The following is a 41,689-nucleotide window of genomic DNA, read 5'->3' as shown; positions in this document are numbered from 1 at the left end:
CAAATTTGGCACACTGGCATCGGGATCGGCAAGGATTGCGCGGGATTCCACGGGATCTGGCGACGGCTGAAATAAGGCAGATATGCACGAAAACAACAACTTGAGTCCGTGGGACGTATCGGTTGCGCCCATGATGGACTGGACCGACAACTAAGCCTTATGCGGCTTTCGCGCCCATTGGTACGCTGGCGGTACGGTCAAGATAGTCCGCAATGTCCTGGACGCGCCAGATTCCGTCATCGGTTGCGCGCGGGAACGTGCCAAGCGCCATCCGGTTGCGGATCGTCTGCGGCCTCTTGTCCAGCAGCGCGCAGACCTGCCCCATAGTCAACGTCACGCTGTTGAATTGAGCCATCAGCAGGAACGTCGTGTTCACGATTCGCCCGCCTCCCTGTTCGCATGCACCGGACAATCCGCCGAGTACACGAACAGTCCAGCCACGCCCATGTAGCCACGCCCGCGCCCGTTGTCCATGCGTGGACAGGTGCAGCCAATCGCTATGGCCGCGTCGCTTCCCGGATTCGGCGTGTCGCGCAAGGACTTGTCGATTTCAACGGTCATTCGGGCTGCTCCGGTGTGCGTATGTTGATTTCACTGCATCCGGAAATGCCGTCGTCCTTCCACTTGAACACGTCGCCGACCGTCACTTCTTCCGGCGTGAATTTATCCGCCATCATGTCGCATATGGCGAGCCACATGGCGAAGTCGCATAGTGCCGCGACGCGCTTGTCTGGCGGGACGGACAGGAAATCCTTGATGCTGCGGATCTCGTAAACGTCCATCACTCAATCTCGCCGTTATCGTCACGGCACATTTCAGTCAGCAGTTTCATTCCCCATCCTCCCGCGCGCTGTTGTGCATGGCAGTGTCGATGGAATCGCGTGCTGTTCCGATCTGCATAACGCGATGCAATCGACCATCCAGCGTGATGTTGATGGCGTTACATTCCAGCCAATCCATTCGCGCACTGTCCTTCACCGCCTCCGCAATCTCGGCGTGGTGGGTGCGGAATAGGTTGACTAGCGCGATGATGAATGCAGCGTCGTTAGGCTGTCCGTCAGGGCCGTCGCCCCCGAACATGAGGCCATTAATCAGCATCGGTTTGCCAGCATCTCGGCGCCAGACCCAATCCCCCGGCGTCGCCTTCTCCGCCAGCAACGCCACCGCCTCCAGGTCTTTGAGCAGGTTAGTCATGGCGTGGCGCCCTCATCAAGTTGCAGCGGCATGACGTTGAAACCGTCGTGGCCGTTCGCATCACCGGCTGGGTGTGCGCTACGCCACTCGTCGTATGCCTTTTCCCACGCGTCGAATTCCTCGTCGGATGCGCTGTCGCCCGGATACGCCGGTTTGATGGTCTGATAGGCAGCAATTTCAGCCAGCAGCGCTTGCGCGTCAGCTTCGGAAGCAAACGCCTTGATCGGGTCGTATGGGTATTCGTAGCAGTCAAACCCGTACACCAAGAACACGGTTCGCTCAGACATGCCCGTTCTCCGAAAGGTGGGCGGTGATCAGTTCCACAGTTGCTGGTGCCTCGCGGCCGAACCACTCGCATCCCGCGATATCCCGAAGCATTGCCTCGGCCTTCTCGGCTCTAGTGCAAGTGTCGCGAACCTGCCACATGAACTTGTCCGCCTTATCCTGCAATCTCTCGTTCTCCGCCTCCAGCTCGACAAGGCGGGCGCGGATAACGTCCCATGTGTTCTTGACCGCGAACACGCGCTCGTACGTGCCGCAGTACTGGTCTGCCCGCGCCACCGCCTTACTCACGTTCTTGTCCATAATCATTCCTATCGTGTTTGCCACCGTCATTACCGCGCAACCGATTGATGCCGCGCCGATTTAACGGTTGCTTAGATGTGTTATCAGGCAAATGTGCCGTATATCAGGTGTTAGGCGGCATGCCATGCGTGCACCAGCAATAGCCGGCTGTCCCTGCCGTAATCTCGGGCACCGCGGCCAGTACAGCCTCAACCTTGCGAGGTGGGATGCGCGCAACAAGACGATCATTGCCGACACGCTCGAAGTTTCGGATCGACAAGTGCGGCTTGAGCCGTTCAAAGTTTGTTTGTGCTTCAGCCATTGGCCCAAGGTCAACAAGAGTGTGCCGGTCATGGTTTTGTGCCATCCCGTTTTCCATCCAAAACCCAGGCATTTCGTTTCTCCTTAGCTTCGACTCGCCTAACACTGCGCTCGAGCGGACAACGTACCGTTGCCGCTCAACTTAATCGTTATGCGGCAACGCGCGCCGGCTTGTTCCAGATCGCAACGGCCTTTTCTGAGTCCATTTCATCCCCGTCAGTTACTGTGCTGCCATTGGCATCACACTCGTTGCATCGCACGAACCAAGCAGATCCGCTGCAAACTAGCTCGACGTGAGTGCTTCCGCAAAATGGGCAAGGTAATAAGTCTTTGTTGCTCATGTATCGCTCCGTTGGTGGGTTGCCGCATAACACTACGTTCGAGCGGATTCGCTACGCTCACCGCTCAACTTGGTCGTTAGGCACTATGCAGCGCGTCCCAAATTTCCTCGCCAAGCTGCGCTTCAACTTCGTGACGGCAATTAGGCTGTGCGCGAATCTTCTCTAATGCCGCTTTCATTGCGTTGCGTTCTGCTTCGAGGCGTTTCGCGCAATCAATCAATGCTTGTGCTGCTGGGCTACGTTCCATTTCCGTTCTCCTATTAAGTTCCTTGCCTAACCCGTCATTCCACCGGACGGGCGATAAAGCCGCCCGCCTGTGAATTCAGGCGTTAGGCGTCAAACGCATCGCGTCGCATCTCAGCGCGCCATTCGGCCCTTTGCTCGTCCTGCGCATGGCCTCTTTGCGCGCTGCGTCGCAGTCGCCGCAAATGTCATGCGCAGGTCCGCCGATGAATATGCAGCCGCAGTCATGGCACTCGCAGCCGCCGGGTTCCGTTGTTGCTCGATCCTTGCTCATTTTCGTTTCCTCGTGTTGCCGCCTAACACTGCGTTATTCATTCCTCGGGCTGGGCGGGGCGGGGAGTGGTTGCCAGATCGTGGGCTTACACTCCCACCACAGATCGTGTCCGTTGTCTTCGGGGCCGTGCCAGTGATCCCTGTCCCAAAAGGCGATGACGGGTTGCGTCAGTGGCTGATCGCTGTGCGTGCCAACGGCATACGTTCCGCCGCAGATAAGGATTTCCGTCTTGCCTTTCGGCGCCGTCGCAATCGGCATCCACCCCTCCGCCTGCGCTGGCTGGGCGAGATGGGCGTCCAGCGTAGCTATTGCCTCATCGAACAGGTCGGAGCCTTCCGGCTGCTTCACACGCTCGCGGGTTGTCACGAATACGCGCATCGCGGACAGATACTGCACAGCCTCTCTCGGCGTCATCTTCTCGGCCATGTCACTCTCCTTCGGCTGACGGATCATTTCCGCCGTGATCGCCCATCGGCATCCCTCGGTGTGACAGATGAAACCGGGGCTGATGTAGGGCATCTGCGCGCACCGGGCGCATGGCTTGGGTTGCATGGTCACTCTCCTTCGGGCTGGGTGGGCTGTTGGGCGGCACGGAACCGGCTCGGGCTCCAGTCGCAATACGTGTCGGTTTCGACGTGACCGAACATCGCCTTGCAGCGGTAGATGTGCACGCAGTCGCCGCACGTCATGCCAGCCGGCAGACGCATCTTGTCCGGGTCGGCCGGATCGTAGTTGAGCGGGGCATCAGCCACGATCCACCTCCCCGGACTCCGCAGAGAGGGTGGTGGCAGGACGGCGGCACTTGGAGCAGCGTGTCGGGTTGATGCCGTCCGTCACCCATGTGTGCTGACAAACCTCCCCGTCCGCACCGGACTCCGCAGAGGAGGCGGCGTGGTACTTGGCTGCGCACGGATGCGTTTCGGCTTGGTAATAGCCGTGACCGTTGTATCCGCACAGGTAGCAAGGGGCTTTCTTAAACCGTGCGCGATCTATCTCCACCTCCCCGGACTCCGCAGAGGGGGCGGCGGCGAGCATGGCTCGGTATATGTCCAGCATTTCGACTTCGCGCGGGCCTTCCCCATCCGCAGAGTCTTGCTCGTTCATCATCGCTTCAAGCATTACGCGCGTCGGCTCACGCGGCACCAGAACGTAACCATCCGGCACCCCGGCGGGCGAGGCTGCGGTGGCAGGGCGGGTGTAGAGGGGCACAACCTCTGTCCCGTCAGAACACTTGTCCGCGTACTCACGGGCCTCATGTTCTGTGTCGAATACGGTGCTTAGATTCAAGCGCCTATCCGATGGGTAGCGAAGCGACCACACCTCTGCCACCGCGTCACCCTGCTCCTGTATGGCCATCACCACAACTGCCGGCGCGGGATCGGGGCAAACGGAATCTCGTCGCTGTCGAAGCCGCCCGTTGCCGCATCGCCATAGCTCGCGTCGGCATGCTGTGCCGGCTTCGATTCCTGGCGCGGGCGTTCGGACTGGCCGGACTTCGCGCCCAGCTTCACTTCCTTGACGTCCACGGTGATGTACGTCTTGCCCTCGTACTCACGCGTGCCAAGCTCACCCTGCACCATGTGCTTGCTGCCCTTGACGAGGTACGGAGCCAGCTTCTCGCCACGGTCGCCCCAAATGGAGCAATCCAGCCAGATGGTTTTCTTGTTGTCGCCGAAGCCGCTGTCAATCGCGGCGCTGAATCCGGTAACGGCTTTGCCTGCGGCAGTGTGGCGTACTTCGGCGTCTTTGCCGAGGGTGACCAGATCGGTGAAGTTGATGCTCATGCGGAAATCCTCACTTGAAAAACGGTGGTGGGCTTGCCCTGATACGCGGACAAGTCAGCGTCGGGCAACAGGTCCTTGATGGCCTTCGCGTAGGCGATGGAGCCGGCGCGTTCGGTCTTGATGACGTTGACGCCGCAGCCCTTGCCGCCAGTGGGGGCCAGTGCCAGCAGGGCTTCGCGCGCGGCCTTTTCCGCGTCCGCAGCAACCTTTGCCGCCTCGGCTGCACGCAGGTACGTGTCGGCGGCTTTGCGCCACGCCGCGTCAGCACGTTCCACCGCGCCAAGGAACGGTAGCGCCGCATCCTTGAACGCTACGGCTTCCATGAGCTGGCGATAGAACGCATCCAGCTTCGGTAGCACGGACGGCAGCCATTCGTCGTCACGCTCCACGCGGCTGATATGGATGCGCCCGTCACGATCCAACACCACGAAGTCACACCAATCGCGCCCGGTCACGGCAAGCTGCAACAGAACCTGCGGGCGGTAGTACGCCACGTCGTCAATGTGCGTGTACTTGCCGCGATAGGGCGCCTTGCACTCCAACATACCGTTGTCGCCGACCAGGCCATCCGGCGTCACGGCCAGCCAGTCAATCGTCGGATGCAGCACGCACTCGCCGCCGCCGTAGGTCATCACGCCTCGCTCGCTCTCATACGCGGCCAACGCATCCGGTTCGTGCTGCTGGCCGTAGGCGGTCGCCTCGTTTCCGACAAACTCGCGCTCGCACTCGCCCCAGTCGGGATGATGTTCGCGCACATATTCCCTAACCATCTCGCGAAGCACATCGCCGGGCTTGCTATACGGGTTTTCGCCCAGCACGGCGGCAACACGCGAGCCAGTGATGCGGGCAACGCGCAATGGAGACAGGCCATTCTCCATCTTCAAAAGCGCGTTCATGCGGCCTTCGCCAGCTTGTGCTTGGCGGCGGAATACGCGGCTCGCGCCTTCGTCTTGCCAGCGGCAGACAGTCCGGACGTGGCAAGCTCCTTCGCCAACGAATCCAGCGCGGCCAGCGAATCCGCGCCAGTCAGCGCGTCAACCCATTCCTGCGCAGCAGCGTCGTCAGCGGTGTTGTCGCGCTCTGCCGCTTTCGTGGCTGCATTGCCGTCGTCATCCTCCGGCGCGATGCCCGCCAGCGCCATGAGCGCATAGCGCCTGGCATACGTCAGCGCGGAGCCTTCGCCCTGCGGGTCGTTCTTGACCGGGTGCACGGGGTACGTGCTGCCGATCCACTGTCCGCTGGTGTGCAGGAACCGGGTATGCAGCACGATGCCGCGCTCGCCAATATCGGTTTGCTGCGTGTAGTAGATGCCATTGGTCAGCAGCGCTTCGTTCACCGCCTCGATTGCCGAGTCCAGTGTGGTGTAGGTGCTGACCTTGCCGTCCGGGCGCTTGAACGCCGCGTTCTTGGCGTCTTTCACGGCGGCCTTGAAAACCCCGCGCGCAGCGATCAGCGACGGGACAATCAGGTCGATCTTTTCACTCTGCAATTCCATGTCATTCTCCGCGCCGTGCGGCGTAATCGGTAATCGGATCGGGTTCGTTTTGCTCGCTTGCGTAAATCTCTGCCTCGTCCATCAATGTCATTGCCGGTATAGCGACCGGCTCGCGTTGGGATGGGTTAGGCGGCCCGGGCTTCTGACTTCGAGAAAGTGCGCACCGTCATCACTTTCTGCTCTTCGACGCACGCCAGCGCATACGCCTCGCTCATCCAGTCAATCGACTCCGGCTCGGCGTGTTTGCCGCCGCCGTACCAGTAAGTCCAGCCGATCCACGATCCATCAGCCATCTGCGTGGCTACCGACTTCGATTCGTAATGCCGCGAACTTGGTGGCGCGATATTTGTCTCGACCTGACCTTCGCGAAACTCCATTTCGAAGTCTTGAAGTTGATATTCGCCGCTGCTTGCTTCGTACAGTTCGTCGATGTTCTCTTTGGTAACTGGCTCGGCAATGGACACAGCCTCCTGCTCAATTGCCTGAGCGAGGATCGCGCTTTTAATCATCTGTTCCGGGCTCATCTCAATTCCTCACCGGCTATCCGGCGTTGTGAATGGGTGGCAGTGATAGCGAGCGCCAAGGCGACGGGTTGGCTACCGCGCGGGACTCATCCCGCTATCACTGCCGTAGATTGTTAGTTTCCGGTCATCGCGCAGACCGGGACGCGCTGAATGCATCGGGTAGGAGACGCTTGGTAGCTGGCCCGATCATCCAGTGCCGGTGTTAAGCCACCGCCGGCTGGGCTTGTGTTTGGTTATTCGGTGCATGAATATCTCTGCGGGCAGCACGAGCTTCCGGCGCACTCGTTTGGCTTGAAACAAAATGCCGGACATCTGCCGTTCACAGGATGGTCGAACTGCCAGATGACCGGGTTCGCGGGGTAGGGCAGCACCTCGGCATCGGGCTTGTACTTGTCGCCGGCAACCGTTTTGCCAGTCAGCTTTTCTGCGATGATCTTCGCGTCATACGCGTTTGATCCCTCGCAATAGCCGGCGCTTCCATCGGTGAACTTGAGCCAGAAACCTTGCATCACGCACCTCTCAATAACCGCGTACTGAATAAAATCTGTGCCTGCCGGGTGGCTGGCGTGGTGTTAGGCCGACTCGGCCAAGCTAAGCTCGTCCTTAAGGCTGGCAATCTCCGACTCAAGGTCACTCACTTGACGCTTCAAATCGTCTCGCTCGCCCTCTGCTTCCATCTTGTCGCTGATTGCCGAACACAAAGCCTCGCGGAGCTTTTCCGTTCCGACTTTTTTCACTTTCTCGCAAAGCATGTCTATGGCCCTTTCAGCCTCATCCTCACAGCGCGGGGCAACCATGTCCTTTATTTCCTCCCATGCGTCAGAGAAGGCTGAATCGACGTCAGGGCACGTCTCGCTGCAATAGCCCTTCGACTCATTGAAGCCATGTATGTGGCGACTCATCACGCGCACCTCTCGACACATGGCGGGAAATAATCCGGATCGTTCGCGGCGATGCCGGCAACGATGGGAAGAAATGCCATGCGTGCCATTACACTTCGCCCCACGCTTTTTCGGTCTGCGCCTCGGCGTCCTGCACGGCGCGCTCACGGATGTAATGCCGCATCGCCTTGCGGATCAGGTGCATGCACGCGAGGTCATCCGTCGCGTTGCGCACGTCCACCAGGAACTGCGCGGCCTTCGGGTCGCACTTGTAGCGCTTGTCATATTCGCCGATGGTTCCGGCGGCGTCGGCGAACGCGTCGGAAAGGATTTCGGGGTCGAACTGGTAGCTGACTTCAAGCTCGTCGGCCAGCTTTTGCGCGTACTGGTCGCGCGCATCGTCACGGCCCATCCGGGCGGCGTAGGAATCGGCGGCGCGGGAATTGATGCAGGGCAGGGCGTTCATTTCGTTTCTCCCGTGGCCTTGGCGATGGCGGCGGTGCGCTTTCGCTCCATGGATCGCACATGCAGCAGCGCTTCGTCATAGCGCCCCGCTTCGATGCACTCGGCAGCCATATCCATCTGCACGGTTGCGTTTCGGAGTTCTTCCAGCAGCACTGGCGCGGCGGCGATCAGTCGGGCGTTGGCCTCGGCCTCGTGCGCTCCGAACGGCCTTGTTCCATCCTGAGAGCCGCTTACCGGGTCAATGCGGTCTGAAAAATTCCAGACGTATGCAAGCTGCTCAACGCCGTCAGCGTCGATGCGATAGCCGCCGTGATCTACCGTTCCATCGCTGAATGTGTGGCCTTTGTCGAACCGGATTAACCACTTGCCCGGCGTATGCCCGCTCATGGCTGCGTCCTCAAGAACATGACCAGCTCATGCACGGGCGCCGTATCCCAGCACAGGCCGATGACAAACACCCCGGCCAAGATCGCGCCGGCAATCGCCAACTTCATCGGCGACAGATCGTCATGCCTGCGGCCGTATTTCGGTTCCGGCGCCACGTTGATCTTCGTCGGCGCGCGATACTCCAGCTTGCCGCTGCGAAACTCGCTGCGCTTCGTGCGGGGTTCGCGCATGTCCTGGATTTCCTGATAGCGGGCGGCGTTCATGATTGTTCCTCCTTTGCTTGGCGCGCTTTGTAGTCGCGTTGGGCGTGATGGAAAGCGATGGCAAGTGACAACAGGGCTTGCAGCTCCGCGTCGGTCAGCGCATAGGGGTCGGCAAGGTAGTCGCGGGGTTTCATCCCACCACCTCGTTCATCAGTTCGATAAGTTCGCGCACCGTCAAATCAGCAGCGGTGCGCGGAAGGATCAGCTCGGCGAGGGCGCGCTGGCTCGGCCCGTTCCAACCGGTGACGGCGGACAGGTCAAAGATGGGTTGCAGCACGCGCATGGTGTCGGCGGGGTTCATGCCTCACCCCGCTTCGTCAGCGCTTTTACCAGTGCGGACGCCCTGACCTTCTCGTACTCGGCCCATGCGGGCGCCGTGGCATTCTTGTACTCGGCCCGTGCGGGCGCCATGGCCTTCTCGTACTCGGCCCATGCGGGCGCCGTGGCATTCTTGTACTCGGCCCGTGCGGGCGCCATGGCCTTCTCGTACTCGGCCCATGCGGGCGCCGTGGCATTCTTGTACTCGGCCCGTGCGGGCGCCGGGATCAGCCGCTCAAGCCAGAAGACATGCAGTCCGGCTTTGATGGCCTTCGCCATGTTGCGCGGCCCGATCTTGGCCTTGTCGCCGAACGTCGCAACGAACAGGTCGCGCTGGTCCAGGCACGCGTGGTTGTCCACGAGGTCGGTGAGGGTGATGTGTGTGCGGCTCATGCCTCACCCCGCGCCGCGAGGCAGTGGGCAGCGCCGGCAGTCAGCGCGTCGGCGATTTCCATCGCCTGTTCCGGGGTCAGCGCGAGGTCGGATGCCTGCACCGCGTCGTTGTACGTGCCGAAGATCACGCCGCTCGCGGACGCTTTCACGTCGGCGTGAAGGTCAGCGCGAATCAGGATGGGGCCGGATGCCCAGGTCTGCATGTGTCGTTCTCCCGTGCCGGTTGTCGGCGTGGGAGTAGACTACGATAAATCGGAATACGTTGTCAACGAAATATCGTAACAAATATGCAACGACGTGGTTTAGTAATTAGCTCAAGGCAAAGAAAAGCCCGCCGAAGCGGGCTGGGCGGGCGAATCAGCCGCGCAGTGTGCAGCGGCGGTTCTCGATCGGGCCTAGCATGAATATGGGCGGACGCTCTCGCGGCGGATCGGCAGGCGCCGACTTCTTGACAATGTGCAGCGCCGGTCTAGCGCTTTCCACCTTTCCCAGTTTTTCGTCCAACAGTGCCCGCAACTGGCACATCCGTCCCTCGTTCATTCCCTGTCGCCCCCTGTGGCGATGTAAGAGCCGCGCTGAACGCCACCGTATTCTCGGGGACTGGCCGCTCCTTCATGTTGATGTATAGCTCGTAGCAAAGCACGAAGTGTGCCGCGTGCTCCTCATTCCGTAAGTCAAACCCGCCCGGCACGTTTTTCCAGCGTTCGGCAAGAACTGTTGCCAGTTCCGCAATCCTCTCAGGGTCAAGTCGCATGGGTTGCGAATGGCTGTCTGCCGTCGGGTAGACGTAGTGATCCTCCTTGCCGGTCTCCAGGTAAGCCGGGGTCACGTCCAGCGCGTCAGCGATGCGGTGCAACCGCGTGGACGACTTAGCCTTACCCGACTCAAGGTCAGCCAGCCCCGTATAGGACAGCTCGACCGCGTGGGCCAGGTCCTTTCTTTCGATGCCTTTGGCTTTGCGAAGCCGCAGGACGCGATCGCCAATAGTTTCCATACGGGTATTGCGCCGAAATTCCGTTACGAAAGGTCGTTGACAGACACTACGATAAATCGTAGGATGAGGTATGGAAACGAAGTCTTGGTCAGAAAAGGTAGGTGTGCTCAGGGCGTCCGGCATGACGTATGCCGAGATTGCGGGAGCCACTGGGTCGAAGCTGTCAACCATTGGCAGCATCGCCAGCGGCGCGGCGAAGTCTCCGCGAGGCGACCTCGCGCTGAGGCTGCACACGTTGTACCTGCAACGCGCAAATGAAGTCGAAAAAGCTGCCTGAGTCCATGACGGCTCGCCTGAAAGGGTGGGCCACATTTTTGCCCGCAACCCATAAACCAACGCAAACCAAGGCAAGCAACCATGCACCAACACGAATTGCGAATCCTGAGTTCTGTGCCCGCGCTGGATCGCATCGACGATGCGCTGATTGAGCGCTGCGTAAGCTTCCAGCAGGCACTCGCCGTGAGCCGTGCAATGGGACGGCGCAAGCCTAACGACGCCGCGCTAGCCAACGCCGTGGGCGTTCTGCCGTGCGTCTGGTCGCGCATCCAAAACAAGCCTAAGAACCGGCCCGCCTACACGCCAGAAGATCGCTACCCGGCGCTGTGTGACGCGTTGGGCAACGTCGGCGTTATCCAGTGGCTTGCCGCTCAGGTTGGCATGGAACTGGTGCCGAAGGTTGAGACGCGCGAGCAGTTGCTGCGCCGCGAGCTGGCCGAAATCGAACAGGCGAGGGCGGCCGCATGAGCTTCTTTTCGCGATTCGCTAACCGCGAACGTACCTCCCCGCAGCGTAAGCATGCCCGCATCGTCGTGAAGCCGATGCGCCGTGAGCGTGAATCGGAATTTCGCGAACCCAGCGCCGAGGAAGTTGATCGCATCCGCTTCGCATTGGCCCAGCGCCGGTTCGACATGGACGGCAAAGGGGGTGGCGAGGCATGAACATGCCCATCCCTTTCTCAGAGGTGATCGGAAGGCTCCAGGACGTCGCTGCACGCTTCGACCGTGGCGAGGCTACGCGGCAGGAATTGCAGGATGCGCTGATGCAGCTTGAGGGCGCTAAGAGGGTGGTTAGCGAGGCGTTGGTGGTTCGGTCGGTGGAGGTGGGGGAGTAATGAGTCGCGCCCGCAACATCAAGCCTGGATTCTTCAAGAACGACATTCTTGCTGAGTGCTCCGCTACGACGCGCCTTCTGTTTATAGCGCTCTGGTGTGAGGCCGACCGGGAGGGCCGATTGGAGTACAGGCCCAAAAGGATCAAGCCGGCCTGCCTGCCGTATGACGACGTGGACATTGAGGATGCGGTAGCGGAGTTGGCTGATCGCGGCTTCCTTTCGCTATATGAGTCCGCTGGCGCTCAGTACATCCAAATTGTGAATTGGGCGAAACACCAGAACCCCCACCACAAAGAAGTCGGAAGCGAGATTCCTGCACCGCCTGGGCATATCGACACGGTTTGCGCCGGGTACATCCCGCTGAGCAACACGATACGCAACAGGATCTATGCGCGAGATGGCCGCGTTTGCAAAGAATGCGGCGCCACCCACGGACTATCAATCGACCACATCGTGCCGGTGAGTCGTGGAGGGAATTCCACGGACGACAACCTTCAAGTCTTGTGTCTTGGTTGTAACGTCCGGAAAGGAAACAAGTTTCATGCATCAATCATGGATGATTCATGCATGGCTAAAGCAAGCGTTAAGCAAATCGCTTCTTGTCCCACTGATTCCCTCTTACTGATTCCTGATTCCCTTCAAGAGATACCGCCCGCAGTTCCTGCGGACGCCCCTATCAAGCCTTCCAAGCCGAAGGGCGCAAGCGGCATCGAACTGCAAACGTGGATCGACTCGCTCCCGGCTGACCAGGACGCGATCGCCGACGACGATCCGATTTTTGACTACGCCGACTCCATCGGGCTTCCCGCCAACTACATCGCGCTGGCTTGGGCGTGGTTCAAGACTTCGATGGCCGGCAAGCGCAAGAAGGACTGGCGCGCGCACTTCCGCAACGCCGTCCGCAATGGCTGGCCGAAATACTGGTGGCCGACCGATGACGGCGGCTGGCGGCTGAGCCCCGCCGGCGAACAGGCGAAGCGCGCAATGGACGCCCAATCATGAGCGCCATGCCCGACTTCGAGCGCACCCCCGCCGACATTGCGACGCTGCGTGTCCCGCCTCACGACGTCACCGCCGAACAGGCCGTGCTTGGCGCGCTAATGCTCGCCCCCGACTCGCTGGCGAAGATTTCCGACTGGCTGAGCGAGGACGATTTCTACCGCGCCGACCACCGGATCATTTACCGCGCTGTGTCCGCGCTGATTGGTCGCGGCTCGCCCGTCGATACCGTGACCATGATGGATTGGTTCGACGACAACGACATGGCCGGGATGATCGGCGGCGCGGCGTACCTGATCGAACTGAACGAAGCGACGGCGAGTGCCGCAAACATCGTGGCGTATGCGGAGATCGTTTCGCAAAAGTCCCGCCTGCGTGCCGCGATAAACGCCGGCATGAACCTGACGGAAGCCGCGTGGAAGCGCGGGGCGGACGCTGAGCAAGTCATCGGCGCCGCTACCCATGAGCTGGCGCAGATGCACGCCAGCAAGCTGCGGGGCGGATTGGAGCCGGCGAAGGTCGGCATGATCCGGATGCAGTCGGAACTGATGGAGCGCTACCGTCGCGGCCCGCTGCTGCTGGGCCAGCCGTGGCCGTGGCAGGAGCTTAACCATTGCACCAAAGGACTGCGCGATTCGGTGGTGTACATCGTCGCGGCCCGCCCCAGCATGGGCAAGTCGGTTATGGGTTTGCAGGTTGCGATAAACAACGCATTGAACGGCAACAACACCGCGTTTTTCAGTGTTGAAATGAGCGCCGACGAATGCATGGCGCGTGCCGTGGCGTGCGTGGGCGAGATTCCGCACGAATGGGTAGAAAGCCCGAACGACAAGGACATGGATGCGGATTTCTACTGGTCGCGCCTGTCTACCGCCACGCAACGCATCATCGAATCGCCGCTGCTGATCGACGAAACGCCGTCCATTTCCATCGCGCAATTGATGGCCCGCGCCCGCCGCGCGCACATGCAGAAAGCGTTGCGCCTAATCGTGGTGGATCACATGCACGACATGGCGATTGATCCGAAACAGGCGCGCTTCGATTACGGACTGATCGTGCAGGGCGGCAAGGTGTTGGCGAAGGAGTTCAAGTGCCCGGTGGTCATCCTGGCGCAGCTCAACCGGCAAGCGGCGAGCCGCACCGACAAACGCCCGACGATGACCGATCTGCGCGAGTCCGGCGAAATCGAACAGAAAGCCGACGTGATCCTGTTCCTGCATCGCGAGGACTACTACGACAAAAACACGCACATGAAAGGCGTGGTCGAAGTCATCCCGGCGAAGGGGCGAAACATCAAGACCGGCGAGAACATCCTGCTGAAGAACGTGTTCAGCGAAATGCGTATGGCGGATTGGGTTGGCGAGTGGCCCGAAGCGCCGGAGCGCGAACACAAGAGCGGGCGGGGGATGCGCTGATGAACGATCGCGAGCTGTACGAAACCGACCGCCCCGCATGGATCAATCAAGCGGCGCCGCGCATGGCGAAGATATTCACCGACACGCCGGACGCCACGCTGGCCGGTATGTGGTCACGCATGCCCCGCGACTACCAGACCGCCGTATGGCAGCACCTGGACGAATCATCACGCGCGCGAATCCGCGCATTGAGGGCAGCAGCATGAACGCGATGTTGAAAGAATCGCACGCGGGCGAGTTGGTCGAGGCCGATGAGTTCTTCGCGCCAACACCCTACGGCCTGATTGACGGCTTGTTTGGGCAGTACCACGCGATGCGCGCACGGGTCGAGCACCTGTCCGCGCTGATGGACGACGAAAACGGCATGGCGCTGGGCTACTTCAAGACCGGCAACGCGAACGACGATCACCGCTTCCCGGATGCGTCGCGTCTGTTCCTTGTCGGCCCGGCACTCAAGGCGCTGGATGCCGATTTCTGGCAGCGCACGCTGAGTTTGACCGATGTCTACGACTGCATGCCGGCGAAGCGCCGCGAGGAATGGAACGAATCCATCCGCAAGCTGACCACGCCGGAGTTCACCGAGGACAACGTGGCCGCGACGATGGAAGCGCTGATGACGGCACGCGGCAAGTTCCTGGCCGAGCGCGTGGACGGCATCTTTCAGGGCTTGTCGCGAACGCACGTCACCAATTCGCCCGCCGGTTTCAGCAAGCGGATGATTATCGACTACGTGTTCAGCTACTACCAATCGTTCGGCACACCGAAGGCCGAGCTGATTAACGATCTTCGCCGCGTGATCGCGAAGTTCATGGGTCGCGATGAGCCGGGCCGGGACGCCAGTCGCCGCATGCTGGAAACGTGCCGGGCCGATCACGGTGTATGGCACTCGCTGGACGGTGGCGCGCTGCGCATTCGCTGCTACCTGAAAGGCACGGCGCACCTTGAGGTGCACGAGGATATGGCGTGGCGCTTGAACGCCATCCTGCACACGCTGTACCCGCGAGCTATCCCGTCCAGTTTCCGCACGCAGCCGAAAAAGAAGGCTAAGACCTTCACGATGATGGGTCGCCCGCTGCCGTTCGCGGTGCTGAAGATTCTGGACGACATGCGGATCAAGGGCTGCGCCGCAACCTTTGGCTACGCCCAGACCGACCAGGCATCAGGCAAGGAAGTCGCCCGCGTCCTGCAAAGCATCGGCGGCGTCCGCACGGACAACGGCTGGTCATTCGATTACGACCCGACCGACGTTATCCGCGAGATTCGGTTGTCGGGTTGCGTGCCGGACAAGGTCAGTCACCAGTATTACCCGACACCGGAGAATGTGGCGCGGACGGCAGTTGACATGCTGGACGCTGGCGAGCTCGGCGATTGCACGTTCCTTGAGCCAAGCGCCGGGCAGGGCGCCATTGCATCGCTGTTGCCGCCTGACTTCACGCAGTGCGTCGAAATTAGCGGCCTTCACTGCACGATTCTGGAAGCGAAGGGTTACAAGGTCGCGCAGGGCGACTTCCTTGAATGGGCCGAAAAGGCTCGCGGCGAGTCGCGGCTGTTCGATCGCGTCTGCATGAACCCGCCTTACAGCGAAGGCCGCTACCTCGCCCATCTGCAAGCCGCTGCGTCACTGCTCGCACCCGGTGGCCGCGTCGTCTGCATCCTCCCCGCATCGCAGCGCGGCAAGGATCTGATTCCGGGGCTGGCCTACGAATGGTCGGAGGTGTTCGCGAACCAATTTGACGGCACGTCCATTGACGTTGCCATCTATGCGGGGAGCAAGGCATGACCACTCCCGTAACCATCGGCAACGCCACGCTGCATCTCGGCGACTGCCGCGAAATCCTGCCGACCTTGCCGAAGGTGGACGCGGTGATTACTGACCCGCCTTATGGGATTGGCCGCGCGGGGCAGTCAGGAATGCGTGGGGCCAAGCGTGGACGGATTAACACGCGCACCGAGCATGAGGACTTGGGCTGGGATCACGACCGCCCGACGCAAGGCGTAATTGACATGATGGTTAGCGCGGGCAAGGTGGCTGTGATTTGGGGTGGAAACTACCTGGCCGATTTTCTCCCCGCTGAGTCCAAGTGGCTTGTGTGGGACAAGGGCCAAAGCATCAACCAAGCGGACGGCGAGCTTGCGTGGACGAATGTGGGCGGAGCCATGCGGATCATCCGCATCAACCGCTGCGAGATTGGTCAGGACGCCGACCACTGGCGCGGCCCGTCTTTCCACCCAACACAGAAGCCGGTGCGCCTTATGGATTGGTGCATTGCTCAGGCCGGAAACCCGCAAACGATCCTTGACCCATTTATGGGCAGTGGCACAACCGGCGTGGCCTGCATGAACTTGGGCCGCAACTTCATCGGCATCGAGCGCGAGCCCAAGTATTTCGATATCGCCTGCCGCCGCATCGAGGACGCGCAGCGCCAGCAGAGGATGTTCGCATGACCCCAAAAGAATCCGTCGCCATCAATCACGCCGAACTTGAACGCCTGGCCCGCGAGATGTGCGACTCGCGCAACGGTGCCGGCCACTACGACGCGAAGGGAACGAAGCGTGCGCACTGGCGCAAGCGTGCCTTGCCACTGGCCGTGCTGGCGAGTGAGCCGCAAGGGATTGGCAGGACGCTGATGCAGGCGTGTGGGTGGCTGAAATGAAGCTCGCCACCGAATCAGACCGCACGCGATTCATCGCGTTTGTGCAGGGCCAGCCCTTGCCGTTGGACGTGGATTGCAAGCCGTGGCGCAAGTCGCGCAGCAATGACCAGAACGCGATGTTGTGGGCCATGTACGCGCCGCTGGCCGAACACATGGGCTATGACGCGGAAGACGTGCACGAATGGATGTGCGGCCACTTTTGGGGCTGGAAAGATATCAAGGTTCCAAAAACGCCACGCAACCCGGAAGGGCTGGCAAGCGTCCCGATGCGATCCACGACACGCGATGAAAACGGTAAGCGCAACGTGATCGACAAGGCGACGTTCTCCAAGTTTGTCGAGATGGTTGACCGCGTGGCGGCTCAGGCCGGGGTGTTTATTCCGATGAGGGAGGCGGCATGAATTACTACAACGAAATTGACCCCTACGCCGCCGATTGGCTGCGAAACCTGATTGACGCTGGGCACATTGCTCTGGGCGTCGTGGACGAAAGGAGCATTGAAGATGTCCGACCCGACGAACTTGCCGGATACGTGCAATGTCATTTCTTCGCTGGGCTCGGCGGCTGGGCCTACGCCCTGGACCTTGCCGGATGGCCGCGTGATCGACCCGTGTGGACTGGCTCATGCCCTTGCCAGCCTTTCAGCGCGGCAGGTAAAGGCGCTGGGTTTGCAGACGAGCGGCATCTATGGCCCGCCTGGCAGCACCTCATCAACCAGTGCCGCCCTTCAGTCATCTTTGGAGAGCAGGTTGCGAAAGCGGCTGAATGGCTCCGCGTTGTGTCGAGTGATCTGGAAGGAATGGATTACGCCGTGGGGTGCATGCCTATCGAGGCCGCGAGCGCAGGTGGCGAGGACCTTCGCGACCGCCTCTACTTTGTGGCCGACTGCATCAAAGACGGATTCAACGGGGCGCGGATACCACAAGAGCAACGGCCGCGTTTATCTCGCGCTCCCCGGAGCTTTGATGGTTTCCCTTGGGCTTCCCTACCAATGCCCGCAAACGCGGAGGATTTCAGGAGCGTTCTACTGCTGCCTGATGGGGCTTCCGATGATTTGGCATCAATTGCGGCCTACGGCAACGCGATCAATGCGCAAGCCGCGCAAGCCTTCATCGAAAGCTACTGCGAAGCCCGAGGCTTGATCTTCGGTGAAATGGCGGTGGCCGCATGATCCGCTCCCCCATGCCACCACGATCCGCGCCGATCAAGCGCGCCACCACGATTCGCGCCAGCGGTAAGCGAATGAAGGCATCGCGGCCGAAGATGACGCCAGCACGCGCGAACGCGAAAGGCCAGCCGTGCACATTGCAACTACCCGGCTGCTATCCCGGCCCGGATAACGAGCAAGTCCAACTGTGCCATCTGCGCATGTTCAGCGGCGGCGGCACTGGCCTAAAGCCACACGACGCCGAAGCGGTATTCGGTTGTACGCACTGCCACGACCTTATCGACGGACGCCGGCATCTGATCCCGGAACTGCGCGAACAGGTGAGCTTTTTTGAACACATCGCATGGGCGCTGATCCGAACGGGGCGGCTGCAACGCGAAGCTGGCGTGTCTATTTGGAAAGGAGAAAAGTAATGCAGCCCATCCACATCGAAACCCTGTCTGCGAAACCCGCAGCGGCACAGATCGCCAACATCCTGCGCAACAGTTCCGCACCGTGGCTGGTCTGGTCGGCGAATGACGAGGGATACATGATGGCGCCAGCGTCCAGCCGCGAGGCATCGGCGGTGCGGCGCTACTACCCGAGCATCATCGCCGGATCGTTCCTGCGCGATTCGCCGCGAGCTATTGCGGCGCAGCTCAAGCGAGCGCGGGCCAGCGCGGCGGTACACGGGCCGGCAAACACGCCGGAGCGTAAGGCGTGGCAGGCCGCGTACAAGCGCCAGCGTCGCGCGATGGTGGCGGCATGATCCGGCAGTTCTGGTGGGGCATGGGGCAGTTCTGCCCGCGATGCGCAGCGAAAGGATTCACCGGCGAGGATTGCTGGTGGCCGGCGAATGACGGTGATTTCTGGCAGCGACGCAACGCTGGCTCGCGGGTGGCGCAGTTCCGCAATGAATGTCTCGCGTGTACGGCTGAGCGCAAGGCGGCCAGCTATGCGCGCAGGACGGCGGAAGTGCGGGAGGCTGCATGACGCGCCACCCCACCACGTTCAAGCTGACCGCGCCCAAGCCACCCGTGCCGACGGAATACGACGAGCAAGCGGCGCTGATCGAGTGGGCCGATCTGGCGAGCCGCAAGTATCCCGAGTTGAAGTGGCTGCACTCCATCCCGAACGGCGCGCATACGCACATCGTCACGGCGATGAAATTGAAAAAGTCCGGGGTGCGCAAAGGCATTCCCGACCTGGAATTACCGGCAGCGCGGAAGGGATACCACGCCCTGTACATCGAAATGAAGCGCATCAAGGGTGGTCGCGTTGATCCTGAGCAAGTCGCCTGCCACGCCTATTTGCGCGACGCGGGCTATCACGTCGTCGTTTGCAAGGGATGGGAAGCGGCGAAGGCTGAAATCTTGGATTACCTGAAGGGGTGAGCTTATGAACTACGCGCATTTCGCTGAGTACGTCCGCAAGGTTGAGGACGATCTGATTCATAAATTTAGCGTATCGCGCGACGGGGCAAGGCGGATCGCGCAACGCCTTGAACTGGACGCGTTCAAAGACTACACGGACACGAAGGATCGAAACCAGTTGGTCATCGAATACCGCGAGCTTGGGCCTTGCCTTCTGGCCGAGCGCATGGGCGTATCGCGCGACACTGTAACGCGCCGATATAACGCGGCTGTTGCCGCAAATTCTCCGCAGGCAGTAGACGCCGCATAACGCACGCCACGGGTTCAAATGTCTCAATCAAAAGAGGGTTGAGGCAATGACCGAAAAAACGATTGCAGCACAGCAAGCCGAGTTTCAGCAATGGTACGAGGAATGGCTGAACGTTGACGGCGAACGTACGCCTGAAGCTCTGCTGGACTATTTCAAGACGCGGCTTTGCGTAGTGTTCGGGTTTATGTCATGACCCAACTAGCCGAAGTCGAATTGCAAAACACGCTGGACACGCTGCGCCATTGCGTAGCCGGACAGACCTTCGCCGAAGCGCCTGAGACGTTCAAGGATATCGAATCGACCAAGGTTCGATTGAACGTGCTGCGCGATCCCGACCATTACCAGAAATTGCAGGCTGCGTCGGCTGCGAAACGTCCGCGTGCGCGGCGAGGGGCGCGGGCATGAAGGCGCGAATCGTTACTGCCGCACTATCTCTTCTTTCCATCGTCGCTTTTGCGACTGCTCACACCGAGATGACCGCAACTTTCTTCGCGGCATCGCTTGTCGTCTACGCACTGCGGAGGGATGCATGAAAAAGCGCACCGCATGTTTCGGCTGGACGAAGAGGTTTCAACGCACTGTCGCGAAAGCCGGTGATCTGATGCGATCCGGACAGCACAACAAGGCTGGTGAGTTGATGGCATTCGTCAAGGCAGCCCATATCGCACGCGTCAAGCAACTGCGCGGGGTGGCGTGATGCGCGCACACACTCCCCCGTTCACCAAGCCCGAAGCCGCCTACGATTCGCGCCGCCTGTACGAAGAAACGAGCGCAATCGCGGCAGCACAAGACGCCCGCCACGCCATGACCGATGCGGAACGCGAAGCCAAGCTGCGCACCGTGGCGCACTACATCTATCACGCCAAGCTGCTGATGGATGAGGTGTTCGGGACGGAGCGGGCCAAGCTCGCCGCGCCGCCCGCTACGCCTGACTTCTCCATCGTGCAAGACCCGCCCGACTTGCCGCTTGGCTGGCTTGCCCGTGGTGGCGCGCCGGTTGAATCGGCATATCTGGCGAGCTTCGGGCCGAACGACGACATGTCGAAGAAGTCACCGAAAGCCGACACACGCGTGGCAAGTGTCGATGAAGTCGCCGCATTGCGCGAACACCTGACCGCCGAACAGTTGCGCGAGTACGGCATCGGCGATGTTGAGCCGGCAACGTTGCGTGGCATTCCGGACAGCTTCACCGACTCGCACGGCAGCCGGATCACGCGCCGCGTTACCCCGCCTTATCCGCGCGGATGGTTCGACTGCGTTCCATGTGTTGAGCCACGCCATCCGATGCACGCCGAAGCGCTGCGCCAACACGACGAACGGCTTAACGGCCCGGAGGATTCGCTGTGACCTACGAAGCAACCCGGCGTGCACCGACGCCGCCGCAACCGTCCGGCCACCTGATTGCCATCCTGTTCACGGCAGCATTCGCCACGGCTTGCATCCTCAAGTTGACGGGCGTTGTTTCCTGGCCGTGGGCGGTCATCCTCGCGCCGATCTGGCTTCCGTGGGCGTGCGCGATTGTCTTTGCCGTTACGGCGCTGGTCTTGGCGGTGCGGAAATGAGTGCCAGCAAGTCCGCTGTTCTATCCATGCTTGCCGATGGCCTGAGCCAGCGCGAGGTAAGCCGGCGCACGGGCGTATCCCGCAAGACGCTGTATCGCTGGGCGGAGGATCTGCCGAAGCCGGATGCTGCGCCGCGACGGCATATTTACGTGCCTGATACACAGGTACGGCAAGGCGTGCCTACCGACCACTTGCCGTGGGTTGGCAAGTACATCGCCAAGATGAAGCCCGACGTGATCGTGCTGGCTGGCGACTGGTACGACTGCCCAAGCATGTCCACCCATGATGCTCCCGGATCACGCACGAAAGAGGGCGCGAGGTACGTGGACGACATCAAGGCTGGTAACGATGCGCTTGACGCCTTCATGAAGCCAATTCACGCGGCAAAGGCGGGGGGCGCATGGAAGCCTGAAATACACGTCACTCTCGGGAACCATTGTGACCGAATCAGGCGGTGGCTTGAGGCCAACCCGGTCATGGACGGGGCTATCGGATACCAGGACTTCGGATTTGTGAAGCACGGGATCAAGGTGCATGACTTCCTTTGCCCCGTGATTATTGACGGCATCGCATACAGTCACTATTGGGCCGCGCCAATGACGGGGCGCGCTTACGGCGGCATGGCGTCAACCATTCTCGGCAAGCTGGGGCACAGCTTCACACAAGGGCATCGGCAGGTATTCGAGTATGCCTCGCGTAATAGCCAAGTGACCGGGCACGAAATCATTGGCCTGATTGCTGGCGCCTGCTACGTCCATGCAGAGCCATACCTTGGCTATCAGGGCAACTCACACTTTCGCGGCATCGTCGTGAAGAACGAGGTGCGTGATGGGCATTACGACCTGATGCGCGTGAGCCTTGATTATCTCGCCCGCCAGAACGTCGGCATGAGCCTTCGCAAGTACCTGGAATCCAAGTATCCGAAATCGTCATGGGAGCACATCAAGTGAACGCCCATGCGGCCGCAACGCAAGTCTGTACGAAGTGCGGTGTGGCAAAGACGCTTGATTGCTACAACATACGCCACGCTCGCGGCCAGCTTTACCGTCAGTGCCGTGATTGTATGGCGGCGCGCAAGTGGGCAGAGAAGCATCCCGAAAGACATCTCGCGTTTCAGCGGCAATGGGCGGCCAAAAACCGTGATCGTGCACGCGCCATCTGGCGTGACATGGCCGCAAGACGCAGGAAAGACCCATCGTACCGTCTTGAAAACCGCATTCGCTGCGGCATCTACGCGTCCTTGAGTGGGCAGAAGAAAACGGCCGGCACGTTCGAGCTTATCGGGTACTCGGTGGACGAACTTCGCAGCCACCTTGAGCGCCAATTCCTCAAGGGCATGAGTTGGGGAAACATGGGCGCGTGGCATGTGGATCATATCGTGCCGGTTTCCAGTTTCACCATTACCGGCCCCGACGATCCCGAATTGCGTCGCGCATGGGCGCTCCCGAATCTCCGCCCGCTCTGGGCTGCCGACAATATCGCAAAGCGCGATAAGCGAGTGACCCTGTTATGAACGAGCACTACGAAAACGCCGAGCAGCGATTCACTTTGGCGAGGGCTGCCGCATGAAGATCGTCAAGTTTTCCGATGGTGAATATGGGGTTCGCCGCCGTGTGTGGTGGAAGCTATGGGTTGGCTTCGAGTTTCTTGACCTCACCTGTGGCGCGCTTTGGCGGGAAATGGACAGCGTCTATTTCCGTGACTGCCGAGGCAGCTATGAGCGCGCAGCAAAGAGCCTTGCTATGCGCGACAAGGGCGTTCCCGTATGAAAAACAAGCGCGTATTCCTTGAGTCCATGAAGCACAGCGATTCCTACATCCGCGTCTGTATCGACGAGGATACGGGCGGGCTTGACCTGAAACTTTCCGACTGCGACCGGCGCATCTGGTGGTACTTCGGCAAGCCGGGCGATAAGCGGGCAATCGGGAAAATGAAGGTTGTGAAATCAATCATCGACGAAGCCTACGAGCATCTGACGAAGAAGCCGGGGAAGTCCGCATGACCGCCATCGCCATCCCGCAAGCCGTAGGCGACTGGTCGCTGCGTGGCGTCGATGCCGACCAGGTATTCGCCAGCCAGCAACTGAGCGACACGGCCATGACCGCCGCCTGCCGTGTTACCGCCCGCTTTGATCCATCGTTCCCCGGCTGGCAGTTGTACCGGCGCGTTGTGGCTGGGACGAACCTGTTTGACCGCGAACTTGAAGAATGGGCCGCCAGCACGGCATGGATGCTCGCCACGGCGCACAAGGTCAGGGGCCGGGAGTACGTCAAGGCGTCGAGCCGGCGCCATGATTGGGTGGCACAAGCCGGACTTGACGCGCTGGATCACGTTGTGTGCGGCAGGTACGCGGCAGGGCTTGGCGAGCGTGCCGATGCTTTCGGCGTATCCCCGAAAACGTATCAGCGCATCCGCGACCCGATGGCTGCGTGCATGTCGATCGGGCTGGAAACGTTCGCGACGGAATTACGCGGTGAATACTTCCGCACCCGCAAGCGCGATTATTTGGACTCTAACGGAATAGAGCCAATTTCGTATGGGACACTGAAAGTAAGGGGGTCATGTTTTTCTGGCGATGAGGCCGCGCTTGGAGACGGTTGTTTCCAGCGCGAGCAATCACCCGATTCTGACACTCTGTAACTTTTGCCGCCCAGCCTCTACCGAAATCTCCCGAAGCCTCGCAAGGCCGGCAAGCTCGAACGGGCGGCGATTCATTCAGCGGCACTGGCCCATGTGAAACGTTCGGAGTCGTACCCGACACGCAAGCCAGCGCAGCACCTAGGCGAACACTGGACGCAGTGGCCACGACGGGGCGCTGATTCACTTTCGGGACTGCATCAAGATCGGGCGCGCTTAGCTGGCGTGCAATCTCACAAAGCTCCGGTTACCTGAGCGAGATTGATTCCCGGATGCAGCGGCAGCTCGCGCGGCTGCCTTCCCGATCAATCGCCGACCTGCCACGTGTAGGCACGGTAACGGGCGCCTTACAGGGCGTCTAGTCGACCGTCGCGAGACGGCCAATGCCAGCCCGAGGGCGTAATCCGGGTCTGAATTACACCACCCGTGAGCCGTTAGTGGGTTAACGGATCACGTATGCGCCACAACTTACAGGCCGTGGCCTGCGGAGGACGTATGGCAGATCTGATCGAGTACAAAGTTCGCCCTGTGACGCGGTATGTTGTGACGCGGTATGAGGGCAACGGGAAACTTGGCATGTGCGGGCAGCAAGGCGAATTCGACAACGCCGAAACAGCTCACGCTGTCGCCTATGCATTGTGCCGCGCCGAGCACGAGCGTCTCGGCTGGCCTGTTGGCGATGAGCGCATCCAGTACCCGCAACTGCCGGGTTGATCCGGCGCAATTCAACGTGTCGGTTGACTGCCAACTGTGGCGAATCAGCCGCAGTTGATATATGCCTCAATAAACCGCGTAACTGCGCCGTTTCTAACGTATAGCGCAAATGTGAGCCGCCATGCCCGACGAACCCGACAACCCGGAAGTGTTCATCCGGGACGGGGAAGTGTGGATACCGGACGGTAAGGCGCTGTGCGAAAAGATCGGCGCGCTGTACCTGTACTTCGAGGAAGGCGAGCTGTGGGCTGGCGTTGCGGGTGGCGACGATCTGGTGCGCGACCTGCTGGCCGCCTCTGAGCCGGACGACAAGCCGCGACTGGCGGCGGTACGTCCTATCAAATAATCATTCACCGCGTTGGCGGCTAACGGCAAGGACAATGCCAATGCAGGAAATCCCAAACGATGTTGCAACCGAGCTTGTCAAAGCATCACCCGCTGTGAGTGTGGGCGCCCTGACGATTTTTGGTGTTGCGCTCCCCGATGTGGTGCAGCTCGCCGCGCTGGTCTACACGCTCGGGCTGATCGCGTAGCAGTGCTACCGATTGCGCCGATGGTGGGTCGAACGGAAGCGGCGCGAGGCGGAAGCCGACCGTGCCGGGGCCTAAGGGGAAATCCGGCATAGCGCTGGGTGCCCTGCTGATGATCGCGGCTCCGCTGATCGTCCATTACGAAGGCAACGTTCCGCATACATACGCTGACGTTAACGGTGTTGCCACGGTATGCGCTGGCGAGACCGGCCCCGATGTGACATGGGGCATGCAGCTCACGATGCAGGAATGTTTGACGCGGCTGGACAAGCGTCTCGCGATCGAGTGGGGCAAGTTCGAGCCGTGCATCAAGCGCCCGATCACGATGCACCAGGCTGCTGCGCTGGCGAGTTGGGAGTGGAACGTAGGCGTTACCGCCGCATGCAACTCCACGCTGATCCGCAAGCTCAACGAAGGCCAGCCCGCCGCCGCATGGTGCAAGGAACTGCTGCGCTGGACGAACTCCGGCGGGCGCCAGCTCAAGGGGTTGGTTACCCGCCGACAAGGCGAATACGCGATGTGTGTGAAGCCATGATCCCGACAGGCCAGATTGATCCGAAATACCTGCGCGTTGCCGCATGGATTATCGGCGTTGGCGTCGTGCTGCTGGTGACGGGCTACCTCACGGCAGATCAATGGTTGTCGCTTGTCGGCAACATGCTCTAACCCATGCGCATCCTCGCCGCCCTGCTATGTGTAGGGCTGGCGTCCTGTACCGGCTTCGGCACGGTCAAGGATGCGGCGCTACACCTTCAAATTGACGGCGTGAGCTGTAGCGGAACCGTCATCGGGCCGCATGCCGTACTCAGTGCCGCGCACTGCTTCCAGTGGCCCTACACGCTGCGCATCGGCTATCAGCCGGTCAGCGTCAAGCGGGTCATGCTGGACGGCAACGATCACATCATCCTGATCGTGGGGCGCCGGTTCGACCGCTGGCCGCTGCTGGCAGAGATGCCCGATTAGGGCGGGATCGTGACCGTTCTGGGCAACCCCGGCGACATGAGTGCGCAATTCCGGCACGGCTACGTCGCGGGAGAAGTCGCTACACGTCGCGGGCTGGCGACCACGTTTGATCTGCGGATCTACTACGGCGACTCGGGTAGCGGCATTTTCAACCGCCGCAATCAGCTTGTTGGCGTTGTCAGCCTGATCTACACGCTGGACGACGGGCGTAGTCAGCTGACGATGGCCGGCGCCTACCCGCTGGCATTCACCGCTGAACAGTGGCGGGAGGCCAGAACGTATTAACCGCGCGTAGGCAGTCGCGGAGTAAACATGCTGGGAATAGGGATCGCTTCCCTTGCCTGCCGATACAGGCTACCAGCACCCATTACCTTATCGGAGGTGTAAATGTACGTCTACATGATGGGAGCCTTTAATCTTAAGGGCGAGGTCAAAACCGTAAAAATCGGAGTATCGAACGATTTGAACAAGCGCATTGCGCAACTTCAGACCGGGCAAATACTTGAAATAAAACTGATCGCGGCGTGGCACACCAATTCAAGGGCTAAGGCGTTTGCGGTCGAGTCCGACATGCATCGCAAGCTAGCCAGCAAGTGCATGAGAGGCGAATGGTTCTACCCGTGGGTTATTGAGTCGGCCATGTACACGATTAGCGACAAGATGGGGAAACGCCCCTGCATTGTGACGGGGCTGGCTAACAAGAAATACGTTGCGGCGGCGAAGCGTAACGAACAGAAGAAAATAGAAGCCGAACAGCAATGGCACGACTTGTCAGTTTTGTCAGAGTGGCGTTCGTTGAACCTAATCTGACTACGAGCTGCCCATTTATGGCGCGAATCATCCCGATCTGGGCATACATCATTCTCGCCGCGTTGCTCGCGATCGGCATCCAGCAATGGCGCGTGAGCCACTACAAGGCCCGCGTCGAATCGCTGCAATCCGTAGCGAACACGCTGCACGAAGCCAACGTTGCCAATCAGGCGACGATCAAGGCGTTACAGGCCGCGAACGACAAGTGGGCACGCGAGAGCGCCGCGAACCTGGCGAACGCGAAAATCTACACCGATGCCGCGATGGCTTTCGCGAAGAAACAACAGGCCGAAGCGGACGCGGCGAAAGCGAAACTCAGGGCCATCTATGAACGCCAACCGGATGCGAAGGCTTGGGCTGACGCTCGCGTGCCTGATTCCGTTGTGCGGGTGCTCACAAGCGCCGGTCAGGACTGAGACGGTAACGGTCAAGGTTCCAGTGTATGTCGCGCTGCCCACTGAATTGCTGCGTCCATGTGCCGTGGACATGCCGGCAACGTGGACGAACGGCACGCTGCTGGATTACGTCATCCAAATTAAAGCTTGCCTTGAAGAATCGAACGACAAGTTAATCAGGATTCGGGGGTTGCAGCCGAAGTGACTAACGACGAGCTGACCGATCAAGCCGCCGCCGACCTGATCCGCTGCTATGTGCGGCAGGACGTGATGGCAATGCTGGTCAGAACGCGCGGCACCGAGGTAAGCATCATCTGCCCGAACGGCGACAAAATGTTTATGGCTGCGCTGCTACGGGCGGCGGCCAAGTCGCTGGACGAACCGGATAGCAAGAGGGTCAACTGATTTAGGCGTAACGAGCCGCCGCAATAAGGGCGCGCTCTATGGTCTCTTTCTGGCTGTCTGCATAGCGGCTATCCAGCAGCTTCGCCAGCGCATCGGCGGCAGACGGCGACAGGGTAACGGCGATGGACTTGCCGCCTGCCTTGGCCCGCGCCTTGCGGCTGCGGGCTTGGCGTTCGGACGTGGTTGAGGGCATGGATCAGAGGTCCGCCAGCACGGTATAGACGGCGAAGGCTTGGAACATTTCGTCTTCCTTGCTGATTTTGTAAGTCCGCCCCGAGTTCAGCGTGACCCGCAGGCTGCCGTCTACGCCCTTAGACACCCGCTTGACCTTGTTCGGCTCGCTGATGGGGTTGATTCGGGCGTGGTCCATAAGGCGGTGGGCGATGTTCATGGTGTTTCCTGTTTGTTGACTGTGTAGCTAGGTTACATCGTGACTAGTCACACGTCAAGCACTTTCTGCAAAATAGCCGAAACGATAGAGTTCAGTAATTCGGAGCGTCCATGATTTCATTCGCCATCGGCTTCATCGCTTGCGTCGTTCTCTACACGTTCTTCCCCGCGCTGGCGTCCTACCCCAGCGAATGGCTGCGCGATGCGTGGGCACGGCTGCGCAAGTGATCCTGGCCCTGCTGATCTTGCTGGCGATCGTCTGCGGGTATAGCTGGCTGGCGTACCGGATCAAGACGACAGCCCCCGAGATCGTCCCGACTGTGCCGAAGCCGTATGAGCCGGACGCGAAGGACTGAGCCATCGTCCGGTTGTTGGATGCGCCGACCCAAGCACATGCGCGCCGAGCGGGAGTTGGCAATGGCAGACGACGCGATCGCCGAGACGGGCATCCCGACGCGCAACCGCAGGGCCATCCCGCCGAACGCTTACGACGATCTGATGGTGAGCCATCGGCGCGGGCAGGTTTGGGCGAGGAGGGATGATGACTGAATTCGACCAGCGCGAGGAACTGCACGCGGCGCTAGGGCGCAAGATGATGGGGAGTGGCGATGAATGACCAAAACGTGAGCAACCAATCCTGTTAGCTACCGCTGTTTCAGTCGGAAGATACGGGGTGCGCTTAGGTGCTTAGCCGGGCTTCTAACACCCGTAACGAGGGTGCAATTCCCTCCACCCCCGCCGACTGTTAGAGGTGCACGAAATGCGGCAAGGTCAAGCCGTTCAGCGACTACTATAAATACGCCAAATGCAGCAATGGACTGCACCCACATTGCAAGGCATGCCACCGGAAGCAAGCGAAGTCGTGGAGCCTCGCACATCCGGACCGCCGCCGCAAAGCTAGAACTGAATGGTGGCGGTCGCTAACCGGCAAACGTAGGCGCTCCGGGCGGGCAGGAGGCGTCTCGATGAGGAAAGCGCAGAAGATCGGCGCGTGCCCACCATGGGTGAGCAGAGCGGATCGTGATGCGATGAGAGCTTTCTATCGAATGGCGCAGCGGGTTACCGATTGCACTGGCATAAAACACGAGGTCGATCATCTATACCCGTTACTTGGAGAGACCGTATGCGGCCTACACGTCCCGTGGAATCTTCGGGTAATTCCGGCGAGCATCAATCGACGCAAGAACAACAAGATGCCGTCGTGACTTCCAGTGCGGGATCGTTGCCTACGCCCCCCGCCACATCGCACACCGTGGCCCTGATCCGCATGGGCGACGATGGCCGGATCACATACGGCGGTGACAAGGCACGGCTACGTGAGCTGGTGTCCAAGCTGACCGATCCGCCGCGCGCGCGAAAGGGTTGCAGAAGGGCACTCGCTGGCGGCCAGTTCTTCACATTCTGCGGCGAGACCGACATGGGGCATACGCTGCCGGTGCTATGCACCGAATGCGGCGGGACGATGAGGCTCGCATGAGGGCCGTTCAAGTAACACGCTGACCCGAGGTCAGTGCATCGACGGCAGGGCCGTTCGAGGTGACGTATGGACAGTAAACAAGTGAGCGCTAGTGGACGCAGGAAGCCGCCAGCCGCAGGGAAGGGCCGCAAGAAGGGTTCGCTCAACAAGACGACCGTGGCGTGCAAGGAAGCGCTGCAATTGGCGTTTCAGGGCATTGGCGGAGTGGGCGCGCTGTAGACATGGGCGCTCGCCAATCAGACCGAGTTCTATAAGCTCTGGACGAAGCTAGTCCCGCAGGAAATCAAGACGGAGCTTAGCGGCGAGGTCAAGAATTCAGCGCCGGTCATCAATCTGACCATCGCGCGGCCTGATGGCGAGTCTTGATCTAGCGCTGCACATCCGGCAGTCGTTCGCCTATGAGTCGCGGGCAACCGAGATTCTGTACGGCGGGGCAGCGGGAGGTGGCAAGTCGCACCTGATGCGCGTGGCCGCGATCATGTGGTGCGCCCTGATCCCCGGTTTGCAGGTCTACATCTTCCGGCGCCTGTCGGATGACTTGCTCAAGAATCACATGGAAGGCCCGAGCGGCTTTCCGGCATTGCTGGCCGAGTGGATGGAAGCCGGCTATTGCAAGATCAATTGGTCACGGAACTTCATCGAATTCTGGAACGGGGCGAAGATTCATCTTTGCCACTGTCAGTACGAAAAGGACGTAAGCAAGTACCAGGGCGCGGAAATCCACGTCCTGATGATCGACGAGCTGACGCACTTCTCGGAGACGATCTATCGCTATCTGCGCGCACGCTGCCGCATTGGCGGGCTGATTGTGCCGCAGGGCATGAAGGGCCAGTTTCCGCGCGTGGTGTGCGGGTCGAATCCGGGCGGCATTGGTCACAACTGGGTGAAGGCAACGTTTATCGACCTTGCCCCGCCGCAGACGATCGTGCCGATGCCGAAAGAGGATGGCGGCATGCTGCGCCAGTACATCCCGGCGAAGCTCACCGACAACCCGACGCTTGCGGAGAACGATCCCGACTACGCCGACCGCCTGTCCGGCCTAGGCTCTCCCGCATTGGTGCGGGCCATGTTGGATGGCGATTGGAACATTGTCGCTGGCGGTGCATTGGATGACGTCTGGACGCCGCGAGTCGTCGTCCCGCGATTCAAGGTGCCGCATAGCTGGCGCGTGGATCGGTCCTTTGACTGGGGCAGTACGCACCCGTTCGCGGTGGCGTGGTTTGCCGAGTCAGATGGCACGGAAGCGGTGCTGGACGACGGGAGCAAGTGGTGCCCGCCGCGTGGCTCGCTGGTGATGTGCCACGAATGGTACGGCGCCAGCGGGGCAAACGTGGGCTTGAAGATGGCGCCGCGCGATGTGGGCACCGGCATTGTGGAGCGGGAGGCATCGCTGATTGCCGGCAAGTGGATCGCTAGTGCCAAGCCCGGCCCCGCCGACAACCAAATCAGCGCCGTGAGCCAACCAGGCACGCCGACCATCGCCGACGAAATGGCTGCTGCTGGTGTGCGCTGGCAGGCGTCAGACAAGGCGCCGGGCACGCGCAAGATCGGCCTTGAACTGCTGCGCTCGCGCTTGCGTGAGGCCGGCAAGGATCACCCGGAAAACCCGGCCATTTACTTCATGGACCACTGCCGCGCCGCGATCTCACAACTCCCGGTGTTGCCGCGTGACACGCGCAATCCCGATGACGTGGATACGTCAGCAGAGGATCACATGTATGACGCCATTCGCTACCGCGTGCTGGCTGGAAAGCCGCAAGCCATGACCATGACCATGGGACGTGCCATCTAATGCCCGCAGACGTAACCTTCCAGCGCGACGAGTATAAAGACGCGCTGCCGCTGTGGGCGCAGATCGACGACGCGATGGCGGGCGAGCATGCCGTCAAGGCGTAGGGCGATGCGTACCTGCCGCGCCCGAACCCGACGGATCAATCCCCGGAGAATCGCGCGCGGTATGACCAGTACCTGTCCCGCGCGGTCTACACCAACTTCGTCGGCCGCACGCATAACGGCTTGCTGGGGGTCGCGTTCCGTCAGTGGCCGGAAATCGAGTTGCCGCCCGCGATGGACTACATCAAGGATGATGCGACCGGTTCTGGTGTGACGCTGATTCAGCAGGCGCAGCAGGCGGTGTCCAAGGCGATCGGGCCGGGACGCTATGGCTTGCTGGTGGACTATCCGCCGCTGGAAGCCCCGGCATCGAAGGCCGCGATGGTCAGCGGTGGTGCGCAGGCGACAATCGCCCTATACCCGCCGAAGTCCATCACGAACTGGCGCACCGCCAAAGTGGGCGGCAAGACGATCCTATCCCTTGTCGTGCTGGCCGAAACGCACGAACAGGATGACGGCTTCGGGCTGGTCAGTGAGCCGCAATTCCGCGTGCTGAGCCTCAAGGAGGGCGTCTACACCGTCGAGATTTGGCGGCAAGGCGAGAAGGATTGGGTTGTCGTCGAGTCCTACATCCCCAAGCGTGGCAACGGCCAGCCGTGGCGCGAGATTCCATTCACCTTTGGCGGTGCGCAAGACAACGAGCCGGGCATTGGCCCGATGCCGATGCTTGACCTTGCCACGTTGAACCTGGCGCACTACCGCAACAGTGCGGACTACGAAGATTCGGCCTACTTCATCGGCCAGCCGCAGCCGTGGATGTCTGGTCTTGACGAAACGTGGCGCGACCACATGGAAAAGTCGGGCATCTATCTCGGCTCCCGTGCGCCGTGGTTGCTGCCGGTCAACGGTCAGGCCGGCATCATGCAGGCCGCGCCCAACACCCTCGCCAAGTCGGCGATGGATCAGAAAGAACAACAAATGGCACAGCTTGGCGCACGTATGGTGCAGCCGGGTAGCGCGATCAAGACCGCGACGCAGCAGGATAGTGAGGACGTGACGGCACATAGCGTGCTGAGCCTTGCCTGTGACAACGTCAGCGCGGCGTACACGAAAGCCCTGCAATGGGCGTGCGACTTCATGAACGTGTCTGGCGTGGCATCGATGTCGATCCCGACCGAATTTGTGCAGGCGCAGTTGGATGCCAACGAACTTGGCGCGTTGCTGGCGGCGGTACAGGCCGGCAAGCTGCCGGAGTCCGACTTCTGGGCGAAGCTGCGCGAGGTGGGGTTGATCGATCCTGAGAAGGATGACGACGAAATCCGCGCCGAGCTTGAGTCGCAGGGGCCGGCGCTGGGTGAGTTGACGCCTACCGAGCCGAACCCGCCCGATCCGAACGCTGATGCGGGCAATCAAGGCGAGCCGTAATGGCGACCGCTAACGAAATCCTGCAATCGGTGACAATCCGTCACCAGTTGGAATTGCAGCGCTACAACAACCACGCCGCTCAGAAAATGGTGGCGCTGCTGAATCGCTCCGATGCGGATCTGATTGCACAATTGCAGATTGCCATTGATCGCGCCGGCAGTAACTGGTCGGTGGATCGGCTCGAATCGTTGTTGTCACAGGTGCGCAGCCTGAACGCCGCAGCCTACACGGCCACGGGGCAGGCACTGACGACGGAGCTGGTGCAGTTCAGCGCGTATGAAGCCGCCAAGCAAATCCTGATGCTGACCAAGGCGATTCCTGCCGAGGTATTGGCTAAGCTGCCACTGGTGAGCGTATCCGGCGCCCAGGTGCACGCCGCAGCGATGGCGCGACCCTTCCAAGGCCGGTTGCTGTCGGAGTGGATGCAGGGGCTGGAATCGGGCAGGGCGCAGAAGATACGGGACGCGGTGCGGATTGGTTTCACGGAATCGCAGACGACGGAACAAATCATCCGGCGCATCAAGGGGACGAAGGCAAAGCGCTATGCCGATGGTCTACTAGACAAGCCGAGGGCTGACCTTGAAACCGTGGTGCGTAGTGCGATCAGCCACACGGCCGCCTATGCCCGCAATGCCACGGCGCAGGCGAACGCGGACATTATCGCGTCGGTGGATTGGCTGAGTACGCTGGACTCGCACACGACGTTGCAATGGTGCGTCCCGCGAGATGGCAAGCGATACACGCTGGAGCACAAGCCCATCGGCCACAACTACCCGTGGCTTAGCGGTCCGGGCGCGATTCATTGGGGTTGCCGCAGTACGTCTACGTTCACGCTGAAATCTGCCGAGCAGATGCGGCTGAACGGGTTGAGTCCCGGCACCAGGGCAAGCATGAATGGCCAAGTGGCCGCAGACCTGACCTATGCCGACTGGCTCAAGGATCAGCCGGCAAGTGTGCAGGATGACGTGCTCGGCGTGCTTCGTGGCAGGCTGTACCGCAAGGGCAAGCTGCCGGTTGACAGGTTCACCGACAACAAGGGCCTTTTGTACAGTCTGGACGAGCTGCGCCAACGCGACGCTGAGGCGTTCAAGCTAGCCGGACTGTGATAGGCTCGCGCGATGCGGAAACTGTACCTGATATCGGGAACTCCCGCCCCTGACGCCCCGCAGGAACAGGTGCGCAAGCGTCTGCGCAAGCTACGGGTGCGCAACGATCCGCAATGCGCACGATGTGCCGGCAGGGAATGGGTGACCGCCACAATCGGCAATGTGAAAAGCAAGCTATGCGTGAACTGCCTGACCAAGGGTGAGCGCGTGGTGATGGACTGACAAGTTTTGCGATGCGGCGTGGATGGACACGCTAATCAGTGGCGAGAGGACTCGGAAGGTACTAGGGCAGGTTCCCTAAACGTGCTGCCGAGCAGGAAGGCGGGTGAGTGTACTAACGGGTCATGCCGAGTTCTCAGAGGACTGCGCCTTCCGAGACGTAAAACGAGGCGACGCTACGCGCCTATCTCCCATATAGCCGGTGTCGAGTCCGGCCATCGCAGATTCAACAATCGAGCCTCGCACATGCGGGGCTTTTTCAGATCTACATCAACGGAGTCCTGCGCATGGCATTGCACGGCGATGGCACGATGGACGTGTGTATTGACGGCGCAATAGAGCGTCGCCAGTGCGCCCGCGTCATCTATGGCGAGCATGGGGCGATGACGTCATGTGATCCAGTAATGAACGAGTGGGAGTTCCCCTTGTACTACATTGGCAGCGACGTTCCGGCGATCATCAAGCTGCACGATTAACCGCTTCAACTACCGCTGGCTGGGCCAGCAACCAACCCGACTCAGGGAGTCACAACATGGCACTGAACTACACCGTCGATTCACTGGAAGGCTTGGATGAAGGCGTCGCGGCGCTCTACGTATAGGGCGAAGATGGCAAGTACACGCTGGGCGTGGAAGGCTTGCCGCAGCCGAAGAACGACGACGTATCCGGCCTGAAAAAGAAGGTGGACGAACTCCTGGCGGAAAAGAAGGCCAGCGACCACAAGCGCAAGGAAGCGGAGGAAGCGGCCCGCAAGGCTGCCGAGGACTTCGCCCGAAAGAACGGCGACGTGGAATCGCTGGAAAAGAGCTGGCGCGAGAAGCTGGACAAGACGCAGGCCGAGAAAGATGCCGAGATCACCCGGCTCAATGCCTCGCTGACCAACGTCCTAGTGGACAACGTGGCAACCACGCTCGCCAACGAACTCGCATTGCAGGGCAGTGCCAATGTGCTACTCCCGCACGTCCGTAGCCGCCTCGCGGTGGACTACGTGGACGGCGTACCCATGACCCGCGTGCTTGGCCCGGACGGCAAGCCCAGCGCGGCAACGATTGACGAACTGAAAGCAGAGTTTGCGGCGAACGTGGCATTTGCCCCGATCATCGCAGGCTCGAAAGCATCTGGCAGCGGGGCTGGCGGAGGCAATGGCGGCGGGGCCGCACCAAGTGGCAACCGCTCCAAAATGACACCTGCCGACAAGGCGGCTTTCATCGCCAAACATGGCGCCGAAGCCTACGGCAATCTCCCCAACTGACAGAGGTAACGCGCAATGGCAACCACCCTCCCGACTGACGTCAAGTATCGCGACCCGTTCTTCCAGAGCGGCTACGCGGAAACCATCACCTAGAACATCGCCGCGTTCAACGCCGCGTCCGCTGGCGGCATCATCATGCGCACCGACCGCAAGGCCGGTGACTTCGATTACTCCGCCTACTTCAAGAACACCGCCGGCATCGTGTCGCGGCAGGATCAGACGGCCATCACTGCCGCCACCTCGCTCAAGCTCCAGCAGGGCGAGATCGCCAACGTCAAGCTGAATCGCAAGATCGGCCCGGTCGATTGGGCGCGTTCGGCGTTCCTGAAAGCCGGCCTTGACGACAACGCCTTCCGCGTTGTGGCCGGCAATCAGTCCGCCGATGCGGCGACGCAGGAAATGCTCTCCAGCGGCCTTGCGGCTGCCGTGGGCGCACTGTCCGGGCAGGCCGCGTCCAAGGTCACCGCGTCGGCCGGCATGGCGACCGTGGAGCTGGTCAACGCGCTGGCGAAGCTGGGCGATGCAGCCAGCCGTATCAGCGTGTGGGTCATGCACTCGGCGAAGTATTACGAGCTGGTCAAGGAACAGGCGTTCACCACGAAGATCGAGGGTATCGCGAACTTCAACGTGCAGACCGGCACCCCGGTTACCCTGAACCGCCCGGTTCTGGTCACCGATGACCCGTCACTGGTCATCACCACGGGTAGCGGCTCCAGTGCCGTCACCAAGTACCAGACGCTGGGGCTGACGAACTCGGGCATCGTGATCGAGGACACCGAAGGCGAGTATGTCTCGTTTCAGGAAGTGCTGGGTCTTGAACAGATTCTGCGCCGGATGCAGGGCGAGTACGCCTACAACCTGGGCCTGAAGGGCTTCACATGGGACGTGGCGAATGGCGGCAAGAACCCGGTTGCTGCGGCGCTGGCGACGGCGGGCAACTGGGATGTTGCCTACACCAGTGAAAAGGATCGCGCCGGTGTGATCGTGGTGTCTGACTGATGCAAGCGGCGCTGTACGGGACGCCCGGCGACAACCCTGAGTTGGCTGCCTTTGGCGAAGGGCTGGGGCGTTTCGTGTGGCGCCACCCGCATTTCTGGCGGGACGGCGAGGCGGAGGGATTCGGCCTTGTCGTCCTGTCCGGGATGCATGGCAAGAATGCCGACATCGCGCGGGCTTACGCCGCCCGTGATGTGCCGGTGCTGGTATTGGACGCCGCGTATTTCCGCGACGCGCCGGGTTACTGGCAAGTGTCACTCGGCGGGCTTAATCGTCCGCCATTATTCGATTGCCCGCCTGGCCGCTTTGACGCGCTTGGGCTGGCGATTACCCCGAAGGGCGGCAATGGCAAGGGTCCGGCGTTGATCGCGCTCCAACGCGCTGACGATGCGTCTCACGGGCTGTCTGCGATGCAGGTGGGCGTATGGGCGCAATCGGTAGGCGATGGTGTGATTCGCCCGCACCCGCTGGATGCCGATGTGCCGCCGCTGGCTGATGCGCTGGCAGGTGCGGCGGTTGTACATACATTGTGCAGCACGATCGGTATTGATGCGCTGCTAGCTGGGGTGCCCGCGATCGCCGACATGCCCGACAATGCGGCATGGGGCGAGCTGTCCGGCCCGGACTTGCCTAGCGTGGCCGACCGGCGCAGGCTATTCAGCCGGTTGGCTTACGGGCAGTGGACGCTGGACGAAATGCGCAGCGGTGAGTGTGCGGCCTTTGTGCGCGACCACCTGCTGCCGAATGTACCGATGGACATGCCCGAAGTGGGCACAGACGTGCCCGAACTGGGCAACGAACCGAAACGACGTGGGCGACCGCGCAAGGTGAAGGCATGAAAGCATTGACTAACTGGCTTCACCGCATGTTCAACACACAGGCTTATCAGAATCGCGTCAGCATCGAGCTTTCCGAGAAAATGCATACCATTGCGACGAAGGTCATCATGCGTGAGTACAAGCCGGGCGGCATCTTGTGGAAAATTCGGAACGGGATTGCCTGATGACAATTATCGTGGAATCAGGCGAAGGAGTGCCGGACGCCAATTCATACACAAGCCTCGCCGACTTCCGCGCCTACGCGGATCTGCGCAAGCTGACCATTCCCGCCGACGACACCGAAGCCGAGGCGCTGCTGATTCGCGCCGCCGACACCATGAACGCGATCAAGTGGCTTCCGGGCGATGAGCTGGAACACAAGACCTATCCCGACGCCTATCTGGCATGGCCGCGCACCGATGTATGGCTGCGTGGTCGCCTGCTGCCGTCCGATGCCGTGCCGCGTGAAATCGTGTACGGGCAGATGGCGCTCGCGGCCGAGATCATGGCGGACGACGCGAATCCGCCGGAAACGGCACAAGGCGCAGTGACCAGCGAGCGCGTAGAAGGCGCTGTAACGGTCACCTACGCGGAGAACAAGGGCAAGGTGCTACCGGTCAATGCGCAGCGGCCTAGCGCCGTGTTGTTCGCTGACTACATCGTCAAGCGCGGCCTGTTTGCGGTACGCGCATGACTACGATTGCATGGGATGGCAAGACGCTGGCCGCAGATCGCCAGACTTCATGCGCCGGCAGTGTGTGGGCTAACGTCACGAAGATCGCCAAGGTCGGAAAGATGCATGTAGCCGCAACCGGCAGCATCGCTTAGATTTCCAAGCTGAACGCATGGCTTAAAGGCGGATGCGAAGGCGACGGCCCGGACTGGGAGAATTGCGAGGCCATCGTCATCGATGGTGGGCGCGTCATGTTCTACGGCGACTCGTTCCCCGTCGATATGAGTCCCGCGCAACCTCTCGCTATCGGTTCGGGCTGGCAGTTTGCTATTGCTGCGATGGACTTCGGCAAGACCGCGAAACAAGCCATTGAATACGCCATGACGCGCGACAATGGTACGGGCGGCGGCGTGGACTTCGTGCGGATCAGGACAGCCAAGGCATGACCACTTTCGATTACACCAACATGGCCGCGACAGCCACGCGCCTGCTGACGCGCTTCGGCACGACGCTACAACTGCGCCGCACGACGCCGGGCACTTACGATCCCGTCACAGGCAAGGAGACAGGGGCGACCACGGCCAACCTTGCGTGCATCGGTTTGTTTACGAATATCAGCACGTCCTACGCAATGGCAAACGAGGTCTAGGGTGGCGACAAGCTGGCGATTCTCGACGCGTCGCAGGTGCCGCAGATGACAGACAAGCTGATTGACGGCGCGGTCATCTGGACGCCGGTCAAGATCGAGCCGGTGAATCCTGCTGGCGTTCCCGTTGCGTATCGCGTGCAGGTGCGCCGCTAATGTCTGACTTCGCCGCTACCGTCGCCGAGTTCGCCGTGAAGGCCAAAGCCAACATGGATCGACAGGTACGCGAAATCACGTTCGAGCTGTTCTCCGACGTGATCAAGATGTCACCCGTGGGCAACCCGGAATTGTGGGCTGCCAATCGCGTGGCGCACAACTACAACGTGCAAGTGAAGGATCACAACGCCGCGTTGCGTGACGATCCTGCCAATCTCGATAAGCGCGGGTATCTCAAGCGCGGCAAGAAACTCAACGACGGGATGGATATCGTTGCGCCGAAGGGGTACGTCGGCGGCAGGTTTCGTGCGAACTGGAATTGTTCGGTCACGACTCCCGACGAAACCGTAACCGATGCGGTTGACCCGACAGGCGCAACAGCCACCGCCAATGTGCTGGCGAAGATGGGCGGAGCAGGTTCCGTAAGTTTTCTCTGTAACGCCCTCCCGTACGGTGAGATGCTGGAATACCACGCGCACAGCTCACAAGCTCCCGCAGGCATGGTTCGCGTTTCCATGGCCCGTATCGGAAGCTACATAGCGGAGCTGAAATGAGTGCCTTTGCCACCATCCAATCTTGCCTGATGCAAGCATGGGCCGATCATGGCCTGAGCTACCCGACCGCAACGGAAGGCCGCGACTTCGCGCCACCCTCCGATGCCCCGTGGTGCGCGCTCTTTGTCATGCCAGCATCTACCACGGTCGCTGGGCTGGGGTAGGGAGCACCGCTCGAACACGTCGGACTGCTGCAAGTGGACGTGAACTATCCGCTCAATTCGGGCACCGCTGGATTGCTTGGCGATGCCGATACGCTGGCCGCCGCATTCGACCCCGGCACGACATTCGTCTACAACACCATGCGCCTGATGATCGAACGCTGCGAGCGATCCAGCATTCGCCGCGATGACGCATGGCTCACCGTTTCACTGACCATCCGCTGGCGGGGCCAGCAACACCGGGCTTGACCCGCCACCACTGAGAGGTATCACCATGACTGCTGGCTTGGCTGCGACGGGTTCCCGCGTCGCCTATTTCTATGCGCTCGAAACCGCAGGCTCCATCTCCGCCACCACCCCCGCCTTCAAGCCGATCCGGCTGACCTAGGCCGGACTCACCGAAACCGCCAACGATCTGAAAACCAACGAGCTGCGTAGTGACCGCCATGTCGCTACCTCGCGGCGCGGCGCCGTGACCGTAGCCGGCGATATCGTGGGCGAGCTGTCGTTCGGCACGTATGACGACCTGCTGGAAGCTGCGTTCTGCGGCACATGGGCATCGGACGTGCTCAAGACCGGAACGACTCGCCGCACCTTCGCCATCCTGAAGCGCAATCTCGATATCGGGCTGGACACGATCTATCGCGGCTGCGAAGTGAATCAGCTCAAACTGTCCTGCCCGTTGCAGGAAAAGGTCGCCGTGACCTTCAGCGTCATCGGCAAGTCGGAGGAGGCGTATGTCGTGCCCGTGGGCGCGACGTTCGACACCAAGACCACGACCGACTACATGACCACGTTCGAGGGTTCGCTCGATATCGACAGCGTGGGATTCAATGCAGCCACGCAGTTGGATATCACGCTGGACAACGCGATGGCGCAGAAATACAGCCTGTTCAACCGTGCCGCCTATGCCAACAAGATCGGCATGATCGGCGTGTCGGGCAGCCTGTCGGCGTACATCGAGGATGCGGCGCTCAAGACGAAGTATCGCAACGAAGTGGATACCGCGCTGGACGTGGAAATGGTGGACGGCACCGTGAACCCGAACACCTACACCCTGTCGTTGCCGCGCTCGCGCTTTACGTCGGCAACGGACAGCTACAGCGGCGACGACTACGGTATTCAGCAGATCAATTTCACCGGCCTGCTGGATTCGACTGACGCCACCGAACTGATGCTGACGCGCACCGCAGCGCCGTAATCCACGCGCCCCGGTTCGCCGGGGCTTTCTTTGCTGGCTGGGCCAGCCTATCGACTCAGGGAGTCATGCAACATGGCAAAACTTGCCGATTTCAACACCCGCGACCGTGCCGAGGAAGGCGTCAAGCTGGATCTGCTGCTGCCCGATGGCTCGGCGTCCGGCGAATGGGTGCAGGTGCGTTCGTACCGTTCGCCCGTGGCCTAGAAGGCCCGCTACGACGTGGAACGCCAGCGGGCGGAAAAGGGCGACCGGATCACGTTCGAGGAAGGTCAGGCATTGGAAGCCAAGGGCCGCGCGGCACTGGTCAAAGCGTGGTCATTCGAGGATGCCTGTACGCCGGATAACGTCGCGGCATGGCTGCTTTCCGCTGAACTGGTATCGCAGGCCATCATCGTCGCCGCAACGCAGGACGAACGTTTTTTCGGCAAGCCTTCGACCGATTCCTCGCCTGGGCCGAAGGCGAAATAAAGCTGTCAGTCGCACGTAAGGATGGGAAGTCGGTTCGCTGGCATCTGGAAAAGATAGCGCAGGCCACGGGAAAGCGCCCCGCACCGCTTGACGCGCACGGCACCTGCCCGGATGGATTCGGGCCGGTGTGGGAGGCGTTCTCGAAGCTCTCACGGCGGCGACAGAGTGGGTTCGGCGTGCAGCCGATCAGTTACGCGGACATGGATGCGTTTCAGCGATTGCACGGCGTGAAGTTTGCGCCGTGGCAGGTTGAGGCTATCGAACTGACAGATGCGCTGTGGTTGGCGCAGCACGGGTAAAACAGGATTACATATGGCCACCAGCACCGAAACCGCATCGCTCGTTCTGAAGGCGGACGCGACGGAAATCACCAAGGGCAGCGAGGCCCTCGACAAGCTGACCGTTTCCGCCGAGGGCGCCAGCAGGTCCGTCGATAAGCTGGCCGAATCGGAGGATCAGGCCAAGGCTCGCATCAAGGCGATGGTGCAGGCGTCGATGGAAAAGGTGCGGGCGCAGAATGAGTCCATCGCGTCGGGCCAGCGCGCCGTTCAGATGACCGATGCGCAGCGAGCGGCCGTCGAAAAGCTCAACAAGGCCAGCAACACGCAGGCAGACATGAACGCCCGTGGTTCCGCGTTGCTTGCCGCCGAGGATCGTGCCCGCAAGGCTGCCACGGTGGGCGTCGCGGAGTAGACCGGCGCGCTGGCAAAGTTGCTGGGCCAGATCGACCCGACCATTGCGGGGTATGAACGGCTGGACGCGATGCAGGCGAAGCTGGCCGCATTCAAGAAGTCCGGTGCAATCTCGGGCGATGACTATGTACTGTTCTCGGGCAAGATTGCCGGCGTT

General features: G+C 60.9%; 84 protein-coding genes and 2 pseudogenes. 58 read left to right on the top strand and 28 right to left on the bottom strand.

All coding sequences use genetic code 11. The annotated features are described in order from the left end of the window. Window positions 1-157: 157 nt before the first annotated feature. The 26 genes from B1991_RS14615 to B1991_RS14505 all read right to left on the bottom strand — a co-directional run bounded on the left by B1991_RS14615 (window position 158) and on the right by B1991_RS14505 (window position 10,564). Window positions 158-376, bottom strand: coding sequence for a MerR family transcriptional regulator (locus B1991_RS14615; protein WP_136259412.1), 219 nt, complete (start codon window positions 374-376; stop codon window positions 158-160). Continuing rightward, window positions 373-561 carry a hypothetical protein gene (locus tag B1991_RS14610; protein ID WP_136259411.1) on the bottom strand — a complete coding sequence of 63 codons (189 nt, stop codon included), beginning with the start codon at window positions 559-561 and terminating at the stop codon, window positions 373-375. Before B1991_RS14610 ends, B1991_RS14615 begins: the two co-directional genes overlap by 4 nt. Next, a complete protein-coding gene (locus B1991_RS14605; RefSeq protein WP_136259410.1) occupies window positions 558-782 on the bottom strand; it encodes a hypothetical protein in 225 nt (74 codons plus the stop codon). The genes B1991_RS14610 and B1991_RS14605 overlap by 4 nt, the downstream gene beginning before the upstream one ends. 46 nt (window positions 783-828) lie before the next feature. Then, complete coding sequence (locus B1991_RS14600) at window positions 829-1,194, bottom strand: hypothetical protein (protein ID WP_136259409.1); 366 nt, start codon at window positions 1,192-1,194, stop codon at window positions 829-831. Further along, window positions 1,191-1,481 (bottom strand): hypothetical protein, encoded by a 291-nt coding sequence (locus B1991_RS14595; protein ID WP_136259408.1) that lies wholly within the window; start codon window positions 1,479-1,481, stop codon window positions 1,191-1,193. The genes B1991_RS14600 and B1991_RS14595 overlap by 4 nt, the downstream gene beginning before the upstream one ends. Next, window positions 1,474-1,779, bottom strand: coding sequence for a hypothetical protein (locus B1991_RS14590; protein WP_136259407.1), 306 nt, complete (start codon window positions 1,777-1,779; stop codon window positions 1,474-1,476). Before B1991_RS14590 ends, B1991_RS14595 begins: the two co-directional genes overlap by 8 nt. Before the next feature lie 103 nt (window positions 1,780-1,882). After that, entirely contained in the window at window positions 1,883-2,125 is a 243-nt protein-coding gene (locus B1991_RS14585; RefSeq protein ID WP_136259406.1) for a hypothetical protein, read from the bottom strand. A 103-nt stretch (window positions 2,126-2,228) separates the two neighbouring features. Beyond that, window positions 2,229-2,420: a Lar family restriction alleviation protein gene (locus B1991_RS19190; protein ID WP_136259405.1), complete on the bottom strand. Its 192-nt coding sequence runs from the start codon at window positions 2,418-2,420 to the stop codon at window positions 2,229-2,231. A gap of 76 nt (window positions 2,421-2,496) precedes the next feature. Further along, window positions 2,497-2,667 (bottom strand): hypothetical protein, encoded by a 171-nt coding sequence (locus B1991_RS18775; protein ID WP_168709673.1) that lies wholly within the window; start codon window positions 2,665-2,667, stop codon window positions 2,497-2,499. 303 nt (window positions 2,668-2,970) lie between these two features. Beyond that, a complete protein-coding gene (locus B1991_RS14575) occupies window positions 2,971-3,489 on the bottom strand; it encodes a hypothetical protein (RefSeq protein WP_136259404.1) in 519 nt (172 codons plus the stop codon). Between the two features lie 2 nt (window positions 3,490-3,491). After that, window positions 3,492-3,689, bottom strand: coding sequence for a hypothetical protein (locus tag B1991_RS14570; protein ID WP_136259403.1), 198 nt, complete (start codon window positions 3,687-3,689; stop codon window positions 3,492-3,494). Beyond that, window positions 3,682-4,224: a hypothetical protein gene (locus B1991_RS14565; protein ID WP_136259402.1), complete on the bottom strand. Its 543-nt coding sequence runs from the start codon at window positions 4,222-4,224 to the stop codon at window positions 3,682-3,684. Before B1991_RS14565 ends, B1991_RS14570 begins: the two co-directional genes overlap by 8 nt. Window positions 4,225-4,292: 68 nt before the next feature. Next, the gene (locus B1991_RS14560; protein WP_136259401.1) at window positions 4,293-4,721 is read right to left on the bottom strand and encodes a single-stranded DNA-binding protein; all 429 of its coding nucleotides are present in this window, start codon (window positions 4,719-4,721) and stop codon (window positions 4,293-4,295) included. Next, window positions 4,718-5,617 (bottom strand): lambda exonuclease family protein, encoded by a 900-nt coding sequence (locus B1991_RS14555; protein WP_136259400.1) that lies wholly within the window; start codon window positions 5,615-5,617, stop codon window positions 4,718-4,720. The genes B1991_RS14560 and B1991_RS14555 overlap by 4 nt, the downstream gene beginning before the upstream one ends. Further along, complete coding sequence (locus B1991_RS14550) at window positions 5,614-6,216, bottom strand: ERF family protein (protein ID WP_136259399.1); 603 nt, start codon at window positions 6,214-6,216, stop codon at window positions 5,614-5,616. Before B1991_RS14550 ends, B1991_RS14555 begins: the two co-directional genes overlap by 4 nt. Before the next feature lie 125 nt (window positions 6,217-6,341). Continuing rightward, the gene (locus B1991_RS14545; RefSeq protein WP_136259398.1) at window positions 6,342-6,740 is read right to left on the bottom strand and encodes a hypothetical protein; all 399 of its coding nucleotides are present in this window, start codon (window positions 6,738-6,740) and stop codon (window positions 6,342-6,344) included. A gap of 233 nt (window positions 6,741-6,973) precedes the next feature. Continuing rightward, entirely contained in the window at window positions 6,974-7,249 is a 276-nt protein-coding gene (locus B1991_RS14540) for a hypothetical protein (protein WP_136259397.1), read from the bottom strand. 63 nt (window positions 7,250-7,312) lie between these two features. Beyond that, window positions 7,313-7,642 (bottom strand): hypothetical protein, encoded by a 330-nt coding sequence (locus tag B1991_RS14535; protein ID WP_136259396.1) that lies wholly within the window; start codon window positions 7,640-7,642, stop codon window positions 7,313-7,315. Window positions 7,643-7,730: 88 nt separating this feature from the next. Then, window positions 7,731-8,087, bottom strand: coding sequence for a hypothetical protein (locus B1991_RS14530; RefSeq protein ID WP_136259395.1), 357 nt, complete (start codon window positions 8,085-8,087; stop codon window positions 7,731-7,733). After that, entirely contained in the window at window positions 8,084-8,473 is a 390-nt protein-coding gene (locus B1991_RS14525; protein WP_136259394.1) for a hypothetical protein, read from the bottom strand. Before B1991_RS14525 ends, B1991_RS14530 begins: the two co-directional genes overlap by 4 nt. Beyond that, window positions 8,470-8,736: a hypothetical protein gene (locus B1991_RS14520; RefSeq protein WP_136259393.1), complete on the bottom strand. Its 267-nt coding sequence runs from the start codon at window positions 8,734-8,736 to the stop codon at window positions 8,470-8,472. The genes B1991_RS14525 and B1991_RS14520 overlap by 4 nt, the downstream gene beginning before the upstream one ends. Then, complete coding sequence (locus B1991_RS18770) at window positions 8,733-8,870, bottom strand: hypothetical protein (protein ID WP_168709672.1); 138 nt, start codon at window positions 8,868-8,870, stop codon at window positions 8,733-8,735. The genes B1991_RS14520 and B1991_RS18770 overlap by 4 nt, the downstream gene beginning before the upstream one ends. After that, the gene (locus B1991_RS18765; RefSeq protein ID WP_168709671.1) at window positions 8,867-9,037 is read right to left on the bottom strand and encodes a hypothetical protein; all 171 of its coding nucleotides are present in this window, start codon (window positions 9,035-9,037) and stop codon (window positions 8,867-8,869) included. The genes B1991_RS18770 and B1991_RS18765 overlap by 4 nt, the downstream gene beginning before the upstream one ends. Beyond that, window positions 9,034-9,447, bottom strand: a complete 414-nt coding sequence (locus B1991_RS18760; RefSeq protein ID WP_168709670.1) for a hypothetical protein — start codon at window positions 9,445-9,447, stop codon at window positions 9,034-9,036. The genes B1991_RS18765 and B1991_RS18760 overlap by 4 nt, the downstream gene beginning before the upstream one ends. Then, entirely contained in the window at window positions 9,444-9,650 is a 207-nt protein-coding gene (locus tag B1991_RS14510) for a hypothetical protein (RefSeq protein ID WP_136259391.1), read from the bottom strand. The genes B1991_RS18760 and B1991_RS14510 overlap by 4 nt, the downstream gene beginning before the upstream one ends. 266 nt (window positions 9,651-9,916) lie before the next feature. Further along, on the bottom strand, window positions 9,917-10,564 hold the full coding sequence (locus B1991_RS14505; protein WP_168709669.1) for a helix-turn-helix domain-containing protein: 648 nt from the start codon (window positions 10,562-10,564) through the stop codon (window positions 9,917-9,919). A gap of 234 nt (window positions 10,565-10,798) precedes the next feature. Here B1991_RS14505 and B1991_RS14500 point away from each other — a divergent pair, with 234 nt between their 5' ends. From B1991_RS14500 to B1991_RS14360, 37 genes are all read left to right on the top strand, one after another. After that, the gene (locus B1991_RS14500) at window positions 10,799-11,185 is read left to right on the top strand and encodes a hypothetical protein (protein ID WP_136259389.1); all 387 of its coding nucleotides are present in this window, start codon (window positions 10,799-10,801) and stop codon (window positions 11,183-11,185) included. Next, window positions 11,182-11,379 carry a hypothetical protein gene (locus tag B1991_RS14495; protein WP_136259388.1) on the top strand — a complete coding sequence of 66 codons (198 nt, stop codon included), beginning with the start codon at window positions 11,182-11,184 and terminating at the stop codon, window positions 11,377-11,379. Before B1991_RS14500 ends, B1991_RS14495 begins: the two co-directional genes overlap by 4 nt. Continuing rightward, window positions 11,376-11,552, top strand: coding sequence for a hypothetical protein (locus B1991_RS18755; RefSeq protein ID WP_168709668.1), 177 nt, complete (start codon window positions 11,376-11,378; stop codon window positions 11,550-11,552). The genes B1991_RS14495 and B1991_RS18755 overlap by 4 nt, the downstream gene beginning before the upstream one ends. Next, window positions 11,552-12,553 carry an HNH endonuclease gene (locus B1991_RS18880; RefSeq protein ID WP_210772142.1) on the top strand — a complete coding sequence of 334 codons (1,002 nt, stop codon included), beginning with the start codon at window positions 11,552-11,554 and terminating at the stop codon, window positions 12,551-12,553. The genes B1991_RS18755 and B1991_RS18880 overlap by 1 nt, the downstream gene beginning before the upstream one ends. Further along, window positions 12,550-13,965 carry a replicative DNA helicase gene (locus B1991_RS14485; RefSeq protein WP_136259387.1) on the top strand — a complete coding sequence of 472 codons (1,416 nt, stop codon included), beginning with the start codon at window positions 12,550-12,552 and terminating at the stop codon, window positions 13,963-13,965. The genes B1991_RS18880 and B1991_RS14485 overlap by 4 nt, the downstream gene beginning before the upstream one ends. Beyond that, window positions 13,965-14,171: a hypothetical protein gene (locus tag B1991_RS14480; RefSeq protein ID WP_136259386.1), complete on the top strand. Its 207-nt coding sequence runs from the start codon at window positions 13,965-13,967 to the stop codon at window positions 14,169-14,171. The genes B1991_RS14485 and B1991_RS14480 overlap by 1 nt, the downstream gene beginning before the upstream one ends. Next, window positions 14,168-15,745: a class I SAM-dependent methyltransferase gene (locus B1991_RS14475; RefSeq protein WP_136259385.1), complete on the top strand. Its 1,578-nt coding sequence runs from the start codon at window positions 14,168-14,170 to the stop codon at window positions 15,743-15,745. Before B1991_RS14480 ends, B1991_RS14475 begins: the two co-directional genes overlap by 4 nt. Next, window positions 15,742-16,410 carry a DNA-methyltransferase gene (locus B1991_RS19130; protein WP_168709667.1) on the top strand — a complete coding sequence of 223 codons (669 nt, stop codon included), beginning with the start codon at window positions 15,742-15,744 and terminating at the stop codon, window positions 16,408-16,410. The genes B1991_RS14475 and B1991_RS19130 overlap by 4 nt, the downstream gene beginning before the upstream one ends. Beyond that, complete coding sequence (locus tag B1991_RS14465; protein WP_136259384.1) at window positions 16,407-16,619, top strand: hypothetical protein; 213 nt, start codon at window positions 16,407-16,409, stop codon at window positions 16,617-16,619. The genes B1991_RS19130 and B1991_RS14465 overlap by 4 nt, the downstream gene beginning before the upstream one ends. Continuing rightward, window positions 16,616-17,020, top strand: coding sequence for a NinB/YbcN family protein (locus B1991_RS14460; protein WP_136259383.1), 405 nt, complete (start codon window positions 16,616-16,618; stop codon window positions 17,018-17,020). Before B1991_RS14465 ends, B1991_RS14460 begins: the two co-directional genes overlap by 4 nt. Beyond that, the gene (locus B1991_RS14455) at window positions 17,017-17,790 is read left to right on the top strand and encodes a DNA cytosine methyltransferase (RefSeq protein ID WP_136259382.1); all 774 of its coding nucleotides are present in this window, start codon (window positions 17,017-17,019) and stop codon (window positions 17,788-17,790) included. The genes B1991_RS14460 and B1991_RS14455 overlap by 4 nt, the downstream gene beginning before the upstream one ends. Further along, entirely contained in the window at window positions 17,787-18,200 is a 414-nt protein-coding gene (locus tag B1991_RS14450; RefSeq protein ID WP_136259381.1) for a nuclease domain-containing protein, read from the top strand. Before B1991_RS14455 ends, B1991_RS14450 begins: the two co-directional genes overlap by 4 nt. Further along, window positions 18,200-18,535, top strand: coding sequence for a hypothetical protein (locus tag B1991_RS14445; protein ID WP_136259380.1), 336 nt, complete (start codon window positions 18,200-18,202; stop codon window positions 18,533-18,535). Before B1991_RS14450 ends, B1991_RS14445 begins: the two co-directional genes overlap by 1 nt. Then, window positions 18,532-18,759 (top strand): hypothetical protein, encoded by a 228-nt coding sequence (locus B1991_RS14440; protein WP_136259379.1) that lies wholly within the window; start codon window positions 18,532-18,534, stop codon window positions 18,757-18,759. The genes B1991_RS14445 and B1991_RS14440 overlap by 4 nt, the downstream gene beginning before the upstream one ends. Continuing rightward, a complete protein-coding gene (locus B1991_RS14435; protein WP_136259378.1) occupies window positions 18,756-19,160 on the top strand; it encodes a VRR-NUC domain-containing protein in 405 nt (134 codons plus the stop codon). Before B1991_RS14440 ends, B1991_RS14435 begins: the two co-directional genes overlap by 4 nt. Before the next feature lie 4 nt (window positions 19,161-19,164). Beyond that, window positions 19,165-19,449, top strand: coding sequence for a hypothetical protein (locus B1991_RS14430; protein WP_136259377.1), 285 nt, complete (start codon window positions 19,165-19,167; stop codon window positions 19,447-19,449). Between the two features lie 46 nt (window positions 19,450-19,495). After that, complete coding sequence (locus tag B1991_RS18745) at window positions 19,496-19,642, top strand: hypothetical protein (protein ID WP_168709666.1); 147 nt, start codon at window positions 19,496-19,498, stop codon at window positions 19,640-19,642. Beyond that, entirely contained in the window at window positions 19,639-19,854 is a 216-nt protein-coding gene (locus B1991_RS14425) for a hypothetical protein (protein ID WP_136259376.1), read from the top strand. Before B1991_RS18745 ends, B1991_RS14425 begins: the two co-directional genes overlap by 4 nt. Window positions 19,855-19,978: 124 nt before the next feature. Further along, window positions 19,979-20,146, top strand: coding sequence for a hypothetical protein (locus B1991_RS18740; RefSeq protein WP_168709665.1), 168 nt, complete (start codon window positions 19,979-19,981; stop codon window positions 20,144-20,146). Then, window positions 20,146-20,796, top strand: coding sequence for a hypothetical protein (locus B1991_RS18735; protein ID WP_168709664.1), 651 nt, complete (start codon window positions 20,146-20,148; stop codon window positions 20,794-20,796). Before B1991_RS18740 ends, B1991_RS18735 begins: the two co-directional genes overlap by 1 nt. Continuing rightward, window positions 20,793-21,011 carry a hypothetical protein gene (locus tag B1991_RS18730; RefSeq protein WP_168709663.1) on the top strand — a complete coding sequence of 73 codons (219 nt, stop codon included), beginning with the start codon at window positions 20,793-20,795 and terminating at the stop codon, window positions 21,009-21,011. The genes B1991_RS18735 and B1991_RS18730 overlap by 4 nt, the downstream gene beginning before the upstream one ends. Next, window positions 21,008-21,961 carry a helix-turn-helix domain-containing protein gene (locus tag B1991_RS14420; protein WP_168709662.1) on the top strand — a complete coding sequence of 318 codons (954 nt, stop codon included), beginning with the start codon at window positions 21,008-21,010 and terminating at the stop codon, window positions 21,959-21,961. The genes B1991_RS18730 and B1991_RS14420 overlap by 4 nt, the downstream gene beginning before the upstream one ends. Next, window positions 21,958-22,524: a hypothetical protein gene (locus B1991_RS14415; RefSeq protein ID WP_136259374.1), complete on the top strand. Its 567-nt coding sequence runs from the start codon at window positions 21,958-21,960 to the stop codon at window positions 22,522-22,524. The genes B1991_RS14420 and B1991_RS14415 overlap by 4 nt, the downstream gene beginning before the upstream one ends. A 52-nt stretch (window positions 22,525-22,576) precedes the next feature. Continuing rightward, window positions 22,577-22,780: a hypothetical protein gene (locus B1991_RS14410; protein ID WP_136259373.1), complete on the top strand. Its 204-nt coding sequence runs from the start codon at window positions 22,577-22,579 to the stop codon at window positions 22,778-22,780. Then, the gene (locus tag B1991_RS14405; RefSeq protein ID WP_136259372.1) at window positions 22,777-23,013 is read left to right on the top strand and encodes a hypothetical protein; all 237 of its coding nucleotides are present in this window, start codon (window positions 22,777-22,779) and stop codon (window positions 23,011-23,013) included. Before B1991_RS14410 ends, B1991_RS14405 begins: the two co-directional genes overlap by 4 nt. After that, on the top strand, window positions 23,010-23,651 hold the full coding sequence (locus B1991_RS14400) for a hypothetical protein (RefSeq protein ID WP_136259371.1): 642 nt from the start codon (window positions 23,010-23,012) through the stop codon (window positions 23,649-23,651). The genes B1991_RS14405 and B1991_RS14400 overlap by 4 nt, the downstream gene beginning before the upstream one ends. Before the next feature lie 492 nt (window positions 23,652-24,143). Further along, entirely contained in the window at window positions 24,144-24,362 is a 219-nt protein-coding gene (locus tag B1991_RS14395) for a hypothetical protein (protein WP_136259370.1), read from the top strand. 121 nt (window positions 24,363-24,483) lie between these two features. After that, a complete protein-coding gene (locus tag B1991_RS14390; RefSeq protein WP_136259369.1) occupies window positions 24,484-24,708 on the top strand; it encodes a hypothetical protein in 225 nt (74 codons plus the stop codon). A gap of 40 nt (window positions 24,709-24,748) precedes the next feature. Beyond that, on the top strand, window positions 24,749-24,895 hold the full coding sequence (locus B1991_RS18725) for a hypothetical protein (RefSeq protein ID WP_168709661.1): 147 nt from the start codon (window positions 24,749-24,751) through the stop codon (window positions 24,893-24,895). Between the two features lie 61 nt (window positions 24,896-24,956). Continuing rightward, window positions 24,957-25,427, top strand: coding sequence for a lysozyme (locus B1991_RS14385; RefSeq protein WP_246031185.1), 471 nt, complete (start codon window positions 24,957-24,959; stop codon window positions 25,425-25,427). Further along, window positions 25,424-25,558, top strand: coding sequence for a hypothetical protein (locus B1991_RS19125; RefSeq protein WP_281280566.1), 135 nt, complete (start codon window positions 25,424-25,426; stop codon window positions 25,556-25,558). Before B1991_RS14385 ends, B1991_RS19125 begins: the two co-directional genes overlap by 4 nt. 3 nt (window positions 25,559-25,561) lie before the next feature. Next, entirely contained in the window at window positions 25,562-25,855 is a 294-nt protein-coding gene (locus B1991_RS14380; RefSeq protein ID WP_136259368.1) for a trypsin-like serine protease, read from the top strand. Between the two features lie 9 nt (window positions 25,856-25,864). Further along, window positions 25,865-26,140: a trypsin-like peptidase domain-containing protein gene (locus tag B1991_RS14375; RefSeq protein ID WP_136259367.1), complete on the top strand. Its 276-nt coding sequence runs from the start codon at window positions 25,865-25,867 to the stop codon at window positions 26,138-26,140. A gap of 102 nt (window positions 26,141-26,242) precedes the next feature. After that, window positions 26,243-26,665 (top strand): GIY-YIG nuclease family protein, encoded by a 423-nt coding sequence (locus B1991_RS14370; protein ID WP_136259366.1) that lies wholly within the window; start codon window positions 26,243-26,245, stop codon window positions 26,663-26,665. A 17-nt stretch (window positions 26,666-26,682) separates the two neighbouring features. After that, the gene (locus tag B1991_RS14365; RefSeq protein WP_136259365.1) at window positions 26,683-27,081 is read left to right on the top strand and encodes a hypothetical protein; all 399 of its coding nucleotides are present in this window, start codon (window positions 26,683-26,685) and stop codon (window positions 27,079-27,081) included. Beyond that, entirely contained in the window at window positions 26,993-27,265 is a 273-nt protein-coding gene (gene lysC / locus B1991_RS19185; protein WP_425466698.1) for an Rz1-like lysis system protein LysC, read from the top strand. Before B1991_RS14365 ends, lysC begins: the two co-directional genes overlap by 89 nt. Then, window positions 27,262-27,465, top strand: coding sequence for a hypothetical protein (locus B1991_RS14360; protein WP_136259364.1), 204 nt, complete (start codon window positions 27,262-27,264; stop codon window positions 27,463-27,465). The genes lysC and B1991_RS14360 overlap by 4 nt, the downstream gene beginning before the upstream one ends. A gap of 1 nt (window position 27,466) precedes the next feature. Here B1991_RS14360 and B1991_RS14355 read toward each other — a convergent pair whose 3' ends face one another. Both B1991_RS14355 and B1991_RS14350 read right to left on the bottom strand, forming a co-directional pair. After that, the gene (locus tag B1991_RS14355; RefSeq protein WP_136259363.1) at window positions 27,467-27,658 is read right to left on the bottom strand and encodes a hypothetical protein; all 192 of its coding nucleotides are present in this window, start codon (window positions 27,656-27,658) and stop codon (window positions 27,467-27,469) included. A 3-nt stretch (window positions 27,659-27,661) separates the two neighbouring features. Further along, window positions 27,662-27,856: a hypothetical protein gene (locus B1991_RS14350; protein ID WP_136259362.1), complete on the bottom strand. Its 195-nt coding sequence runs from the start codon at window positions 27,854-27,856 to the stop codon at window positions 27,662-27,664. Window positions 27,857-28,079: 223 nt separating this feature from the next. Between B1991_RS14350 and B1991_RS19120 the strand changes: the two genes are divergently transcribed. The 21 genes and pseudogenes from B1991_RS19120 (at window position 28,080) to B1991_RS14265 (ending at window position 41,533) form a co-directional block, all read left to right on the top strand. Beyond that, window positions 28,080-28,211: a hypothetical protein gene (locus B1991_RS19120; protein ID WP_281280564.1), complete on the top strand. Its 132-nt coding sequence runs from the start codon at window positions 28,080-28,082 to the stop codon at window positions 28,209-28,211. 61 nt (window positions 28,212-28,272) lie between these two features. After that, window positions 28,273-28,404: a hypothetical protein gene (locus tag B1991_RS19115; protein WP_281280563.1), complete on the top strand. Its 132-nt coding sequence runs from the start codon at window positions 28,273-28,275 to the stop codon at window positions 28,402-28,404. Window positions 28,405-29,684: 1,280 nt separating this feature from the next. Next, window positions 29,685-31,124 carry a terminase large subunit domain-containing protein gene (locus B1991_RS14340; RefSeq protein ID WP_136259360.1) on the top strand — a complete coding sequence of 480 codons (1,440 nt, stop codon included), beginning with the start codon at window positions 29,685-29,687 and terminating at the stop codon, window positions 31,122-31,124. 275 nt (window positions 31,125-31,399) lie between these two features. Beyond that, window positions 31,400-32,590 carry a DUF4055 domain-containing protein gene (locus tag B1991_RS14335; RefSeq protein WP_136259359.1) on the top strand — a complete coding sequence of 397 codons (1,191 nt, stop codon included), beginning with the start codon at window positions 31,400-31,402 and terminating at the stop codon, window positions 32,588-32,590. Beyond that, complete coding sequence (locus tag B1991_RS14330; protein ID WP_136259358.1) at window positions 32,590-33,696, top strand: structural protein; 1,107 nt, start codon at window positions 32,590-32,592, stop codon at window positions 33,694-33,696. The genes B1991_RS14335 and B1991_RS14330 overlap by 1 nt, the downstream gene beginning before the upstream one ends. Window positions 33,697-33,708: 12 nt before the next feature. Then, entirely contained in the window at window positions 33,709-33,918 is a 210-nt protein-coding gene (locus tag B1991_RS14325) for a hypothetical protein (protein ID WP_136259357.1), read from the top strand. A gap of 284 nt (window positions 33,919-34,202) precedes the next feature. Beyond that, the gene (locus tag B1991_RS14320; RefSeq protein ID WP_136259356.1) at window positions 34,203-34,391 is read left to right on the top strand and encodes a hypothetical protein; all 189 of its coding nucleotides are present in this window, start codon (window positions 34,203-34,205) and stop codon (window positions 34,389-34,391) included. A 161-nt stretch (window positions 34,392-34,552) separates the two neighbouring features. After that, window positions 34,553-35,167: a hypothetical protein gene (locus B1991_RS14315; RefSeq protein WP_210772141.1), complete on the top strand. Its 615-nt coding sequence runs from the start codon at window positions 34,553-34,555 to the stop codon at window positions 35,165-35,167. 96 nt (window positions 35,168-35,263) lie between these two features. After that, complete coding sequence (locus tag B1991_RS14310; RefSeq protein ID WP_281280573.1) at window positions 35,264-36,166, top strand: major capsid protein; 903 nt, start codon at window positions 35,264-35,266, stop codon at window positions 36,164-36,166. Beyond that, a complete protein-coding gene (locus B1991_RS14305) occupies window positions 36,166-37,002 on the top strand; it encodes a hypothetical protein (protein WP_136259354.1) in 837 nt (278 codons plus the stop codon). Before B1991_RS14310 ends, B1991_RS14305 begins: the two co-directional genes overlap by 1 nt. Beyond that, entirely contained in the window at window positions 36,999-37,166 is a 168-nt protein-coding gene (locus B1991_RS18720; RefSeq protein ID WP_168709660.1) for a hypothetical protein, read from the top strand. Before B1991_RS14305 ends, B1991_RS18720 begins: the two co-directional genes overlap by 4 nt. Then, window positions 37,166-37,675, top strand: a complete 510-nt coding sequence (locus B1991_RS14300) for a DnaT-like ssDNA-binding protein (RefSeq protein ID WP_136259353.1) — start codon at window positions 37,166-37,168, stop codon at window positions 37,673-37,675. Before B1991_RS18720 ends, B1991_RS14300 begins: the two co-directional genes overlap by 1 nt. A 230-nt stretch (window positions 37,676-37,905) precedes the next feature. Then, entirely contained in the window at window positions 37,906-38,100 is a 195-nt protein-coding gene (locus B1991_RS14295) for an Ntn hydrolase family protein (protein ID WP_210772140.1), read from the top strand. Beyond that, complete coding sequence (locus B1991_RS14290; protein ID WP_136259352.1) at window positions 38,097-38,303, top strand: hypothetical protein; 207 nt, start codon at window positions 38,097-38,099, stop codon at window positions 38,301-38,303. The genes B1991_RS14295 and B1991_RS14290 overlap by 4 nt, the downstream gene beginning before the upstream one ends. 152 nt (window positions 38,304-38,455) lie before the next feature. Beyond that, the gene (locus tag B1991_RS14285; protein WP_136259351.1) at window positions 38,456-39,010 is read left to right on the top strand and encodes a hypothetical protein; all 555 of its coding nucleotides are present in this window, start codon (window positions 38,456-38,458) and stop codon (window positions 39,008-39,010) included. A 182-nt stretch (window positions 39,011-39,192) separates the two neighbouring features. Continuing rightward, window positions 39,193-39,420: pseudogene (locus tag B1991_RS14280) on the top strand (phage tail terminator-like protein); the annotation flags it as partial. 157 nt (window positions 39,421-39,577) lie between these two features. After that, a pseudogene (locus tag B1991_RS14275) lies at window positions 39,578-40,372 on the top strand (phage tail tube protein); the annotation flags it as partial. Window positions 40,373-40,444: 72 nt separating this feature from the next. Continuing rightward, the gene (locus B1991_RS19110) at window positions 40,445-40,576 is read left to right on the top strand and encodes a hypothetical protein (RefSeq protein WP_281280562.1); all 132 of its coding nucleotides are present in this window, start codon (window positions 40,445-40,447) and stop codon (window positions 40,574-40,576) included. 15 nt (window positions 40,577-40,591) lie between these two features. Beyond that, the gene (locus B1991_RS14270) at window positions 40,592-40,840 is read left to right on the top strand and encodes a hypothetical protein (RefSeq protein WP_136259348.1); all 249 of its coding nucleotides are present in this window, start codon (window positions 40,592-40,594) and stop codon (window positions 40,838-40,840) included. Continuing rightward, window positions 40,750-41,139 carry a phage tail assembly chaperone gene (locus tag B1991_RS19180; protein ID WP_425466700.1) on the top strand — a complete coding sequence of 130 codons (390 nt, stop codon included), beginning with the start codon at window positions 40,750-40,752 and terminating at the stop codon, window positions 41,137-41,139. Before B1991_RS14270 ends, B1991_RS19180 begins: the two co-directional genes overlap by 91 nt. Before the next feature lie 13 nt (window positions 41,140-41,152). Next, a complete protein-coding gene (locus B1991_RS14265; protein ID WP_136259347.1) occupies window positions 41,153-41,533 on the top strand; it encodes a hypothetical protein in 381 nt (126 codons plus the stop codon). Window positions 41,534-41,689: the final 156 nt, after the last annotated feature.

The sequence above is a fragment of the Rhodanobacter lindaniclasticus genome, assembly GCF_004799035.1.
In the GTDB taxonomy this organism is placed as follows: Bacteria; Pseudomonadota; Gammaproteobacteria; order Xanthomonadales; family Rhodanobacteraceae; genus Rhodanobacter; species Rhodanobacter lindaniclasticus.
The sequence above is the reverse complement of the archived record's forward strand: the minus strand, read 5'-3'. Positions and strand labels throughout refer to the sequence as shown.

Coding starts and splice junctions, on each gene's coding strand:
- B1991_RS14430 (WP_136259377.1), top strand. CDS start 19,165: ATGAACTACGCGCATTTCGCTGAGTACGTCCGCAAGGTTGAGGACGAT.
- B1991_RS14595 (WP_136259408.1), bottom strand. CDS start 1,481: ATGTCTGAGCGAACCGTGTTCTTGGTGTACGGGTTTGACTGCTACGAA.
- B1991_RS14510 (WP_136259391.1), bottom strand. CDS start 9,650: ATGCAGACCTGGGCATCCGGCCCCATCCTGATTCGCGCTGACCTTCAC.
- B1991_RS14585 (WP_136259406.1), bottom strand. CDS start 2,125: ATGGCACAAAACCATGACCGGCACACTCTTGTTGACCTTGGGCCAATG.
- B1991_RS19110 (WP_281280562.1), top strand. CDS start 40,445: ATGGCAAAACTTGCCGATTTCAACACCCGCGACCGTGCCGAGGAAGGC.
- B1991_RS19190 (WP_136259405.1), bottom strand. CDS start 2,420: ATGAGCAACAAAGACTTATTACCTTGCCCATTTTGCGGAAGCACTCAC.
- B1991_RS14320 (WP_136259356.1), top strand. CDS start 34,203: ATGGCATTGCACGGCGATGGCACGATGGACGTGTGTATTGACGGCGCA.
- B1991_RS14325 (WP_136259357.1), top strand. CDS start 33,709: ATGCGGAAACTGTACCTGATATCGGGAACTCCCGCCCCTGACGCCCCG.
- B1991_RS18765 (WP_168709671.1), bottom strand. CDS start 9,037: ATGAACCCCGCCGACACCATGCGCGTGCTGCAACCCATCTTTGACCTG.
- B1991_RS14600 (WP_136259409.1), bottom strand. CDS start 1,194: ATGACTAACCTGCTCAAAGACCTGGAGGCGGTGGCGTTGCTGGCGGAG.
- B1991_RS14395 (WP_136259370.1), top strand. CDS start 24,144: ATGGCAGATCTGATCGAGTACAAAGTTCGCCCTGTGACGCGGTATGTT.
- B1991_RS14605 (WP_136259410.1), bottom strand. CDS start 782: ATGGACGTTTACGAGATCCGCAGCATCAAGGATTTCCTGTCCGTCCCG.
- B1991_RS14265 (WP_136259347.1), top strand. CDS start 41,153: ATGGCCACCAGCACCGAAACCGCATCGCTCGTTCTGAAGGCGGACGCG.
- B1991_RS14400 (WP_136259371.1), top strand. CDS start 23,010: ATGACCGCCATCGCCATCCCGCAAGCCGTAGGCGACTGGTCGCTGCGT.
- lysC (WP_425466698.1), top strand. CDS start 26,993: ATGAACGCCAACCGGATGCGAAGGCTTGGGCTGACGCTCGCGTGCCTG.
- B1991_RS14460 (WP_136259383.1), top strand. CDS start 16,616: ATGAAGCTCGCCACCGAATCAGACCGCACGCGATTCATCGCGTTTGTG.
- B1991_RS14305 (WP_136259354.1), top strand. CDS start 36,166: ATGCAAGCGGCGCTGTACGGGACGCCCGGCGACAACCCTGAGTTGGCT.
- B1991_RS14420 (WP_168709662.1), top strand. CDS start 21,008: ATGAGTGCCAGCAAGTCCGCTGTTCTATCCATGCTTGCCGATGGCCTG.
- B1991_RS14555 (WP_136259400.1), bottom strand. CDS start 5,617: ATGAACGCGCTTTTGAAGATGGAGAATGGCCTGTCTCCATTGCGCGTT.
- B1991_RS14485 (WP_136259387.1), top strand. CDS start 12,550: ATGAGCGCCATGCCCGACTTCGAGCGCACCCCCGCCGACATTGCGACG.
- B1991_RS18880 (WP_210772142.1), top strand. CDS start 11,552: ATGAGTCGCGCCCGCAACATCAAGCCTGGATTCTTCAAGAACGACATT.
- B1991_RS14525 (WP_136259394.1), bottom strand. CDS start 8,473: ATGAGCGGGCATACGCCGGGCAAGTGGTTAATCCGGTTCGACAAAGGC.
- B1991_RS14425 (WP_136259376.1), top strand. CDS start 19,639: ATGACCCAACTAGCCGAAGTCGAATTGCAAAACACGCTGGACACGCTG.
- B1991_RS14495 (WP_136259388.1), top strand. CDS start 11,182: ATGAGCTTCTTTTCGCGATTCGCTAACCGCGAACGTACCTCCCCGCAG.
- B1991_RS18735 (WP_168709664.1), top strand. CDS start 20,146: ATGCGCGCACACACTCCCCCGTTCACCAAGCCCGAAGCCGCCTACGAT.
- B1991_RS14445 (WP_136259380.1), top strand. CDS start 18,200: ATGCAGCCCATCCACATCGAAACCCTGTCTGCGAAACCCGCAGCGGCA.
- B1991_RS14405 (WP_136259372.1), top strand. CDS start 22,777: ATGAAAAACAAGCGCGTATTCCTTGAGTCCATGAAGCACAGCGATTCC.
- B1991_RS18755 (WP_168709668.1), top strand. CDS start 11,376: ATGAACATGCCCATCCCTTTCTCAGAGGTGATCGGAAGGCTCCAGGAC.
- B1991_RS14465 (WP_136259384.1), top strand. CDS start 16,407: ATGACCCCAAAAGAATCCGTCGCCATCAATCACGCCGAACTTGAACGC.
- B1991_RS14520 (WP_136259393.1), bottom strand. CDS start 8,736: ATGAACGCCGCCCGCTATCAGGAAATCCAGGACATGCGCGAACCCCGC.
- B1991_RS14505 (WP_168709669.1), bottom strand. CDS start 10,564: ATGCCGGACGCCCTGAGCACACCTACCTTTTCTGACCAAGACTTCGTT.
- B1991_RS14365 (WP_136259365.1), top strand. CDS start 26,683: ATGGCGCGAATCATCCCGATCTGGGCATACATCATTCTCGCCGCGTTG.
- B1991_RS14545 (WP_136259398.1), bottom strand. CDS start 6,740: ATGAGCCCGGAACAGATGATTAAAAGCGCGATCCTCGCTCAGGCAATT.
- B1991_RS18770 (WP_168709672.1), bottom strand. CDS start 8,870: ATGAAACCCCGCGACTACCTTGCCGACCCCTATGCGCTGACCGACGCG.
- B1991_RS14370 (WP_136259366.1), top strand. CDS start 26,243: ATGTACGTCTACATGATGGGAGCCTTTAATCTTAAGGGCGAGGTCAAA.
- B1991_RS18745 (WP_168709666.1), top strand. CDS start 19,496: ATGACCGAAAAAACGATTGCAGCACAGCAAGCCGAGTTTCAGCAATGG.
- B1991_RS18760 (WP_168709670.1), bottom strand. CDS start 9,447: ATGAGCCGCACACACATCACCCTCACCGACCTCGTGGACAACCACGCG.
- B1991_RS14540 (WP_136259397.1), bottom strand. CDS start 7,249: ATGCAAGGTTTCTGGCTCAAGTTCACCGATGGAAGCGCCGGCTATTGC.
- B1991_RS14285 (WP_136259351.1), top strand. CDS start 38,456: ATGTCTGACTTCGCCGCTACCGTCGCCGAGTTCGCCGTGAAGGCCAAA.
- B1991_RS14590 (WP_136259407.1), bottom strand. CDS start 1,779: ATGGACAAGAACGTGAGTAAGGCGGTGGCGCGGGCAGACCAGTACTGC.
- B1991_RS14450 (WP_136259381.1), top strand. CDS start 17,787: ATGATCCGCTCCCCCATGCCACCACGATCCGCGCCGATCAAGCGCGCC.
- B1991_RS18720 (WP_168709660.1), top strand. CDS start 36,999: ATGAAAGCATTGACTAACTGGCTTCACCGCATGTTCAACACACAGGCT.
- B1991_RS18725 (WP_168709661.1), top strand. CDS start 24,749: ATGCAGGAAATCCCAAACGATGTTGCAACCGAGCTTGTCAAAGCATCA.
- B1991_RS14440 (WP_136259379.1), top strand. CDS start 18,532: ATGATCCGGCAGTTCTGGTGGGGCATGGGGCAGTTCTGCCCGCGATGC.
- B1991_RS14290 (WP_136259352.1), top strand. CDS start 38,097: ATGACCACTTTCGATTACACCAACATGGCCGCGACAGCCACGCGCCTG.
- B1991_RS14535 (WP_136259396.1), bottom strand. CDS start 7,642: ATGAGTCGCCACATACATGGCTTCAATGAGTCGAAGGGCTATTGCAGC.
- B1991_RS19115 (WP_281280563.1), top strand. CDS start 28,273: ATGGCAGACGACGCGATCGCCGAGACGGGCATCCCGACGCGCAACCGC.
- B1991_RS14410 (WP_136259373.1), top strand. CDS start 22,577: ATGAAGATCGTCAAGTTTTCCGATGGTGAATATGGGGTTCGCCGCCGT.
- B1991_RS18775 (WP_168709673.1), bottom strand. CDS start 2,667: ATGGAACGTAGCCCAGCAGCACAAGCATTGATTGATTGCGCGAAACGC.
- B1991_RS14335 (WP_136259359.1), top strand. CDS start 31,400: ATGGACTACATCAAGGATGATGCGACCGGTTCTGGTGTGACGCTGATT.
- B1991_RS19130 (WP_168709667.1), top strand. CDS start 15,742: ATGACCACTCCCGTAACCATCGGCAACGCCACGCTGCATCTCGGCGAC.
- B1991_RS14435 (WP_136259378.1), top strand. CDS start 18,756: ATGACGCGCCACCCCACCACGTTCAAGCTGACCGCGCCCAAGCCACCC.
- B1991_RS14575 (WP_136259404.1), bottom strand. CDS start 3,489: ATGCAACCCAAGCCATGCGCCCGGTGCGCGCAGATGCCCTACATCAGC.
- B1991_RS14455 (WP_136259382.1), top strand. CDS start 17,017: ATGAATTACTACAACGAAATTGACCCCTACGCCGCCGATTGGCTGCGA.
- B1991_RS14560 (WP_136259401.1), bottom strand. CDS start 4,721: ATGAGCATCAACTTCACCGATCTGGTCACCCTCGGCAAAGACGCCGAA.
- B1991_RS14340 (WP_136259360.1), top strand. CDS start 29,685: ATGGCGAGTCTTGATCTAGCGCTGCACATCCGGCAGTCGTTCGCCTAT.
- B1991_RS14295 (WP_210772140.1), top strand. CDS start 37,906: ATGTTCTACGGCGACTCGTTCCCCGTCGATATGAGTCCCGCGCAACCT.
- B1991_RS14475 (WP_136259385.1), top strand. CDS start 14,168: ATGAACGCGATGTTGAAAGAATCGCACGCGGGCGAGTTGGTCGAGGCC.
- B1991_RS14380 (WP_136259368.1), top strand. CDS start 25,562: ATGCGCATCCTCGCCGCCCTGCTATGTGTAGGGCTGGCGTCCTGTACC.
- B1991_RS14350 (WP_136259362.1), bottom strand. CDS start 27,856: ATGAACATCGCCCACCGCCTTATGGACCACGCCCGAATCAACCCCATC.
- B1991_RS14500 (WP_136259389.1), top strand. CDS start 10,799: ATGCACCAACACGAATTGCGAATCCTGAGTTCTGTGCCCGCGCTGGAT.
- B1991_RS14530 (WP_136259395.1), bottom strand. CDS start 8,087: ATGAACGCCCTGCCCTGCATCAATTCCCGCGCCGCCGATTCCTACGCC.
- B1991_RS19125 (WP_281280566.1), top strand. CDS start 25,424: ATGATCCCGACAGGCCAGATTGATCCGAAATACCTGCGCGTTGCCGCA.
- B1991_RS14550 (WP_136259399.1), bottom strand. CDS start 6,216: ATGGAATTGCAGAGTGAAAAGATCGACCTGATTGTCCCGTCGCTGATC.
- B1991_RS14480 (WP_136259386.1), top strand. CDS start 13,965: ATGAACGATCGCGAGCTGTACGAAACCGACCGCCCCGCATGGATCAAT.
- B1991_RS14300 (WP_136259353.1), top strand. CDS start 37,166: ATGACAATTATCGTGGAATCAGGCGAAGGAGTGCCGGACGCCAATTCA.
- B1991_RS14330 (WP_136259358.1), top strand. CDS start 32,590: ATGGCGACCGCTAACGAAATCCTGCAATCGGTGACAATCCGTCACCAG.
- B1991_RS14355 (WP_136259363.1), bottom strand. CDS start 27,658: ATGCCCTCAACCACGTCCGAACGCCAAGCCCGCAGCCGCAAGGCGCGG.
- B1991_RS14610 (WP_136259411.1), bottom strand. CDS start 561: ATGACCGTTGAAATCGACAAGTCCTTGCGCGACACGCCGAATCCGGGA.
- B1991_RS14390 (WP_136259369.1), top strand. CDS start 24,484: ATGCCCGACGAACCCGACAACCCGGAAGTGTTCATCCGGGACGGGGAA.
- B1991_RS18740 (WP_168709665.1), top strand. CDS start 19,979: ATGAAAAAGCGCACCGCATGTTTCGGCTGGACGAAGAGGTTTCAACGC.